The following is a 57,293-nucleotide window of genomic DNA, read 5'->3' as shown; positions in this document are numbered from 1 at the left end:
GGGCACCGTCGCCGACATCCTCGGCAGTTTCCGCCAGGTCGTCTACGAGGCCGGTGACCTGCGGCAGGTGGCTGCCGGGATGGAACGCCGGATGACCCGCGAGGTCGAGTCGACCCCCGATTCCGAACTGTTCGTCACCGCGGCCCTGGTCGAGTACGACTCCGGCGCCCAGCAGGTGACGATCATCAACCACGGCCATGTCGAGCCCGTCCTGATCTCCGGCGGCGAGGTCGACCTGGTCACCGGACCGCCCGCCCTCCCGCTCGGCCTGGGCGCCCTGCTCGCCGAGCAGCCCGTCGCGTACACCTGCCGACTGGCCCGCGGCGACGTCCTGCTGCTCTGCACCGACGGGCTGGTCGAGGCCCGCGACCCGGCCGGAGTCTTCTACCCGCTCCTCGACCGGCTGCGCCAGCGCTTCGGCGGCCGGCCGGCCCCGAGCCCCGCCGAGGTCATCGACTTCCTGGACACCGACCTGCCCCGCCACGCCGGCGTCCTGCACGACGACGTCGCCGCCCTGGCCATCACCCCGGACGGCACCGAAGCCCCTGACGTGCAGTCATGATGGTTTTGGGGCGGGGCTCCGACGGGTGGCGCGCAGGGCGGGCGAAGAGGCGGGATCAGCCGAAGGGGCGGTACCAGGGGTGCTTCAGCGGGGGCAGCCGGTGGGCGAAGAAGGCCGAGACCTGGGCGAGCCGCGCCTCGTCGAAGGCCCGCTGCGGGACGAAGGCGACAGCCTTGTTGGTCTGCTGCAGGTACCAGAAGCCGGACCGCGCGGTCACCTGGCGGTAGGCGCTCCAATCGACCTCGGCGCGGCTCGTGCCGGTGTGGAGGGTGAAGTTCTCCTCGGTGATCCGTACGGTCCAGGGCGTCGCGAGCAGCGACGCGCTCTTCTTGGCGGCCAGTCGGACGCCGACCAGCTCCATGAACGCCAGGAGCGCGGGTCCGGCGATCAGCAGCCAGATCTCCGGCTTGGAGCCGAAGGCCTGGTCGAACAGGCCCAGCAGGAAGAGCAGCACACAGAAGATCGAGATCGTCCGGATGCCCGGGCTGTTGCGTATCGCTCTGCGGAGGTCGGCTTGGCTCAGCCGGAAGGTCGCGGTGATGTCCATCAGGAGTTGCTGGTTTCTCTCGGTGTCGCGCCCGGCCGGCGGACGGTCGTACGGGCCCGGCTCCGCAGAAGCGCGGCCCGCCGTCGCGCGGGTGGCCCGCCGTGCTGTCGGGCCATTACATGATCTTCAAGATCCTACCCCGGTGCCGGGACTGTCCAGCGGGTTTCCGCAGGGCGGCGGACCGATCCCATCGTCAGGTAGACGGTCGTGCGGAGCCAGGATTTCGTCTGACGCGGCGGCTGTCCGGAGGTGGTCGGGTTCAGCGATCAGGGTGGCTCCGTCGATCCTCCGTGTCGGGTTGGGCCGCGGTGCCTCAGCGCCGAAGGCCAGTAGTTTCCGGACAACCTGACAGCAAATCAAATGATCTTCTTCCGGTGGATGGCTGTCCGCGCCACCCGAACGCAGGCGGCGGGCGGCGGGTGGCAGGCTCCGGGCGGCGGGCGGCGCCCGCCCCGCACACGGCTGTTCAGCAGCTATCCAGCACGCAAGTCCGTTCCGTTATCCCGTACATGGCAGGATGCATCCGGCTCGACGGGGCAGCGGCATGCCGTCCCGGCACCAGCCTTGCCCACCTACCTCCTCGCAACACCCACCCTCCGAGGGAGAAGTAGTGACAGACAGCAGGCCAGGCCCGGTCCCCAGGGGACTGTTCGGCCGTGCTCTGGTGGTCGCCGGATCCGCGCTCGCCCTGGTCGTCGGTGCGGCCGGCGGCGGTGCGGCGGTCGCGGCCACGCCCGCCGCGAGCCCCGCCGCGAACGTGCTGACCGGTACTCAGCTCAGTGCGTCCTGGACCGGGCCGCTCAGTACCAGGGGACGCTACGTCGTGGACGCGAACGGCGAGCGGTTCAAGCTGAAGTCCGGCAACTGGGAAGGTGCCCAGGGGACTTGGACCGGAAGCGGCGACCCCGCCGACCCGGCGAACCACGCGCACGGCGAACCCGCCCACGACATGCCGCTGGGGCTGGACCGCGCCCCGATGGCGGGGATCCTGGCCGGGTTCCACAGCCTCGGCATCAACAGCATCCGGCTGCCCTTCTCCAATGCGATGGTCCACAACACCACACCGGTGCCGGACTCGGCCGTCGCGGCCAACCCGCAGCTGCGCGGTGACACTCCGCTGCAGGTGTACGACGCCGTGGTCGGGGCGCTCACCGCGGACGGGTTCGCCGTGATCCTCAACAACCACACCACCACGTCCCGTTGGTGCTGCGGCCTGGACGGCAACGAGCGCTGGAACAGCGGCCAGTCCACCGCGCAGTGGGAGGACGACTGGCTGTTCATGGTGAAGCGCTACCAGGACAACAAGCGCGTCGTCGGCGCCGACCTGCGCAACGAGGTGCGCCGTGACACCTTCGACGACCCCAACTGGGGCTTGGGCGACGGCCACGACGAGAACGCCGCCTTCGAGGAGGCCGGCAACCGGATCCTCCAGGCCGACCCGGACATGCTGGTCATCATGGAGGGCATCAACTGGTACGGCATACCGCTGAACGGACTGCCGCACGGGCGGCCGATGCTGACGCCGGTCCAGAACCTCTCCAACACCCTGATCCGCTCGGACAAGCTGGTCTACGCGGCGCACTTCTACGCCTACACCGGCCCGGCCAACAGCGGCGCGGGCAGCGGCCTCGGGGCCACCAGCGACCCTCGCTACGAGGACTTCACGCCCGCCCAGCTCGCCCAGGTGGTGAACGAGGAGGCGCTGTTCGTCACCCAGTCCGGGCAGCACTTCACCGCGCCGGTGTGGGTCAGCGAGTTCGGCGCGGCCGGTCGCGGATCGACCGACGCCAAGGAGCAGGCCTGGCTCCACAGCTTCACCGACGTCCTGGCCGCCAATGACACCGACTTCGCGATCTGGCCGCTGGTCGGCTGGACCGACAACGGCGTTCCGCTGGACAACTGGGCGCTGCTCGACTACGACCAGCACGGCAACCAGCTCAGCATCAACGACCCGGGCGACTGGCGGGCCGCCGACTGGAACCGGCTGGTGAACGCGCCGAGCCTGACCGGCCCGGTCGCACCCACCGCCCGCTGGAACATGCTCAACCTCGACCACGCCGACTACAACGCCTCCGCCCGGATGCTCGGGCAGCCCGACTGGGACTCCGGCGCGCGCAAGGGCAATTGCCCGGACGGCCAGCGACTGATCGGCCTCGGCCGCAGCGACAGCCGCGGCCTGTGCACGGACTCCGGCGAGCCGGCGCAGTCCGGTGGCGCCTACCTGCCGGTCACCGATGAGCGCTATGTGACGGAGGGCGACTGGGCACCCGGCTACAACAAGCTGCAGTGCCCGGACAACTCCTTCGCGGTCGGCTACAGCGTGCGCGGCAACGCCATGTCAGCGCTGCTCTGCGCGCCGTCGAGCACCGCGCTGCCCGCCTCGGGCCGCAACGTCTGGTTCGACCACGGCGACAACCGTCCCGCCACCGGCGGCTCGGTCGCCAGCGACTGGGCCCCCGGCTACTACAAGGGCCAGTGCGCCGACAACGAGTACGTCGCGGGAGTCGCCTACACCTGGAAGTGGCTGCACGGCGGGGTGCCCGACGCCCTGCTGTGCCGCCCGCTGCGCTGACCCCGCTGCGCCCTGCCGGCCGGGCCCACACCCGGGCGCCGGCCGGCAGGGCGCGCAACCGCTCGCGAGCGGTCGGCAGGCCGGCCGTTCGCCAGCGTCAGAGTCCCATTGCCCGGGAGTGCCCGAAGAGAAGACGCCTGGACATGTACGGGAGACTTCAGGCCATTCTGCGTCTCGCCCGGCCTTCCTAGGGTTGATCACGTCAACCGCGAAGGAACAAGGGAGAGTCCCATGCGCGCAGTGGTCCAGAATTCGTTCGGCGGCCCCGAGGTGCTCGAGGTCGTGGAGACCGAGCGGCCGCGGCCGGGGGCGGGTGAAGTCCTCGTCCGGGTCCACGCGAGCGCGCTGAACCCGGTGGACATCGCGGTGCGCTCGGGCATGCTGCCGCTGCTCGGGGAACCGCCGTTCGGGCTCGGCTGGGACATCTCCGGGGTGGTCGAAGAGGCCGGGCCCGGGGCCGGGTTCGCGGTCGGTGACGAGGTGTTCGGGATGCCGTTCTTCCCGCGCGCCGCCTCCGGCTACGCCGAGTACGTCACCGCGCCGGCACCGCAGCTGGCCCGCAAGCCTGCCCCGCTCGACCACGTGCACGCCGCGGCGCTCCCGCTGGCCGCCCTCACCGCCTGGCAGGGACTGGTGGACGGGGCCCGGGTCAAGGCCGGGGACCGGGTGCTGATCCACCGCGCGGCCGGCGGAGTCGGCCACCTCGCCGTGCAGATCGCCAAGGCGCGCGGCGCCCAGGTGATCGCGCTGGCCGGCGCGGCCAGGCACGAGTTCGTCCGCGGTCTGGGTGCCGACGAGGTCATCGACTACCGGGCGGTGGACTTCGCCGAGGCGGTACGGGACGTGGACGTGGTCCTCGACTCGACCGCCCAGGGCGACCGTTCGCTCACCGTGCTGAAGCCCGGCGGTGTGCTGGTCACCATCCTGGAGCACCGGGACGACGCGCTCCGGGCCAGGAGCGAGGCGGCCGGCCGGCGGTTCGCCGGGATCTCGGTCGAGCCGGACGGCGCCGCGCTCGCCACGATCGCGGAACTCGTCGAGGCCGGCCGGATCCGCCCCTACGTCGAGGAGACCTTCCCGCTGGCCGAGGTCGCGAAGGCCCACGCGCGGGTCGAGTCGGGGCGTACTCAGGGGAAGATCGTCCTGACGGTCTGAACCTGCCGGGCCCCAGGGGGCTGATCCCGCCGGCGCGAGGGTGCGGGCCCTCAGGGGACGGGCGGCCCGCACCGCCCCGTGGCGAGCGAGTGAGGGAGCGGAGCATGGACGTCCTGACCGAGGCACTGGCATCGATGCGGACCGGTCACCCGGCGTCGGTCCGCACCGACGGCCGGGCGCCCTGGGGGCTGCAGCTGCCGCCGGTGGCCGGGGCGGGGTTCCACGTGGTGCTGCACGGGACCTGCTGGCTGATCCCGGCCGAGGAGTCCGAGGCCGGCTTCGGGCCGGTCGCCCTGGGGCCCGGCGACGTGGTCTTCCTGCGGGACGGCAGCGGCCATGTGCTCGCCGACGACCCCGCCACACCACCCACCAGGGCCCGGCCGGAGCAGTACCGCCAGGCACCGCCGATCGGATCACTGTCGATCGGCGGAGACGGGCCGCTCACCAGCCTGCTCTGCGGCAGCTACCACCTGGACCAGGCCCGGCCGCACCCGCTGGTCCGCCAGCTGCCCGAGCTGATCCACCTCCCGGCGCGGCACGGCCGGCACCCCGAACTCGCCGCCGCCGTCCAACTGCTCGGCGCGGAGCTCGACAATCCGAGGATCGGCTCGGAGGGCATCGTGCCGACCTTGATCGACTCACTGCTGCTGTACATCCTGCGGGCCTGGTTCGAGGAGCAGCCCGCCGCTGCCGCCCGGGGATGGGCCGCCGCGCTCGGCGATCCGGCGGTCGCACCCGCGCTCGCGGCCATCCACGACGACCCGTCGGCTCCGTGGACCGTCGAGTCCCTGGCTACCCGGGCCGGACTCTCCCGTGCTGCCTTCGCCCGCCGTTTCGCCACCATGGTGGGGGAACCGCCGCTGGCCTACGTCAAGCGCTGGCGGATGACCACGGCCGCCAGACTCCTCCGTGAGGCCGACGTCCCCCTCAGCGCCATCGCGTCCCAGGCCGGCTACGGCTCCGAGTTCGCCTTCGGCAAGGCCTTCAAACGCGAGTACGGCCTGGCCCCCGGCCACTACCGCCGCCAGGCCCAGGCGGCCTGACGCTTCGGGCGGGCCCGGGGCGGGCCCGGGGCGGGCCGGAGGAGTCGGCGCAGGGATCCGCGCCGGGTCCGGCGCCCGCGCACCCGGGCTCAGCCGACCTGGACGACGTCCACGTCCGACGCTTTCACGAAGCCCACCCGGTGACCGATCTGCACGGTGACGTACCCGGTGCGGCCCGGGAAGTACGTGTGGTCGTAGGGGAGTGAGGAGTCGAAGGTCGGCGCGTAGTAGTACCCGGCGGGCGCCTCGCCGCCGCCGGGGTAGGACTGGCCGGCCTTGATGGTGTACGGGAGCGGCGCGCCGGTGCGCGGCTCGGTGAAGCCGGCCGGGTAGTCGGCGGCCTCCGGGTAGGCCACCCCGTACACCTGGACCTCGCTGCGCCCCGCCTTGGGCCGCACCACGGTTCCGGCGGTCGGGGTGGTGGTGCGGGTGCCGCCGGGGGTCTGGAACCAGGCCTTCTGGCCGTACCACCAGATGGCGGTCCAGCCGGGTCTGCGCTCGGCCATCACCGCCTGTTGGGTCGCACTCACCTTGTCGCCCCAGTCGTCGGCGCAGTCGGTGCCCGCCTCGCCCGGCGGGTGGAGCGCCGGGTCGGCGAACAGCGGTGCGGCGGTGGACGGTTCGGTGTACAGCGGGACTGCGCTGCTGGGCTGGAGCGGCAGGTCGGTGTGCTTCTCGCAGTCGCGGAAGGCCTGCAGGTTCTGCGCGAACACCGGGTTGACGGTGACGAGCCGGCTGTCGGGTGCGGCGGTGGGGACGGTGGGCCGTCCGACCAGGGCCATGAAGCGGTTCCAGTCCCAGTACGGTCCCGGGTCCCAGTGCATCGCCTTGGTGCCGGCGGTGGAGGTGGGCGGCACGTTGTCGTGCCCGAGGATGTGCCGCCGGTCGAGCGGTATGCCGTACTCGTCGGCGAGGTGGCGGACCAGCGCGGCCGTCGAACGGTACATCTGAGGCGTGAACCACCCGGCGCCGGCCGTGGCGTAGCCCTCCTGCTCGATGCCGACGGAGTGGGCGTTGACGTAGGAGTTGCCGCTCTGCCAGGCGATGTCCCCGGTCCGCACCATCTGGGTGGTGTGGCCGTCCCGGGAGCGGACCACGAAGTGCGCGGAGGCGGACCGGGCCGGGTCCTGGAAGATCCTCAGGGTGGCCGTGTACCGCTCCTCGGTGTCGTGCAGCACGAGGTACCTGATCCTGTTGGTGTACGGCCGGTCGGAGAGGTCGTAGTTGCCGTAGGCCCGCTTGTCGCCCAGGTCACCGTTCTGCTGGTAGGCCGCCGGAACCCAGTCGCAGCGGAGGGAGCGCGGGCAGTCGGTGCTCTGCCCGGTCGCGCTCGCCGGACCCGGGAACGCCGCCGGGCCGAACGTGGCGAGGCACAGGGCACCGGCGGCGGTGAGGGCGAGTGCGGTACCGATCCGGTGCTTGGTCGTCATGGCAGCCGTCCTGTGGGTGGATTGGGAGGATCACGGCTCGCTTCGGATCGGGTTCCGGAACGGATTGTAGGTGCCGGGACCGATTCCGGGCCCTCTCGGCGCGGTGGCCGCCGGCGCGTACGAGCACCGCCCGACGGTGAAGGACGCGGTCCGGCGGCCGACCGTTGCCCTCCACCGGCCCCGATCGGCGATCAGCCGGATCCGCCCGGCCGGCACGGCGGCTGCCGGCCGTCGCCGGGGAGGGAACGACTCAAGGGCGGCCTCCGCTCCAACGGCTGACGGATCGGCAGTCTCGGAGAGGCGGTTGCGGGAGTCAGGGCCGAAGGAGATGTCGGTTCTATCGATCACGGCGGCCCCAACACCGGCTTCCGGCCGGATGATTCCCGACCGGCTCCATCACCGGGCAGTGGACGTACGGCCGTTGGTGTGGAGTCCCGTGTCCGGCGATCCGGGGCGTGCCCCGACCGGGCGAGGCGTCGCAGGCCGCCTCGGCCCGCTCCGGCTGGTGTGCGGCCGTCCTGTTTGGTGGGATCCAGCGGGGTAGGTCCCGAATTGCAGGGGTATGTCGGCCCGCTTAGCCTGCCAAGTGCCACTCAGCCGCTGATGCCGATGATGAGGAGCACGTCGATGGGAAACCGGACGACCACTACCGAGCGGGCCCTTCCTCGATTCGAGGAGGCCGAAGGTCTGGGGCCGCGGGACAGCCAGTTCGTGAGCGATCTCGTGGCGGTGCTGGAGAAGCACGGGAACCTCGACCGCTTCGGCCTGGTCCTGCTGCACGACCACTTCCCCGTGGGCGACGGCGAGGTCCTGGTCGAGACCCATGACCTGGCCGCACGCACGCTGAACGTCCAGGTCGAGAAGGCGGGCACGACCAAGCACACCAAGCCCTCCCAGTGGCGGTTCGTGAGGACCACCACGAGCGCCGGTGGCAAGGGGGTCGAGAGCCACGCCTACCAGGTGATCCTGCAGTGCAGCCCGGTCAGCGGGTGCCCCGGCAGCGTTGGCAGCTGACTTCGAGGGTCTGGCTCCGACGGTGAAGTCCGACCGCCCGGTCGGGGCGAGCGCAGGCCGGGCGGTCACAGGATGGCTCGTCAGCCTCCCCGGGCTGGGTCCTGGCCCCCGTGGACGGGGACGCCCTGGAGGCGGGTCTGGATGAAGTCCGCGTACGCCTGGGGCGTGAACTGCGTGGGCGGACTGTGGTCGAGCGCGGCCGCCTGGCCCGGGATCATCCGGCGGGCGACGAGGTCGGCGTACACCTGCTGGAGGTGGGTGACCTCGCCCGCCGCGGGGTTGACGGCCGCCGCGGCCGGTGCGGTGACTCCCGCGAGGACGTCGTCGGTGCGCGGTGTGCCGAGCGTGAGCACCGCCGAGACGTCACTGGCGGCGGCGTCCCGGGCGGTGAGCGACGGCAGCGACCAGCGCTGCTCAAGGGTGCGCAGGATGCTGGTGTGGTCGAGCGGTGTCGCACCGCCCGGCGCCCGGAAGACGGTGCCGCGGGCGATCAGCGGGGAGACGAGCACGGTCGGCACCCGTACGCCGAAGCGGTCGAAGCCGAAGCCGAACTCGCCCGCGGTGCCGTCCGCGGGTGGCGCACAGGCCGGGGGCGGCACGTGGTCGTAGCAGCCGCCGTGTTCGTCGTAGGTGAGCACGAACAGGGTCCGGTTCCAGCCCGGGCCGCCGCGCAGGGTCTGGTAGACCTGCTGGATCAGCTGTTCGCCCAACGCCACGTCGAGGACGGGGTGCTGGCTGTTGCCGGCGGCCTGCCAGCTGGGCTCCAGGAAGCTGAACGCGGGTAGCTTCCCCGTCCGGGCGTCCGTCTGGAAGTCGGTGAAGACACCGAAGTGGTCGGCGGACGCGCTGTGGATGTCGGGGAAGTTGCCGCTGGTCAGCGGGGGGTCCTGGTAGCCGTAGACCCGCCAGGTCACCTGGTGCTTGCTGAGCAGGCCGAAGATGCTGGGGCAGGTGAAGCTGTGGGTGTGGTCGTCCAGGTGGCCCTGGCTGGTGGCGGCGCACGCGAAGGCCCGGTTCGGCATGGTCTCGGTCGGGACCGAGCCGAACCAGTGGTCGCACACCGCGTAGCCGCGGGCCAGGGCGGACAGGACCGGCAGCGTCTCGGGCGCGAAGCAGGCCATGATGTCGTCGGCGACGGTGCCCGGGAGGACGGTCTGGTGCGGGTTCTGCTTGCGCAGCACCAGGGTGTCGGCGAAGTTCGTCACGAATCCCTGCATGGTCGCGACCGGCGGCGTGGGAGGGGTGAGGCTGCCGAAGAGCTGCGCGTTGGTCGGGCGGTACCCCTCGCCCGGGTTGGCGCCGGGCATGAAGTAGGGGTGCCGGTCGGTGGGTTCGATGCGGCGGACCTTGACGGCCTGTCCGCCCTTGTCCGGGTTGGACTCGTCGCCGGTCAGCCCGGCGTACTCCTGTCCGGCGTCGGAGACGTTGTTCGGGTAGAGGAACCCGAGCATGTGGTCGAACGAGCGGTTCTCCAGCATCAGCACCACGAGGTGGTCCACGCCCGACAGCGGGTCACCGTCGGACATCAGGACCTCCGGGTGCTCGGCAGCCACTGGTCGCGCGGGGTGCGGCGCCGCTCACGGCGGCTGCCGACGTGCGGCCGGTTGGCGTAGGCGGGGCTCTCGGATCCGGTCTGCTGGGTCCATCCGGTGCCGGACGAGACGTCGAAGACGCCGATGTAGCCGCCGGGCAGTAGTTCGAGCGGCTTCTTGATGAAACCGCCGTGGTCGAACCCGGCGCCGTCGGCGTTGCCGTTGCCGTTGGCGGCGTGCGGCTGGAACCACGACGGGTGGACGAAGTCGCTGACCAGGGTGTCGCCGATCTTGTACGCGTACTCCTCGGCTTCGGGCGCGTCGCACACCTCCATGGCGTACAGCCTGCCCGTGGTCCCGGTCGGCTGGTCGAACACCACGAGGTCGATGTCGGGGTCGCCGAGCATCTCCAGCAGCTCGTGACTGGCAGTCACCGTCCACTGCTGGCCGTACTTCTTGTCGGTGCCCGCGAACACCTTGCCGAGCGGCAGGAAGTTCGAGGTCACGTCGTGGTAGCCAAGGGCGCCGGCCTGGTCGGAGTCGTCCAGCACCACCAGCCACCAGGAGTCGTCGGAGAGCGCCGCCGGTGCCGCGAACGACAGCTGGGCATCCGTCCCCCAGACCGGCGCGAAGTCCCGGCTGACCTGGGTCTGCAGCGCGGGGATGGCCGCCTTGACCTCGTCGTCCGTGAGCGTCCTGCTCTCGTTGGTCACTTCGATCTTGACGTTCGGCATCGTTCCTCCAGCCGTACGCGCAGCGCCTTCCGGCCGGGCGCACCGGGCGTTCGCCCCGCGGCCCTCGGTCACTCCCACTCTGCGCGGCCGGCGTGACCGGGGTGTGACGGCGGTGCGACCGCGTGCGCCACCAGCCGGTTCAGCCACGGCGTCGGCCGGAGGCCCAACTCCCGTCGGAGCAGCTGCTCGTAGTGCCTCAGATCACGCATCGCCTCGGACGGATTGCCCTCGGCCAGGTGCGCCCGGATGAGGCAGGCCCGGCTGCTCTCCCGCAGCGGATCGGCGAGGACGGCGGCGTGGGCGGCCGCGACCGCCTCGCCGTGCCGCCGGGCGGTGGTGAACCGCTCGGCGAGGATCTCCAGGGCGTGCAGCCGCAGTTGGCGCCACTCCTCGGCCTCGGACAGCAGCCAGTCCTCGTACCAGCCGGGCAGCAGATCGGCGGACAGGTCGGCGACGGCCGCCAGACCGAGGTCGTACGCCGGGGCCGGCGCGTCGTCCAGCGCCCGGCGGGCGAGCGAGCGGGCCCGGTGGAGGTCGACGGTGGTTTCCGCGGCCAGGCCGACCTCGGTTGGACTGATCTCCAGAGCCCGTCTGCCCTCGCCGCCCAGCCGGCACAGCGCCGCCCGCAGGTTCGCGTAGGCGCAGTGCTCGGCCGCGTCCGGCCAGAGCGTCCCCGCGATCAGGCGCCTGGGCACGGGCACCCGGCAGCGGCGGAGTGCGACGAACGCCAGCACGCGCTCGGAACCCGCCGGAACGCTGACCGGCTGCTGGTCGACCAGGAGGGCGAAACCGCCGAGTAACTCGAGGCGGACGGGCGAGCGGGTACCCCCGGGCGCCGTGACGGGAAGGCGGGCTCGCACCTCGGCGGCCCCTCGGGCACCCTGATATCCGCGGTCCATGCGCGAGACCTCCGCCACGGGGACGCCAGCGGTCCGGTCGCTTCGACCCTGTCCTCCAGCCATCGTCCGCCCGCCGCCGGACCGTGTCGAATCGCCGGGACCAGCGGCGCACCACGGCCGGACCGGGAGACCCCGGCCGCTCCGCCGCCGTCCCGAGCCGGCTTCGAGCCGCCGGGGGAAGGGGCCGAATGCGTGCTGGGGCGGCGGCCCCGCCGGCCCTGGCCGACACTGCCAACAGCAGGTCCGAGGACGAACCGAGGAGACGTTGTGGTGGACACGGCGCACGAGGGCGCTGACCCGTTGGGCGGCGCGGCCCAGGACGCGGACTTCGACCGCCAGGAGATCCGCCTGGCCGTGGTGCTGAACGGGGGAGTGAGCCTGGCCGTGTGGATGAGCGGTGTGACGCTGGAACTCCACCACCTGGCGATGGTCCGTCGCTGGAACCTGACGGCCTATCGCCCGCTCCTCGAACTGCTGCAGTCCGAGGCACGGGTGGACGTGATCGCCGGTACCTCGGCGGGCGGCATCAACGGCGCGTTCCTCGCGCTCGGGCTCGCACGCAACCGGGACCTCACCGCCATGCGGGACCTGTGGCGCACCGAGGGCAGCCTGGAGCGGCTGCTGCGCAGCCCGCTCCGGAAGAACCCGCCGTCCCTGCTGATGGGGGACGAGTACTTCCTGCCGACGCTCACCGGCGCGCTGCGGCAGGTCCTCGCCTCCCCGCCGCCTGCGGGAGCCGGCCGGCCGGCCCGGGACGCCGCGGAACGTCCGGTCGAGCTCATCCTCACCGGCACCCTCTGGGAGGGGCGGACCACCTCGTTCACCGACGACATGGGAATCGGGATCACCGAGGTGGACCACGACGCGACCTTCAGGTTCGCAGTCCCGCCGACGGCACCGGCGCCCTCGGCGACCTGGCCCAGGACTCGGTCGTGGACCAGCTCGCGGGCGCGGCCAGGTGCACCTCCTCCTTCCCCGGGGCGTTCGAGCCGCACTGGGTCGAGGTGACTGGTCCGCCCGCTCCCGGCGGCGGACCGTGGCCGTCCACCGCCGGCGGCGCCGACTTCGGGCAGTCGCAGTACGTGCTCGACGGCGGGGTACTGCTCAACAAGCCGATCCGCCCGGCACTGGAGGCGGTCTACCGGCAGCCCGCGGGCGTACAGGTGCGCCGGGTGCTCGCGTACGTGGTGCCCGACCCGACCGAGACCACCACCCTGCCCACCGAGGTGCCGTCACCGGAGAACCTCCCGCACGCCGGGGACGCGCTGCTCGGCGTGCTCACCCGGCTTCGTTCGACCGACTCGGTGTCGCGGGAGCTCACCGAGATCCGGACCCGCAACGAGGCGGTCAACCTGCGCCGGCGGGCCAGGGAGCGGCTGGCGGCCGCGCTGACGGGCGGTGCCGAGGACCTGTCCGGACGGGCGTGGGAGGGCTACCTCGAGGTCCGGATCGAGAACGCCGCCCGGATCATCGCTGGACTCATCGCGGCGGGCCAGCGGCCCGGGCAGCCCGGTTGGAGCCGCCGCGAGCTGGCCGACACGCTGCGCGGGCTGCTCCACCGGAAGCGGGGCGGGGGAGGCTCGTTCATCCCCGCCGACCCCTTCGACGCCGCCCTGACCCGGACGGGCGCGGACTGGGACTGGGGCATCACCACGGTCGAACGGCTGGCGGACCTGGCCGTCGACGTACTGCGGCGAGCGGTCCTGCTCTCGCCGATGCGATCCGCGCAGCGCCGGGAGATCGTCGCGGCCCGCAGCCGGCTGAGCCGCACGGTGGAGGGCATCCGCCGGGACCGGCTGACGCTGGACGCCTACTGGGCGGGCGCCCCGGCCGGCGGCGAGGTGGAGATGCCGGACGGCGAGCTGCGCCGCCTCCCGCCCATGCCGGCCCGCGAGCCGGACGGGCTCGGCTCGGTGACCGCCCCGGACGCTCTCGCGCGCTGGCTCGACCAGGTCGTCGACGGCTGGGTGCGGACGGGGACGCAGGGCGGGAGCGGTGAACGCAGGCAGCGGCAGTACCAGCAGGCCTGCGAGGTGGCCGCGCACCTGGGGGCCTGCCGCGACGCCATCGCCGATGTGGTCGCGATCGGGCGGACCGTCGAGTCCCAGCGTCTGGAGAGCCGGCGGCTGGCGGACCTGCACGACTACCTGTTCGCGCCGGGACCGGTACCCGTCGAGGGTGCGGAACCGCACCTACTGCGGCGGATGCTCCGGCTCGACGTGGTCCAGCTCGCCTTCGCGGGCGCGAGCCAGGAGGTCGAACAGGAGGTGGAGCTGATCCAGTTCTCGTCGACCGCCCCGGAACTGCTGACCGGCGTGCAGCTCCACCACTTCGGCGCGTTCTACCGCCCGTCCTGGCGGGTCAACGACTGGCTGCACGGGCGGATGGACGGCGCGGTGCACATCGTGCGGATGCTGCTCTCACCCGACCGGCTCCGGCAGTGCGGCGCGGTGCTGGCGGACGGCGGGCCGGCCTCGCCCGAGCGGAGCTCCGAGCTGCGGCGGCGCCGCGCGGACGAACTGCTCGGTCTCCTCCGGGAGTGCGCCGTCGCCACCGGCCCGCAGGGCGCCCTCGACCGCGACTGGCTCGCGGAGCGCTGGGAACTGGAGGACGAGGAGGAGTGCCGGCGCTTCATCGAGAGCGTCGTCACGGTCATTCCCCGGAAGGCGGCGGACGGGCCTGACGCAGCGGAGGTGCCTGACGCACCGGATACGCCGGACCCATCGGTTCAGACCGCTTCGGTCACTCCGGCCGTCTCCGCTTCCGCCGGGCAGGTGCGGGGCGGCGCCGACGACACTGCCCGACTGGGCCCGGGTGGTGCCACGGTGCCGGGTTCGGCGGCGGTCGACGCGGCCGGGCTGGCGGCCTGCGTCCGGGCGGTCAGCAGATCGGTGCAGACCTCGATCCTCCGGGAGGAGATCGGCGCGCTGGCGGACTCGATCCGCGGCGAGGCCCCCGACGACCGCACCGAGGCCAGCCGGACCTGGCTGGACTGCTACGACGGCAAGCAGAAGGACACCGGCGGCGTGCTCCGGACGGACGACCTCTGGTACCTGTGGCGGGCCGCCGACGCGATCGGGCGCGAGCGGATCCCGGGCGACATGGGCAGCGACACCTTCGCCCGTACGATCGCCCACGCGGCCGCGGCCGCCGCCAACACCGTGACCGCGCTCAAGCCCCGGCATGCCGCTGCGCACGCCCCGGGCCCGCACGGGACCAAGTCGGTCGGCATGGTCCTCGCCGCCTTCCGCGGCTACACCCTGGCCGTCTGGGGCATGGTCTCCTTCCTCACCCGTCGGAGCCGCTTCGGCACCCGGGCGGTGGAACTCGCCGTCGCCGCCGGCGGGGTACTCCTCGCGTGCGCCCTCTTCGTGCCCGGTCTGCCGATGGCCTTCACGCTCGCCGGTGTGCTCCTGCTGCTCGCCGGGTCCTCCGCGGCGGCGTTGCTGACCAGGGGAGCCCGCGGGGTGGGAGGGCGCCTCGCGGTCCTCGCCGTGCTCGTCGCCGCCGCGCTGGGCTATCTCTCCTGGGAATGGGTGCACCGCTCACCGGCGGACGCGGAGAGCGTGCTGATCAGGATCGGGGTGGGCGCGCTCGTCGTCCTGGCCGGATGGTGGGTGGCCCGGTCCCAACGGGAGGCCCGGAAGACCCGGGTACGGGGGAGGGCGGAGCCGGAGGGCAGTGCACGGCAGCCGTGACCACCCGGCATCCGACGCTTCGGGGGCAGGAGGACCACAACTGCTGCGGCTTCGCCGGGGCCGGGCGGTCGGCGGTCCGCTTCCCGCAGCGGTCGTGGGGAGTTGACCCGACGTCAGTCCGGTCGGTCGTCGGTCAGGGGGCCGGCGCCCGTCCCGTAACCGGAATCGGCCGGGCCTCCCTGAGGCCGGGGCGGACACTTCACAATGATCGTCATGAGCCCCAGTCCCGCGAACGAACAGCATGATGACGCCGATCAGCCCGCCGGGCCCGACACGCCCGTCGGACCCGGCGCCACCCCTGAGCTCGCCGCCGCGCTCCACCAGCGCCTCGACCGGATCGAAGCGCTGATCTCCACCACCACCTCCACGCCGGCCGGCACCTCGCCGGCCATCCGGCCCGTCTGGCGCACCGAGACCGAGGCCGAGCAGCGCTGGGCGGTGACGGTCGTGATCCTGGTGGCGGTGGGCCTGCAACTCGTCCTGCCCGCCCGGCTGACGATCCATCCGCAGTGGATGCTGCCGGCACTGGAGTTGGGCCTGCTCTGCGCCCAGGTGGTGATGCACCCGCACCGCCGGCTCGACCTCAGCACGCGCGCGTTGCGCGCGGTGAACCTCAGTCTGGTCGGGGCGATCAGCCTGGCCAACGGCTGGTCGGCGGTGAAGCTGGTGCGCGAGCTGGTGAGCGGGGCCGGCGGCTCCAATGCGACCGAGCTGCTGATCACGGGCGGCGCGATCTGGGCGACCAACGTCATCGCCTTCGGGCTCTGGTACTGGGAGTGGGACCGCGGCGGTCCGGCCGCCCGCGCTCTCGGCACCGCGGACTACCCGGACCTGCTCTTCCCGCAGATGCAGCAGCCGGAGATCGCCCCGCCCGCCTGGGAGCCGGGCTTCCTCGACTACCTGTACGTCGCCTACACCAACGCCACGGCCTTCAGCCCGACGGACACCATGCCGCTCTCGCGCTGGGCCAAGATGCTGATGATGACGCAGTCGACGATCTCGCTGCTGACGGTGGTGCTGGTGGTCGCCCGCGCGGTGAACATCCTGCAGTGACCTGTTCTCCCGGGCGCTGCTTACCGGTTTGCGGCCCTTCCGTACCGTTCCCGGTAAACCCGGTGGCGCCGTCCCGGCGGGCTTCCATACGATCGCCGCAGCGGGACCGCGCAATCCCGCAGGATGCGGACCGTGGCAGAGCGGCCGATTGCAGTCGCCACCCGGAGGAACCCCGGGTGGCGATCGATGGGGGAGGGGCGGACCTGCTCCGAGCCCGTCCGCGGGTTCGAATCCCGCCGGCTCCCGCATCCGTCCAGGACGGGCAGGCGGCGCCGCGGGCCCTCACGCGGACGGCCTCTCCGGCACCGATCGCGTCAGGTCGCGGACTCGGCAGGCCGATCGGTGCGGGAGCGGTCCGGCGGTCTCACATCTCGGGCCCGTAGGCACCGAGGCCCCGGCAGACGAGTCCCCCACGGAACGTCAGCACCTCGGCGACCGCCTGGCCCCGCTCGTTGCGGTAGTTGATGACCACGGTGTCGATTGAGGCCCGGACGTCCTCGACGGTGAAGTGGAGATCGGGCAGGTGCTGGAGCCCTTTGGTCCAGTACGCGCGCAGGGCGTCCTTGCCGCGTACCTCGCCCGAGGGGTCCGCGAGGAAGTGGACGATCCTGGGCGAGGTGAAGACGACGTCGTCGGTGAAGTGGGCCAGGACCTGCTCCAGATCACGGGAGTTCCAGGCGGCGGCCCACTCCTCGGCGAAGTGCTGTGCGAACGCAAGATCCATACCTGGGGATGCTAACCGTACGGGACGGGGTGCGTCCCGGACTTCCGGGATCCGGACGCGGCCGGGGGCCCGGACCGCCGGTGGACTCGGACTTCAGCAGCCGCTCGTGCGGCTGTCCGGCGGGCCGGCTGATCCGCTGCCGGGTCGCGGCCCGCCATGGGCCCTGCGAGGATTGTCATGGCTCGATGACCGAGGGTGACAGGCGTGTCTCGCGCGACGATATCCGGTGAAAGAGTGGGGCCACGTGTCCGATACACAGGCGTTTGACGTCATCATCGTCGGCTCCGGGGCCGCCGGTGGAATGGCGGCGCACGAACTCGCCGCGGCGGGCCTCCGGGTCCTGATGCTGGAGGCGGGCCGGGACTACGACCCCGGCACCGAGACGCCGATGTTCAACACCCAGGAGGCCGCGCCGCTACGGGCGGCCGTGACGTCGGACAAGAAGCTGGGCTTCTACGACGCCACCGTCGGCGGAGGCTGGGCCATCCCGGATGAGCCCTACGTCCGGCCGGACGGTACCCAGGCGGACGGCACCCTGCCGGACAGCGACCGGTCGTTCGGCTGGTGGCGGCCGCGGATGCTGGGCGGCCGCACCAACCACTGGGGACGGGTGGCGCTACGCTTCGGCCCCTACGACTTCAAGCCGAAGACGCGTGACGGACTGGGCTTCGACTGGCCGATCGAGTACGACGATCTGGCGCCCTGGTACGACAAGGCCGAACGCCTCATCGGCGTCACCGGCCTTCCGCACGGCATCGAGAACGCCCCCGACTCCCCGCCCGGCGTCCAGCTTCCGCCGCCGCCCCCGCGCGCCCACGAGGCCGTCCTCACCAGGGCGTTCGAGCACCTGGGCATGAAGGTGGCGGCGATCCGGGCGGCCGTTCTCACCCGCCCGTTGAACGGACGTGCGGCGTGCCTGTACGCGACGCCGTGTACGAGCGGCTGCTCCAGCCGTTCCAACTTCCAGAGCACGACCGTCCTCATTCCGCCCGCCCGCGCCACCGGGAACCTCACCGTGGTGTGCAACGCCATGGTGTCCCGGGTCGACGTCGACGCGACCGGCCGGGCCACCGGGGTCACCTACAACGACCGGGAGACCGGATCCGAACTCTCGGTGACGGGAAGGGTGGTGGTGCTGGCGGCGGGAACCTGCTCGTCGGTGCGCATCCTGCTCAACTCGAGGAGCGACGTATTCCCCAACGGGATCGGGAACAGCCGCGGTCTGGTCGGCAAGTACCTGATGGACTCGGTCGAGTTCTCGCGGTCGTCGCAGATCCCGATGCTGGAGAAGCTGCCGGTGCTGAACGACGACGGCATGTTCACACCGCACATCTACGTGCCGTGGTGGCTGCTGCAGGAGCAGGCCGAGGGGCAGCTCGGTTTTCCGCGCGGGTACCACATCGAGCCGCGCGGCGGCCGCAGGATGCCGACCACGGGCGTCGGCGGTCTGGTGGACAGTGGGTCCGCGACCTACGGCGACGACCTGCGCGCGGAGGTGCGGCGGAAGTTCGGTACGAGCATCACCCTCATCGGCGAGGGCGAGATGATCCCGAACGAGGACTCCTTCTGCGAACTCCATGCCACGGCCAAGGACAAGTGGGGCATCCCGGTGCTGCAGTTCCACTGGAAGTGGGGGGATTCGGAGGTCCAGCAGGCCATGCACATGCAGGAGACCTTCAACAAGGTCTTCACCCTGCTCGGCGGGGCGCCGGACAACAGCGAGTTCAAGATGTCGCCGGGCGGCGGGGCTATCCACGAGGTCGGCGGCGCGCGGATGGGCACCTCGCCGCAGGACTCCGTACTCGACTCCTACAACCGCTGCTGGGACGTGAAGAACCTGTTCGTCATGGACGGCGCCGCGTTCGCGTCCAGCCCGGACAAGAACCCCACGCTCACGATCCTGGCGCTGGCGGCGCGAAGCTCGGCCCGGATCCTCGAACTGATGAAGGGCGGCGGACTGTGACCGCGTGCGCCCGACCGAAAACCCGGCAGCAATCGCATGCATGACGGCAGATCAGAAACCGAGGGAGAGATGGACCAGCACAATGCCGCCGGGGTCGGCACCGCGCCGCCGGGCTACGGCACCGATCCCAACCTGGTGACGCCGCACACGCCCTGGCCGCGCACGCTCTCTGAGCGCGAGCGCGCACTCATCGGGGTTCTCGCCGACATCATCCTGCCGGGCACCGGCGAGTACCCGGCGCCGAGCGGGATGGGGATCACCGACTTCTTCGACGAGTGGGTGAGCGCTCCGTACGGCACCCAGCAGGGGCACAGAGCGGTCATCACGGCCGGTCTCGCCATGGTCGACGCGGAGGCGCAGCGCCAGTTCGGGGCCGGGTTCGTCGAGCTGGACCCTTCCCGACAGCGCGCGATCGTCGACCAGATCGCTTCGACCACCGCGGCGGACCGGAAGTTCTTCATCAGGTTCCGGTCGCTGGTGCTCGTCGGCTACTTCACGTCCGACATCGGCTTCAAGGCGATCGGCTATGTCGGGAACGTACCGCTGCTCGGTTTTCCGGGCGTCACGCCCGAGGCGCAGCGCATCATCGACGACGAACTCAGAAAGCTGGGGCTGTGACGTGGATCCGGTGACCGCGGATGTGCCGCGCATGAAGACGATCAGGGAGTACGTCGAGGCGAGGATCCTCTCGCTGGACGACCTCAAGGGCGCCCTGCAGTTGGCGATGCGACTGGAGTTCGCCACGATCCCGCCCTATCTGTGCGCGCAGTGGTCGGTCCAGAACGATCCGGACCGCACCGAGGGCGTGCTGCACCGGATCGTCAGTCAGGAGATGGGCCACTTCGCACTCGCCGGAAACCTCCTGGCCGCGGTCGGCGGCCGCCCGTCGATCGCGCACGCGGACTTCCTGCCGAGCTATCCGCTCAGTGAGCTGCCCGGCGGCATCCCGCAGGAACTCCCGGTCGACCTCAAGCCGTTGCGCAGGGAACAGCTCGCGGTGTTCATGCAGATCGAGTATCCCGAGTTCCCGCCCATCGCGCTGCAGGCCGAGCTGCCGCCCGCGACGATCGGTGCCTTCTACGACACGATCATCGCGACCTTCCAGGCGGTCAAGCCCGACATCGACCAGGACGCGCACGCGGTGGAGCTGCCGGCCACGAACCCGATCAGAACCGTCGCCGACGCGATCGACACCATCGACCGGATCAAGAGCGAGGGGGAGGGGACGCAGGGGTCGCCCGAGGAGCCGTCCGGCGACGGGGGCGGCCATGCGCACTACTACCTCTTCAAGGAGCTGTACGTCCAGAAACGGCTGGTGAAGGTCGGTGAGAAGTGGAGCTTCAGCGGGTCACCCGTCACCCTGCCGGACGTGTACGACTTCGGGTCATCCCAGGCCCGGCCGAACCCCTCGGCCGAGTTCAACCGCACCCTGAAGCAGCTGCTGATCGATCTGGAGACCTGCTGGACGAACGGCGCACCGCCGAACGTGGCCGCGATGTTCCGACTCCAGATGATCGGACGGGACTTGATCAAGCGGGGGATCCGCCCGGAGTTCCGGTGGGACGACGGATCGGCCTGAACCCGCCAGAAGGCGGGAAGCCAGCACCGCCTCCGTGGTCTCGGGAGGCGGTCCGGTGAGTACGAGGCAGTCGACCGCCGACCGTTCCCCGGGCCGAGCGCGCGCACGCGGCCGTCGCTTCGCCGCCGCCCCTGCCACCTGCTTTTCCCCGGGAGGAATCCTTATGATCACGAGGCGACGTGTGCTGGAGGCGGGGGCCGTCGGTGGCGCGTGTCTGTTGCTGCCTGCCGAGACGGCACTGCCGGTGCGGGCGGCAGGTGCGCTGGACCCGACAAAGGTGGAGAAGTATGTCGCCGAGCTGGTGATACCCCCGGTGATGCCGAGGGACTACCGGGACCGGAAGGCCGACGTGGACCGCTACACGATCGGTGTGCGGCAGTTCCGGCAGCAAGTACTGCCTCCGGGGAACCCGGCGACAACCGTCTGGGGATACGGATCGGTCCGGCACAGGGGAACCTTCAGCTTCCCCGCCCTCACCATCGAGGCGGAGTTCGGCAGGGCGGTGCGGGTGACCTGGATGAACCAACTGCGCAACGCCCAAGGCCGCTACCTGCCGCATCTGCTGCCGGTGGATCCCACACTCCACTGGGCGAATCCTCCCGGCGGGCTGTCGGGACGGGACTCACGTCCCGCGTTCACCTCGACTCCGGGCCCCTACCGAGGGCCGGTACCCATCGTGACCCATCTTCACGGCGGGCTGAACGAGGAGGAGAGCGACGGCTATGCGGAGGCGTGGTACCTGCCCGACGCGCGCGACATCCCCAGAGGCTACGCGTCAGTCGGTTCCTTCTACGAGGAGTTCGGGAGGAAGTTCGCAGTGCGGTTCGGGCAGGGCTGGGGCAGTGGAGCGGCGGTGTTCCAGTACGCGAACCGTGGCCGAGCCGCCACGCTCTGGTTTCACGATCACGCGCTGGGTGTCACCCGGCTGAACGTGTACGCCGGACTGGCAGGCTTCTATCTCCTGCGTGGTGGGCCTGACGACCTGCCGCAGGGCGTGCTTCCCGGTCCCGCGCCCAAGCCGGCCGACCCCCCGGGGACGAGGTACTACGAGATACCCGTGGTCATTCAGGACCGGTCTTTCAACAACGACGGCAGCCTGTCCTATCCGACGAGCCGAGCGTTCTTCGACGGGTTCAAAGGCCCCTACGTTCCCGGCAGTGACATAGCGCCGATCTGGAACCCGGAGTTCTTCGGCAACTCCATCGTCACCAACGGCAGGACCTGGCCGGTGCTCTCGGTGGAGCCGCGCCGCTACCGGTTCAGGTTCCTCAACGGGTGCAACTCACGGTTCCTGATCCTGAAGATCATCGCCGATCGGTCGGCCCGCCGACCGGCATCGCCGGCCCTGCCCTTCTGGCAGATCGGAAGCGATGGAGGCTTCCTGCCCGCACCGGTCCAGCGCGACCAACTGCTGACCGCACCCGCCGAACGCGCCGACGTCATAGTCGACTTCACCTCCCTCCCGGTCGGAACCGAGCTCTACCTCGTCAACGAGGCCCCGGACGCCCCGTTCCAGGGTGGCACTGCGGGTACGGACTTCGAACCGGCCGACCCGAGGACCACCGGGCAGGTCATGAAGTTCGTCGTGAGGCCGCTCACGGCGCCGGATACCACCGTGCCACCCGCCCACCTCGCCCTCCCCGCTTTCAGACCCCTGGGCCCGGCGAGCCGCACCCGGAAGCTCTCCCTGAACGAGGTGAACTCCGCCCGCCTCAACGGGGTGGGCCCCCGCGCAGTGCTGCTCGGTACCCTGGGGCCCGACGGCAAGCCGGTCCTCATGGGGTGGGACGGTCCCATCACGGAGGACCCCGCGCTCGGGGCGACCGAGATCTGGGAGTTCCACAACCTCACGAAGGACGCCCACCCGATCCACATCCACGAGGTGCAGTTCCAGGTGGTCGACCGGCAACCAGCCGGACAGGCAGCCCGCCCTCCCGATCCCTGGGAGAACGGTTTCAAAGACACCGTGATCACGTATCCGAACGGCGTCACCCGGGTCAGAGTGAAGTTCGATCAGCCGGGCCGGTACATGTGGCACTGTCACATGCTCGACCACGAGGACAACGAGATGATGCGCCCCTACCGCATCGGACCGGCCTGATCCCGGCTGCCAGGACCGGCGAGAGGCCGAAGGTATCGCCTCACACGGCGAACCGTCCGAGGCGATACCTTCGGCCGGCGGCCGAGGTGGCCGCCAGCCGTCTCACAGCTCGCGGCTTTCGGGCCCGCCGCCTTCCCCGGTCTCGTGACCGCAGGGCGCGGGGGCGGATCCGTCAGCCGGAGGAGGGATCAGCTCGCCGCGGTGAACGCGGCCTGGAGCCGCGGGATGTAGTCGGCGAGTGCGGGAGCCCAGCAGCCGTAGTCGTGGCCGCCGTCGCACGTGGGGGAGAGCGACGAGCCGTTGCCGTAGTCGACCAGGCGGCTGGGGATGCGGAGCTGGTCCAGGCGGGTCTTGACGGTGTTGGAGGCGATCTCGGTGAAGTGGTCGATGGGCCACTGGTTGCCGGTGTAGAGCGTGATGCCGGTTCCGCCGAGCCTGGCCAGGTTGGCGGTGGCGGCGGGGTCGACCTCGTTCCAGATGTGGTCCGCGTTGAAGACCGGGTACGGCGAGCCGAAGATCGCGTCGCTGTCGACGTAGGGCCCGTAACCGGTGCACCGGCCGGTACCCGCAGGGGTGGAGGTGCTCACGGCGCACCACGCGCCCGTGACGTTGAGTTCCGTGGCCAGGACGGCCGCGCGGATCTCCGCCATGCCGAAGTCGATGCCGCCGGACAGCGAGGCGGTGTGGCCGAACAGGTCGGGACGGGCCTCGGCGTAGCGCAGTGCGCCGTAGCCGCCCATCGACAGGCCGACGACGGCCCGGTGGGACCGGTCGGCGATGGTGCGCAGGTTGGCGTCGATGAAGGGGACGACCTGGGTGGTGTGGAAGGTCTGCCAGTTCGCCGCGCCCATGGCTGTGTTCTGCATGGCCCAGTCGGCGTACCAGCCCTTCAGACCGCCGTCCGGCACCACGGTGATCATCGAGTCCGAGTGCAGCGCGGGGGCGGCCGCGGCGTCGTCCACGGTGCCGCCTCCGCCGTGCAGGAAGTACGTCACCGGCCACCGCTTGCCTGGGTCCGCTCCGTAGCCCTGGGGAAGGAAGATGCGGATCCTGTGCTCACCGGACAGCTGCCGGGTGGTCACGGTGATGGTGAAGTCGGTGCTCGAGTGCACCTCGGGGGCGCCGACCTGGGTCAGGCCGAACCCGTCGGTGAACGCCGGAACGGAGGCGGCGTCCGCGTGTGCGGGCGCGGCCCCGAGCAACGCGGCCAGGGACATCGCCGCGGCGGCGACGGCTGCTTTCGCGTGCAGTCGCCAGGTGGGTAGAAGTGACTTCATGCTCGTCCTTTCGGAACGCGGGTGACATTCACGGTGCGGGAGTGGATGCCGCTCGTCCGGGCCGTCAGTCCTCCGGTGCCGTCCGGTACTCCGGTCCGGCGTGCCTGGTGCCCCCGCGCTCGCGGTGCCGGGCGTGGGGGCACCGGGTGGAAGGGCTGCGGTCCGGTCAGGGGTCAGAGCGCGCAGAAGGCGTTGAGCGTGGCGTTGCCGGTGTCCTGCTGGCCCTTCGTCCCGGCGAGCAGGTGGAACTCGTTGTTGGCGCGGACCACCTGCTTGGTGCCGTCCTCGCTGGCCAGCCAGTCGCTGAAGTAGCCCAGCACGGCGCCGTTGTGGCCCCAGGCCCACTGCCCGCAGGGCAGTTGCTCGTGGATGATGCCCAGCCCGTAGCCGGTCGTGCTGCCGCTGGCGACCGGGACGGTGGTCTTGAGCTCGGCCTCCTGCGCCGGCGGCAGGAGCTGTCCGGTCAGCAGCGCCCGGGAGAAGGTGGCCAGGTCGTCCAGGGTCGACACGACCGCTCCGGCGGCCCCGAAGGTCTGGACGTCCGAGGCCGTGACATCCCTGATCACGATGCCGATCACCGGATACTCGTACCCGTGCAGGTAGTTGCCGTGCAGGGCCGGATCGGCGGTCGGGAAGCCGGTGTTGTGCAGGCCGAGCGGTTCGATGATCCGGTGCTGGATCTCGGTGGCCGGGTCGTTGCCGGTGACGGCCTTGATCACCATGCCCGCCAGCACGTAGTTGGTGTTGGCGTACTCCCACCGCTCGCCCGGCGCGGAGGTGGGCTTGTGCTGCGCGAGGGCGAGGTTCACCAGGGTCTGCGGCGGCCAGGGCTGGTTGGGGTTGGCGTTGATGGCGTAGGTCAGGGCGAAGCCCGAGTCCTTGGCGTAATCGGGCAGGCCGGAGGTGTGGTTGAGCAGCTGGCGGATCGTTATCTTCGTCCCGTCGTAGCCGTTGGCGTTGACCGCGCCGGGGAGCCACCTGTCGACGGTGTCGTCGATCGAGAGCCGGTGTTCGGCCTCCAGCTGGAGCAGCACGGTGGAGGTGAACGCCTTGGTGTTGCTGCCGATCCGGAACTGGGCCTTGGGATCGGCGGGCACCTTGGTGTTGATGTCGCCGACACCCGCGTGCACGTACTGGGTGGTGTCGCCCTGGCGTACCAGGCCGATCACGCCGGGGTATCCGTCGGCGACGCCCTGCTGGGCCCCGGCCTGGAGGATGCCGGCCGCGGTCGACGCGTCCGCGTTCGCCGGGCCGGCACCGGCCAGGGCGGCGAGCACCAGCGTCGCGCCGACGGCGGTCAGACGTAGGGACTTCATCGGACTCCTCGATCTGTAGATGGTCCTGGCACTGCGGTGAGTTGACGCGGCGCCGGGGAGGTGAGCGGGCGGCAGCTGATGTGATCCGCCTGGTGAACCGCAAGGATTTGTGCGGCCCCGCACACCGTGGGCGGTGTCCGCGGTTCCGGGCCGGTCACTCCGGACCCCGGTGCCGCGGACCGGGTAGCTCCGATGGTGGTGCTCGTGCGGCTCCGGGGACAGGCCAGGGCACCGGCCATCTATGACCGGTCGTCACGGAAGGCTCACCGGCAGCCGTACGCACCGGTCTTACGAGCAGGCTCGGTGGGTGCCGGGCGGTGAGTCAGCCCGGCACGTGGCTGCGCCGCCTCGGCGGACGGCAGGCTCCTGCCGTCACGAGGGTCCGCTCTGCGCGGAGGGGAATCTGGCCGGCACGTAGTTGGCCTGCTGCTGGCGGAACGTGTGGCCGAGGTGGTGTTGCAGCCGGACGTGGCGGAACTGGTAGACCGCGCCGGTCTGGCGCAGCACTCCGCGGTGGTACGCGTCGTCCAGGAAGGCAACCGTGTCCCAGGGCAGCTTGCCGGTCAACGGCAGCCAGCCACGGGACAGCAGGACCCACTGCCCCCAGGCGGTGAAGGCGAGGGCGTAGGAGACCGAACCCCCGAGCCCGCCGACCGCACCGATGAGGAGCCCGTCCGACAGCCCCCAGTTCAGCGGTCCGAGCGGGCCCTGGAGCAGGTCGACGACCAGGCGCCCGCCGAGGGAGATCGCGAGGGTGAGCAGTGGCGCCAGGACGAGGACCTGCTGGCCGACCGTGGTGCGGTTGGCGGACAGCAGGCCGACCGGTGTGGCGGCGGAGGCGACGTCCACGGGCGCCTCCAGTGCGGCTGTGAGCCCGAAGACCAGCCCGGCGGCCGAGCCGAAGATCAGCCCGAAGACCAGCATGTTGATCAGGATGCCCTCGATCACGGCAGGGTTGTCGAGCGGGATCCCCGGGTACACCGCGCGCTCGAGGGCGAGGGCGCACGCGAATCCGACGCCCATGACGAATCCGCCGAACAGACCGTTGCCGAAACGGCCGGTGAACGTGTGGATCGGCCGGCGGCTGATGCGGCTGTGGGCGCCGGGCAGCCGCAGCCGCACGCGCGCCGGCTCGAAGGCCGTCCCGCCGCCGTACGCGATCATGACTGCGTACACGGCTCCGAAGGCGAGTCCGGCGACAGGCCCCATGAGGCTCCCCTGCAGCAGGATCTCGCCGATCCCGAGCCGGGTGACGAACGGGCAGACCAGCCAGTCGGACAGGGTGATGCACAGCGCGGTCGCCAGCACGACGGCCATGATGCGGGTCGAGCGCGGCAGCGAGTCGCCGATCTGCCACCAGGCGAGGTCCTGCCGGTCGTGGTCGAGCCGGACCAAGTGGTGGGCGAGGTAGCCGAGCCAGCGCCGGACGCGGTCAGAGTCCCGGTTCGGCTGCCGGCGTCGTTGGCCGCCCTCGGTCTGCTCGGGGACGCGGCGCCGGTAGACGGCCGGCACGAAGCCCGCCAGCAGGTGTTCCTCCAGGGACTTCCTGGTGGGGAACCGTGTGGTGTCCAGCAGTTCGGCCGGATTCCGGCCGGGCGTCTCGCTGTACATGGTGCGCGCCAGGATGACCATGAGCGGGGTGGTCAGCACCTCGGCAAGGGGCGCGCTCGCCGGGGTTTCCCGGGCGCGCAGTTCCCCGAGGACGACGTCCCACACCGCCCCGGTCCCGCCGTCGCCGTCGTGGTCGCCACCGTGGCCGCTGCTGTTGCCGTGACCGACCGTTCGAGCGGTCCGGGGCAGGTAGGTCACGAGGTCGTCGATGGCGAGGTCGGTGAGCTCGATGCCGGCAGCCCAGACCAGCGGTGCGTGCGCCGCTTGGACGGCTTCGGCGAACTCGCCGCGACGGCTGGTGAGAACGAGTGGGAGCGAGGTGGCGTTGAGTGCCTCGAGTGCCTCCCGGCGCAGGCCTTCAGCGATTTCGTCGAACCCGTCCAGGACCGGGAGGATGAGGTCGGCGTCGACCAGCGCGGAGGCCGTGGTCGACCCGCTGGGGCTCCTGCGGGCCAGGTGCGGGTGGTCGCGCAGCAGCCGGCCGATCAGCCAGTCCCGGAGTGTGATGGCCGTCGGGTCCCAGGAACCGAGACTGAAGATGACCGGTACCCGGCCGGGAACGGGCGAGGCTTCGAGGACGTCCAGGACGAACCTGATCGTGAGAATCGACTTGCCCGAGCCGGCCCGGCCGAGAATCACCAATCGGCCGGAGGAGATCCGCCGGTAGACCTCGGCCACGCTCCGCAGGTCACCGCTCAGGTCCACCTGGCGCGGCACGACCCCCGGCCCGAGACGCTGGATGTTCTCCTGCAGGTCCGTCAGGCCGGCGGGCGCCTGCTGCCACCGGACCGGCAGCGGAAACGGATCGTGGACCCGGCGCTGCCCCTCCTCGCGACGCCAGCGACGCCTGACCTCCCTCGCCAGCTCCTGCGCGGCGTCGGCGAGCGCACCGGGCACCGGCAATGGCGAGGGGACCGCGGGCGGGGGAGGCTCGTCGAGTTGTTCCGGTGAACTGGTGGTCAACTCGGCCGAGTCAGCCATCGGTTCGGCCGAAACAGTCACCAATTCGGTTGGAACCGCCATTGATTCGGGCGGATCGGCCACCAACGCGGGTGGTACGGGAACCGGTTCAGGTACCCCCGAAGCCACTTCGTTCTGCGATCTCGCGAGCGTGGCCGCCAGCCGTCGGCGGTCCTCGTGCCCGACATCGAGGGCGTCCGCCAGCAGGTTCACCGTTCCCAGCCGATGATCGGTGGACTTGCCGGTCTCCAGCCGGCGAATGGTGCGAACGCTCACCCCGGAACGTTCCGCCACCTGCTCCTGCGTCAGCCCCGCCTGATGGCGCAGCCGACGTAGCAGCGGGCCGAGCTGATCTGTCACCGGGTCGCCTCCCTACTCGCCAGTATGGCCGCTCGTGAGCCTATCGTGACGACCGGTCACATCTGGCCGGTGCCTTGGCCTGTCCGCAGATCAGCGCGGACTCCACGATCAGTGACCGGGTGGCCGCACGGACGGCGGCAGGTTGCAGGGCCGCGGAGGGTGGGGGCGACGGCCCGGGCGGTCGGGCAACCGGCCCGGTCCGGTGGCCACCCGCCGATCGGCCGCACCGCGTGCCGGTGATGGAGAGGACGACCGCGTACGGCGACATCCGAGGAGTCAGCATGGCGTACCGCTACTGGTGCGGTGAGTGCAGCTTCAAGACACCGTGGCTCACCGAGTCCCAGGGCGAGCAACAGCAGATCGAGCACTATGCCAAGCGGCACCCCGGTGTTCCCCCTGGTGGCCATGTCGAGGTCGACCGGAGGAATCCGGTCGGAGGCCGTGGCTGCCTCCAGATGGTGGCGATCGCGCTCCTGTTGCTGATTCTCGCGGCTTCGTGCCGCCGCTAGCGGCGTCCCAGGAGCCGAAGAGCCCTTGCCCCCGGAGCGCTCGGATCGGCGGTGCGGAGTTCGAACTCCTCGGGGAGGGGGAAGCCGGTCAGCGCTCTGCGGACGGGCGGCCCGCCGTCACGTCCCTGAGCTCGTCGAGTGACTCCTGGATGAGTTGCGCCAGGCTCCGCCGGCCGGTTTCGTCGAGCCAGCGTTCGAACGCGATCTTGAATACGGCGATCCCCGCCTCGGCGGCCAGACCTGCGGCCGTGTCCGCGACGCCGCGCTGACGCAGTGCGTCGGCGAGTGCCGCGGACAGCGACGCGAGCTTGATCAGTTCCCGTTCTCGGAGCTCCGCGTTCGCGGCGATGACGGTCTGACGCCGCCGAGCGCTGTCACGGCGCTCCTGGAGCACGACGGCGGCGGCCTCGAGGGCCGCGCCCACCGCCTCGATCGGCGCCGCGGAACCAGGTGCCCCGGCGACGGCGCTCACGAAGAGCTCCTGCAGTGCGCCCGCGCCCGCGAACAGGACCTCGCGCTTGTCGGCGTAGTGCCGGAAGAACGTCCGCTCCGTCAGCCCGGCCCGTTTGGCGATCTCCGCCACCGTGGTCTGCTCGTACCCGCGCTCGATGTAGAGCTCCAGTGCCGCCTGTTCGAGCCGGCCGCGCGCGTTTGGCTCCCATCGACCCATGTGCTGAATCCTAGCTGATGACAGCGACTGACATCGGAGCTACGCTGTGAGCGATGACAGTCCCTGACATCGCGACCTGTCGTCGCGCATGCCTGTTGCAGGGATCCAGAACTCACCTGGAGGTCTTCTCATGCGTGTTTTTGTCACCGGAGCGTCCGGCTGGATCGGCTCCGCCGTCGTTCCCGAGCTCATCGGCGCGGGCCATCAGGTTGTCGGGCTCGCCCGCTCGGACGCCTCGGCCGCCGCCCTCACCGAGGCCGGGGCCGAGGTGCACCGCGGCACTCTTGACGATCTCGACAGCTTGCGGAGTGCGGCTGCCGCGTCGGATGGTGTGATCCACCTCGCGTTCAAGCACGACATCGCCTTCTCGGGGGACTTCCAGGGCGCTGCCGATGCGGATCGCCGCGCCATCGAGGCGTTCGGAGAGGTGTTCGCGGGATCTGATCGACCGTTCGTCATCGCCTCCGGGATGATCGGGCTCGCACCGGGGCAGGTGGTGACCGAAGCCGACGGGCTCGGTCCCGACTCCGGGGCGGCGGCGTCCCTGATCAGCGGTGCGGAGACTCGAATGGCCAATGCCCGGGCGACGCTCGCCCTCGCTTCCCGCGGCGTCCGCTCGTCCGTCGTGCGGCTCCCCCCGACGGTGCACGGCGAGGGAGATCACGCCTTCATGGCGACCCTGGTCGCGATCGCTCGCGACAAGGGCGTTTCCGGCTACCTCGGTGACGGGTCCAACCGCTGGCCGACGGTGCACCAGACCGATGCCGCGCACCTCTTCCGGCTGGCGCTGGAGACGGCTCCGGCGGGATCGATGCTGCACGCGGTCGCCGACGAGGGCGTGCCGATCCGTGCCGTCGCCGAGGTGATCGGCCGGCAGCTCGACCTCCCGGTGGCCGCCGTCTCCCACGAGGACGCGGGCGAGCACTTCGGCTGGCTGGCCAGCCTCGTCGCGGTGGACAGCCCGGCTTCGAGCGCGCTGACCCGTGAGCTGCTGGGGTGGCGGCCGACCGGTCCCGGGCTCGTCGACGATCTGGAGAAGGGCCACTACTTCCGGGTTGACCGGCCCTCTCGGTGGTAGCCCGAATCACCGTCCGGCAGGACTGGTTGGCTCCGGTGGGTGTGACGCGCCCGTCCAACCGATGCGCCGGGGCGGCTCGTGGGCGTGTGTGAGGCGCCAACTCCTCTGTCTCGTCAGGGAGGCGGAGCGGCGGACCGGGGCAGGCACCCAGGAGCTCCTGGCGTGCGATCCGGCCCAGCGGTCTCCCCCCGTTCGCGGCCGGCGCCCATCCGGAAGAACCGGATGCCAAGGCCGCCGCCGGCCCCGGACTCCACCTGCCGAGAACCGGAGAACTGCGGGAGCTGATCGTCGAGCGGATCGAGTCCGCCTGATACCGGCCGGGGGCCGGCTCGGGCGGACTCGACGCTCATCTGGGTGCGATTCGGACCGGCGAGGGCATCGGCCATCCGGCAGGGGCGATGAGTCAGGCTGCGACCCAGCCGCGTGACTGCGCGGACGCGACGACGGCTTCCCGGATCTGAAGGATCTGGGCGGAGGTCAGTGTCGGCACTTCCTTGAGGAGGAGTTCGGTCAGCTGCTGCCGGAAGTCGGCGGTCGGCAGCGCATCGCTCGCGCCGCAGCTCGCGTCTGCGCTCACGCCGCCGTTCGCGAGGTCGCCCGAGCGGAGCAGTCGCCGCTGTGGTGCCGGCCTCGCTGCCGAGCCGTCAGATCCGGCGGAGTCGAGCAGCCGGACCTGAGACGCGACCGGGCCGCGATCGCCGTCCTGGAGTTCGAACTCGACCCGCACGCCGGAACGGAACAGGTACTTCTCCTCCGTCAGGTCGTTCGCGTGCATGAAGACGTCCTCACCACCCAAGTCGGATGCGATGAAACCGTACCCGCGGACGTCGTCGAACCTCAGAACCCTGCCGGAAACCAACACGAACCACACACCCCAACACAACTCGGACCGTCGACGAAGACGCCACCTTGATCGGCGTCCGGGGCAGCGTATCTCCCTCCTTCCGCAGGGTCTCCAGGTTTCCCGGAACCGATCCTTCGTGGCCGAGTCCCATGGGTGCGCCCGCGCTGACGGGTGACGGCCAGCCGGTGGTGCGGTGAACTGCCGTCTGGAGCGTCAGACCGCGATGGCGTGGACGCCGGGGCGGGCAAGGGAGTTGGCCCGGCCGGCCACCAGCGTGCGCAGGGCCTGTCCGGCCGCGGCGTTGGTAGGGGTGAGCGCGATCAGGCGCTGATCCGAACCGCCCGGGGCGGCGAGCACGTCGTAGCAGACGGTCAGCCCACCGACCGACGCGTGCCGGATGCGCTTGCTGCCGTGGGCGGTCCGATCGCGAACGCCGGTTGCCCTCCGGCGCGGAGGGCAACCGGCGCTCGGTCACGACACGTTGACCGCGGTGTCGTCGAGGACGAAGGAGGTCTGCTTGGTGTAGTCCTCGGCGCCGCTGAACTTGAGGGTCACCGTCTGGCCGGCGTAGGCGGCCAGGTCGAAGCTGTGCTGCTGGTAGCCGGCGGCCGCGTTGACGTTGGAGTAGGTCGCCAGGGTGGTGCCGTTCGCGGTCACCGTCAGCTTGTCGTACGCGGCGGTGCCGGGCTCGGCGGTGTCAACGTGCAGCCAGAAGCTGAAGTTGTAGCTGGTGCAGCCGGCCGGCAGGGTCACAGTCTGGGCGAGCGTGTCGGTGTTGGTGCTGCCGTATCCGTCCAGCCAGGCGTCGTACGTACCGGAGCGCGGCGGCTCGCTGGAGCTGCTGTTGATGGTGCCGCTGCCGCCGGTGCTGGTCTCCGTCCAGCCGGCCGTCGAACCGGCCTCGAAGCCCGGGTTGGTGAGCAGCTGGGCCGCGGTGCAGCCGCTGCCGCCGGAGGGCTGAACGGTCCAGGTGAAGGTGGTGGAGGACGACGGACCGGTGGAGTCGGTCGCGGTGGCCGTCACGGAGTAGGTCCCGGCGGTGGTCGGGGTGCCGCTGATCAGCCCGGTCGAGGAGTTGAGGCTCAGGCCGGAGGGGAGGCCGGACGCGGTGTAGCTCAGGCTGCCCCCGGCGGTGTCGGTGGCGGAGAGCTGGAGGCTGGTGGCGGTGCCGGCGGTGGCCGTCCGGGCACCGGGGTTGATGAGGCTGACGCTGCCGGTCGTGGTGCCGCCGCTGCCCGAGGCGAGCCAGGCGCTGGCGTTCAGGGCGAGCGCGGCGTCGGTGCCGGCCGGGTCGTTCCAGCCGTCGTAGAGGGTGTTCCCGGCCGTGCCGGTGCCGTCGTCGATGGGCGAGCTGTCACCCCAGATGGCGACCCGGCCCTTGCCGAAGGTGCTGGTCGCGAAGGCGGCGCCGGTGGTGCCGGAGTAGCCGGTGCGGTAGACGATGCCCTTGACCGAGGGGTTGTCGGCCGGCTTGAGGGTGAAGGTGGTGCCGTTGCGGATGATGCTGCCGGTGACGGTGCCGAAGGGCCCGTGCAGGACGGGGTCGGTGGCGTCGTTGATCGCGGTCGGGTTGTCGGTCTGGATGTTGAGCAGGTCGACCGAGAGCCCGAACGGGTCGTTGCTGTCGACCGAGTTGGTGGTCATCAGGTCGTTGATGATCGCCGGGGAGTCCCAGCCGTCGTTGTTGCGGTCGCTGACGGTGTGGTCGGAGATCAGGAAGAGACCGCCGCCGTTCTGGACGAACTTCATCACCGCGGTCTTCTCCGCGTCGCTCAGCCGGATGTTCGGCTCGGGCAGGACGAACTCGTCGAAGTTGGCGAGGTCCAGCGCGCCACCGGTGCCGTAGGTGATGGTGGAACCGCTCGGCAGGGTCTTCAGGCTGTACTGGCCGGTCTTCTGGAGGGCCACGCCCCAGCTGGAGATGGCCCCCGTCCAGTCGGTCTCGGACTGCGGGTTGGCGTTCTGCCCGAGCGGGTCCGGCTGGCTGGTGCTGATGATCCAGTCCGCGTTGCCGGCGGTCTCCGCCTTGCTGTTGTCGAACAGGATCCGGTGCTGCGTGGTCGCTGCGGCCGGCGTCGCCGCCGCAGCGCGGTGGGGTGTGGCGGTCGCGCCCGCGATCGCTGCCAGAGCGGCGGCGGTCAGGGCGAGCGGGCGGGTGGCGCATCTCGATCTGAGCATGAGTCAGACTCCTCGTGCTGTGGGGTGACAGAGGACGGTGCTACGCGCGTAGGCGCGCCGGACACCGTTCCATGATGGGGTAATCAGAGCTTGAACGGAGTACGTCGGATCGGTGTAACTGCTGCTCCGCCGCGCCTCCTGCGACTCCTTCGGTCGGTCGCTAGAGCGCCCGGACGTGTCCTGAGCAGCCCGTCCAGGGGGCAGCGGGAGTTCGAAACGTCCTTGCGCTTGGAACGACCGCCAGATTTGCCGAAAATGACGGTGCGTCCGGTGCGAGGTTTTCGGGCGCGCCGTCTGCCGTCTGCCTACCTGCCGTCGGGGTGCGCCGGCTACCGGCTGTACTGATCGGAGGTTGACGGGCCGCAGTGCGGTCGGCAGCGGCCGCGTTTCCCGGACGACTTCACCGTGATGCCGCGAGGTCGAACGTCGCCGTCGTCTGGCACAACAACCAAGACTCCCCGATCACTTGCTCGCGGATCGCCCATGACCACTGATCACATCGGGAGGAATCGTCCAGGTCCGACCGTGCTGGGAGACGGTCATGGGCGCGGTTCACCGTCTGGCACGGGCGGTGAACACCGGGAGGTAGCCACATCCTGAGCATGGACGCGGCGAGCCCCTCCGGGGCGTTCGGAGTCTTCGAGGGGGCTGGCTTCGTGCCGAAGACGCGGTACGTGCGCTGGGCGCTTGGGGCCTGACGGGTAGTAAGTAGCGGTGCGCCGACAGCAGATGACGGCGCTTCCACCGCACAGTGACCTGCACCTGAACAAGGCGGTCGTGCGGGAGGAGGCGGACGTACGACCGGGCCCTGCAGTGACCGGAGCCGGCCGCCAGCAGGGCGCGCGGCGCGCGGACCGGTCCAGGACTCGGCGGGGCGAACCTGTCCCCGAACCGCTCCCTCCGAATCCGGTACCACCGGCACCCGATTCGGACCCGGCCCCGCCGCCGACCCCGGAGCCGCGATGCGCCCACGGCCGGCGCACGTACGGATTGCGTCCAGAAGCCGGCGGAAGTCGCTGGACGATGCGCTGCGCGTGCTGGCGAACCGCGCCGGCCTGCCGTAGACGGTGCGGGACAAGGGGCGGCCCCTCCTCTCACCCGTGAGCGGAGGGGCCGTTACTGACCTCGGCACTTCAAGGTGATGGGTTTTGCCGGACTGGAGCGATGGGCCATGGCGTGGACGGGTGGTGCTGTCCGAGCCGCGCAGCTCGCCCGCGTGGTGACGCCAGGTCGCCGTCAACGAAGGCGGCCCTGCTGCCGTCCGGGTTCCAGGTGAGGTCACGGACACGACGGATGGAGCTTTCCCGCAGGGCGTCCTGGAACGGTGCGGTGGCTGTCACGGGCTCGCAACAGGGCGTCGCGCCGGCGGGCGGGGCTGTCAACGGGCGGGCGGCCGTGGCGGTGACCGGAACCGGAGAGCGGGGAACCGTCGCCGCCCCCGTCACGTCGAAGGGCCATGACGAACCGCAGTTCCGGAAACCGCCGCGGCGCGGCCCTGCTCCTCAGCGCCACGCTCGCCGCTCCGCTGCTCACCGGCTGCGGTGGCAGCGGCGCCGCCCCCGTGGTGGTCCGGGCCTCCGCGCCCGCCACCTTGACTCCGGTCGACCCCGCACAGGTCACCGCGGTCTCCTCCGCCACCAGCGCCTTCGGCCTGGACCTCCTGCACGCCCTCGCCGGTACGCCCGACGGCGCGAGCCGCAACCTCGTCCTCTCCCCGTCAGGCCTGGCCGCCGCGCTCGCCATGGTGCTGCCCGGCGCCCGCGGTGCCACCGCCGACGAACTCGCCAAGGCCCTGCACACCGGCCTCACCCCGCAGCAGTACGCGCTGGCCGCCGGCGCACTGGACCGCCGCATCCCGCCCACCGACGGGCTCACCCTGCGCCAGGCCGACGACCTCTGGGCCCAGCAGGGCTTCCCGCTCGCCCAGGCGTACCTCGCCACCCTCGCCGCCGCCTTCGACACCGGCGTGCACACCACCGACTTCAAGAAGGACCCGGACGGCTCCCGCAGGAAGGTCAATCAGGCTGTGGAGAAGGCCACCGACGGCCGGATCAAGGACCTCTTCAACGAGAAGCAGATCACCAAGGACACCCGGCTGGCGCTCACCGACGCCCTCTACCTCAAGGCGAAGTGGGCCTCCCCGTTCAAGCACGCGCACACCTCGGACCAGCCGTTCCACCGCCTCGACGGCTCCACCCCCGCGGTCAGCACGATGAGGCAGAACAGCACCTTCCGCTACGCCGAAGGCTCCGGCGGCATCCTCGGCGAGCCCTGGCAAGCCGTTGAACTCCCGTACGCGGATGGCGGGTTGGCGATGGACCTGATCGTGCCAGCGCAGGGCGGCTTCGCCGCCTTCAGTAAGGCGCTGGACCAGGCCCAGCTCGACCGGATCCTCGGCGGGCTCGGCGACCGGCAAATCGACCTCACTCTGCCGAAGTTCCACTTCGACACGTCCAACGACCTCGTCCCCGCTCTCCACGTGCTCGGCGTCCATGCGGCCTTCGACAACCGCGCCGACTTCACCGGCCTCCTCGGGCCCGGGACGTCCGAGCGGCTCAAGGTCAGCGCTGTGGTGCAGAAGGCCACCATCCAGGTGGACGAGGACGGCACGGTGGCCGCGGCCGGCAGCGGCGTCGTCATGGTGCCGGCCGCCGGGGCCCCGACGAAGGCCGTCCAACTCCGCATCGACCGGCCGTTCCTGTTCCTGATCCGGGACACCACCTCAGGCCGGTCGGTCTTCCTCGGCCAGGTCACCGACCCGCAGGCGAGGTGACCGGGCTCGCTCACCGGGCCTGGGGCGGGAAGCCGGTCCGGGGTGCGCCGCCGCCTGCGCCGAGGTGACGCGGGGCAATCCGCTGTTGCTGCGCGAGCTGCCGTGGACCCTGGCCGGCAACGGCGTCGAGCCTGTTGCATGGGCAACGCCGCCCCGGCGGGCTCAGGAGTTCGGCGTGAGCCTGTAACGGACGGTCTGGGCCTGGATCAGGCCGTCACGGAAGACGAACGTGTCCACGCCGTGCTCGGCCCGGCTCGCCCGAGGAGTGCACCATGGCTGACCTCCGGTCGGCTGCCGGCCGGAGGCACCGGGTATGCCGGGTGCATCTCGTCCTTCTTCGCCCTGCCTGGCGTCAAGGCACCGAACGACACCTTCGGCTCGGCGCTGCTCTCCTGACCCACCGTCCGAGCACCGGCTAGAGGGGCAGCTCCAGGATCGCCGCGGCGAACGCCGCCGGGGCCTCCTGCGGCACGTTGTGGCCCACCCCGGGCAGGGTGCGCACCTCGCACGAACCGGTGAAGTGCTCGGTGCCGGTCTGGTCGGCGGCCGGGATCACGCCGTTCTCCTCGCCCACCAGCACCACGGTTGGAACGGTCACCGGCGGCAGCTCGGCCAACCGGTCCTCCAGGGCCTGGTAGCGCGGATCACCCGCCACCAGGCCGTAGCGGTGCCGGTAGGAGTGGATCGCCACGTCCACGAAGTCCGGGTTGTGCAGGCTGGGCGCGGAGGCGGCGAAGGCCTGCTCGGCCTCCGGCCAGGTCGGCGACCACAGCCGCCAGAGCAGCTTGCACAGCTCCTCGCGGTTTTGTTCCAGACCTCTGCGGCCGCGCTCCGAGTGGAAGTAGTGCTGGTACCAATATCTGTGCTCCGCCTCCGGTGCGGCGGGCTCCATCGCGCGGGCGATGTCCTGGACGGTGTAGCCGCCCGCCGTGACCAGGCCGTGAATCCGCTCCGGCCACAGCACCGCCGCTGCGCAGGCCGCGCGCCCGCCCCAGTCGTAGCCGGCGACCACGGCCCGCCGGATCCCCAGCGCGTCCATGAACTCGACCAAATCCTGCGCGAGCGCGGCCTGCTGGCCGCTGCGCGGGGTGTCCTCGGCCAGGAACCTGGTCGGCCCGTAACCGCGCAGGTACGGCGTCAGCACCTGCCGGCCGGCGCCGGCGAGCAGCCGCGCCACCTCGTCGTAGGCCCGGACGTCGTAGGGAAAGCCGTGCAGCAGGATCACCGGGGTGTCGGTCTTCCGGCGGCGCCCGCCAGTCCGGCGGTAGGCGATCTCCAGAACCGGTGTCGCCACCCGGTGCAGCTCGTGCGGCACATGGGAACTTGCAGTCATCCGGCCATGCTCGCACGTCCGGTCCGGGCACCGGCATCAGCCGGTCCAGTTCGTTGTCGGGGATGAAGCGCGGGACCTTGATCGGTGACTTTGGTGACTTCGGTGGGGGCGTCCGACGACGTCCTGGAGCGTCCGGGAGCGTCCGGGACGGTGCTCGACCAGTTGTTTCGCGTTCCGCCGGTTGCTGAGGTTCGGGGTGTGCCCCGGTGCCGACTCCGGGGCGGAACCGACTCACTGGAGGAGTTCCATGCGATTCACCAAGACCAGGAAGCGCGCCGCGGCTGCCGTGATCGCCGCGGTGGCGGTGGCCGGGATCGGGATAGGGACCGCGAGCTCGGCCCAGGCCGCCGAGGGCAGCTGGGCGTTCGGTACCGGTGGCTGTGCGGCGGTGGAGGACATCACCCTCGGGGGCGACTACCACGACTACATGGAGATCATCCCGACCCAGAACCCCGGCCACTGCCTGTTCGGTGTCTTCAACCGGAACACCTGGAGCTGGGAGGGCAGCGGCGCGAGCGGCAGCTCCAACGCGCAAGGGTGGTTCTACGACGGTCCGGGCCAGAGCTTGGAAGCCTGCCTGATCGACACGGCCAACAACAACACCTGGGCATGCGGCCCGATCAACTGAGCAAGGTGCGGTGAGTGAGGCGGGCGCGGGCCCTCGCGGGTCCGCTCCCGCCGCTCGACTGCCGCGAGAGCATGACGCGAACCCAACCATCCGGCTCTGCCCGGACGATGACGCCATCGAAGTACGCCCGAGATTCGATCCCCACCCCGGCGTCGAGTCCGGGTCCGGACCTCGTCACTGGAGGAGTACCGTGCGATTCACCACAACTGCCGGACGCGCAGTGGCCGTCGCGCTCGCAGCAGCCACGCTCGGCTCGGGCGCCACATCCTCGGCCCAGGCTGCAACGACAGGCGGCACGACGATCACCAACGGCAGCTGCTCAGTGCTGGCGGAATACATGAACGGCTACCTGGCCATCCGGCCGCTCGCCGAGAACGGCGGTTGCTCCTTCGGCGTCTTCGACTCAACCAGCGGGAGCTGGCTCGAAGGACCGGCGCCCCTCGGCTCCCAGTGGCTCTCGATCTACCTGGGCCCCGGCAAGAAGCTGTCCGGCTGCCTGTTCGCGGCCATGACCGCTACCCCGGTGTGCGACCCACTCAACTGAGCACGGCCCGGCACCGCCACGGCGGGAGCAACTCCGGTCGACCCGCTAAGTGGATGCGGCCGAGGTCGTACCGCTCACCGGTGTGTGGGAGGTACTCGATCGCGGCCGTAGTGCTGGAGAGCGCTCGCCGGAGCGTCCATGGCCAGCAGGGCGTCGCCGAGCAGAGTGTGCGACCTCGGCCTGGCCGAAGGTGTCGCCGAGGCCCTGGAGCAGCTCCAGCGCCTCCTGGTACAGGTCAAGCGCCTGGGGAAAGCCGCCGAGCTGGTACTGGACCGGCCCGAGATGCCGTAGCGCGGCTGCCTCACGCCGGACTGCCGAGCTGCCGGGTGGCCCGCAGGGCCCGGGGACGTCACCAGCGTGAGGCAGCGCGGGTCGCCGGGGATCAACGGGCGGACCTGCTCGGCATCGACGGCGTTGCCGCCGCCCCGACTCCAGCACGTTGATCGCATGGGTCGAGACACCCGACTGTCCCGCGAGCTCCTCCTGCGTCCACCCGGCGGAGAAGCGGTGCTGTCGTCGCAGTAGCGTTCCGAAATCCCCCAGCATGATCGCCTCTGAACGGTGGTCACCCTGCGGGAGTGACGACGGCAGGAGCGGCCCGGCGCCCCGGACGCGTACCCCCGTCGGCGACTCCCAGCCTGCAACCCTGGCGGGTCCCTGACAGCAGAGCGTCCATAGAACGCCAAGCAAACGCCATGGAGCGCTCAGTTGGTGTTGGCCAGGATGGTCCCCGGCACACGCCGGATCGGCCGATCGAGCCGATCCCTCAGAGGGGGACACATGACCGGGCAACACATCGGCGGGGATCCAGACCGGCTATCGCAGCAGGTTTCAGCCACGATGCCCGATTCGGGCGAAACGGCCACACCTCAGGAGTTCGTTCGCCGGCTCCAGGCGTTCAAGGCATGGTCGGGCAGCCCGTCGCTGCGCGAACTCGAGCGCCGCACCGGCCTTCCACGCAGCACCCTCTCGGGAGACCTGAGCCATCAGCGGAGTCGTCTCCCGCCCCTGGAACGGGTGCTGGCGCTGGTCACTGCCTTCGGCGCGTCCGCCGAGGAACTCGCACGCTGGCAGTCGGCCTGGCAGCGCATCCAGATGCGGCAGCAGTCGGCCGAACCGCCGGTGCCGGTTTCGCGCCCCGCCATCGAGCCGCCGAGCAATGCTCAGGACTTGTGGATCGGTGCGGGGAGGGACGCGGAGGGCGTACCTTCCCGAGTGATCCGTGATGGTCTCCGAGTAGGCCCGCGTTGCAGCGCGGCTCGGGAAGGTGCGCCCGTGCTCGGCGTAGTCACCGATGACGGCTCCGCCCAGTCCGGTCACCTGATCGACGAGATCGTCCGCGAGGGCGCCCGCCGGATGCTGGCTGCCGCGCTGGAGGCGGAAGTCAATCAGTACATAGCCGAGTTGGCGGCCGAGACCGACGAGCATGGACGGCGTCTGGTGGTCCGCAACGGTCACCACCGGCCCCGTACGGTGGTCACCGCGGCCGGCCCGGTCGAGGTCACCGCGCCCCGCGTGAACGACCGCCGCACCGACGACGAGACCGGCGAGCGCAAGCGGTTCTCCGCCAAGATCCTCGCGCCGTGGTGCCGCAAGTCGCCGAGGATCTCGGAGGTCCTGCCGCTGCTCTACCTGCACGGACTGTCGTCAGGGGACTTCGTTCCCGCACTGGAGCAGTTCCTCGGCGGCACGGCCGGCCTGTCGCCCGCGATCGTCACCCGGCTGACGAAGCAGTGGAGCGACGACCACGCCGCATTCCAGGAGCGGGATCTGTCCGACCGCGACTTCGTCTACGTATGGGCCGACGGGGTCCACCCCAAGGTCCGGCTCGGCCCGGCGCACTCGTGCGTCCTGGTCCTGCTCGGCGTCCGCCTGGACGGCACCAAGGAACTGATCGCCCTGGCCGAGGGGTTGCGGGAGTCCACCGAGTCCTGGGCCGACCTGCTGCGCGACTGCCGCCGACGCGGCATGCGAGACCCCGAACTCGTCATCGGCGACGGCGCGATGGGCCTGTGGAAGGCACTCGCCGAGGTCTTCCCGGCCGCCCGCCATCAGCGTTGCTGGGTTCACAAGGCCCGGAACGTCGCGAACTGCCTGCCGAAGTCCGCACAACCGGGCGCGACGAAGGCGATTCAGGAGATCTACAACGCGGAGGACCGCGCGAACGCCGAGAAGGCGATCGATGCGTTCGCCCGCACCTACGGTGCCAAGTGGCCCAAGGCCGTCGCGAAGATCACCGACGACCAGGAGGAACTGCTGGCGTTCTACGGTTTCCCGGCCGATCACTGGGTTCACCTGCGGACCACGAATCCGATCGAGTCGACGTTCTCCACGGTCAAGCTCCGCACCAAGGTCACCCGCGGGGCCGGTGACCCGGCCGCGGTCCTCACGATGGTGTTCAAGCTCGTCGAATCCGCCCAGGCGCGATGGCGTGCGATCACCGGCGCCCGCCTGATGCCTCTTGTCCGTGCGGGAGCCCGGTTCGAGAACGGCGTCCTGGTCGAGCGCACCGAGGTGGCCGCGTGAAGGACGTGTTCGCTGCACTGGAAGCCCTGACCGACCGCGATCCGGGCCGCCGGTCGACTCCTCGACGGTAGGCAGGCCGCCATATGCATGGCAACGCCGAAGCGGCCCGGCGCCGGGACGGGCTTCCTCCCTGCTGGAAGGCGCGGCCTTCCAGACTTGGTCAGCGCCTCAGCGCCGGTAGGGGTCCCCGGCGGGCAGCCACGCCTGCGGGCCGTGCAGGCCGAGGTCCCCGACACCGTCGAGCGCGTCGACCACCGCGAGCACCGCCGGGCGCACCTCGTCGGCACGCCGGACCAGCGACCACGTCCAGTGGACCTCCGGTGCCACCACCGGGCGCCGGACCAGGTCCGGCGGCAGTGGAGCGGTCTGGGGGGGGTCCTGGTCAACGTGGCGAGCATGGCCGCCTACCAGCCCAACCCACGGATGGCGCTCTACGGCGCGACCAAGGCGTTCGTGCTGAGCCTCACGGAAGCGCTGTGGGAGGAGTCGCGCGGCACCGGGCTGCGGGTGCTGGCGCTGTCCCCGGGCGCGACCCGGACCGAGTTCTTCGAGGTCGTCGGCACCGACCGGGCCGCCGGGGGCACGAGGCTCGCCGCGCCCGCCGACGTGGTTCGTACCGCGCTGGCCGCGCTGGACCGCAGGAACCCGCCGCCGAGCGTCATCGCCGGGCGCATGAACCGTGTCATGGCCTTCCTCGCCCGCCTGGCTCCCCGGCGGCAGGTCATCAGGGCCGTCGGCCGCATGACCGCCGTGGAGGCATGACGAGTGGCGGGGGAGGGGCTGTCGGGGGCCGGATCTGATGCCTGGGAGTCGATCGGGGACCGGTGGGTGAGCTCGTCCTGTCCGGCCGTGCGGGGCGGTCGATCGGCTGGCAGGAGTCGCCCGTCGGGTGTGTCAGCCTGCGTGATGAACGAGGAACAAGAACGAGATCATCGGACGAGCGTGGCCAGCACGGCGGTACCGAGGAAGGGGGGCAGCAGAAGGACGCCCCTACACCTGGAGTTTCCCCTTGGTGTTGGACACGGTTCGGGTCGGCCGACTGGGGCGGGGGTCGTCGGCGAGGGTGCGCAGCAGGACGAGGGCGTCGGCGCTTGGGGTGCCGGGCTCGGCGGAGTAGACCAGCAACCGCTGGCCGGGGGCGCTGGTGACGGTGAACGACTCGTAGTGCAGGTACATCTCGCCGACCCGCGGGTGCCACAGCGGCTTGTCGTCGCTGGTGCAGGGCCGTACGTCGTACCGGGCCCACAGGTCGGCGAAGGCCGGGCTGCGCAGGGAGAGTTCGCCGATGACCTGGGCGATGCGCGGGTCGTCGGGGAAGGGAGCGGCCTGCGCGCGCAGGTTGCTGACCATGCTGCGGGCGGCGCGGTCCCAGTCCCGGTAGAACCGGCGGCCGGCGGGGTCGAGGAACAGCATCCGCAGCTGGTTGTCCGTCCGGGCGAAGCCGCTGTAGAGCTGCCGGGCGGCGTGGTTGGCGGCCAGGATGTCCAGCGCGGGGCCGACGATGACGGCCGGCAGGTCGAGGAAGTGGTCCATCAGCCGCCGCAGTTCGGGGCCGACGGTGGCCACCGGGCCGGCGGCGGTTCGCGGCGCGGGCTGGGCCAGCCGGAACAGGTGCGCGGCGCCGTCGTCGTCGAGCTGCAGGGCGCGGGCGACGGTGCCGAGCACCTGCTCCGACGGGTTGCGCTCGCGGCCCTGTTCGAGCCGGGTGTAGTAGTCGGTGCTGACTCCGGCGAGCAGCGCGACCTCCTCCCGGCGCAGGCCCTTGACCCGGCGCGAGGTGTGTGACACCAGGCCCGCCCGCTCCGGTGAGACCAGGTCGCGACGGGCGCGAAGGAAGTTGCCGAGCTCGTTTGCCCTCGTCATACCGGCAACGGTACCGCCGGGCGGGTCGGCGAGCCTGGGTGTGCTGCACCCCCGCTGGGAGAGGGTGCAGCACGCCCTTCTTCGCCCGCCGCCGCCTTCCTAGCGTTGTCCCCGGAACGACGTCCGGAAGGTGAACAGACATGAGTCAGCTGGTGGGTGTGCCCGAGTCGGCCGCACCGCAGCGGATGAATCCCGCACTGACCCTGGTGCTGGCGGTGGCCTGCGGGCTGACCGTGGCCAATCTCTACTACGCGCAGCCGTTGCTCGACCTCGTCGCCCGCTCCTTCGGCGTCGGCCAGGGCGCGGCAACGACCGTGGTGACGCTGACCCAGGCCGGGTACGCCCTGGGCCTGCTGTTCGTCCTGCCGCTCGGCGACCTCGTCGAGAACCGCAGACTCGCGACGCGGACGCTGCTCGTGACGGCGACCGCCCTGCTGCTCGCCGCGGCGAGCCCGGTGTTCGGGATGTTCCTCGCAGTCTCGGTGCTGGTGGGGACCACGTCCGTGGTCGCGCAGGTCCTCGTGCCGATGGCGGCCCACCTGGCTCCGCCCGAGCAGCGCGGCAAGGCCGTCGGCCGGGTCATGAGCGGTCTGCTGACCGGCATCCTGCTCGCGCGGACGGTGGCGAGCCTGGTCGCCGACCTGCTCGGCTGGCGCGCGATCTACGTGATCTCCGCAGTCCTGATGCTCGCCCTCGCCGTCGTCCTGCGCCGGATGCTGCCGCGGCGGGCACCTGGCCACACGGCTGGCTACTTCACGCTGATGGCCAGCCTGGGAGGGCTGGTGCGGCGCGAGCCGGTGCTGCGTCGCCGTGCGGTGTGCCAAGCGACGATGTTCGGCGCTTTCACTACGTTCTGGACGGCCATCGCCTACGAGCTCATCGACGAGCACCACTTCGGCCAGGTCCAGATCGCCCTGTTCGCACTGGTCGGTGCCGGAGGTGCGGCCGCCGCGCCGGTCGCCGGCCGGATCGCCGACCGTGGGCGCGGCCGCCCCGCCAGCGGCGCCGCGCTGCTGCTAGCCTCGTCCGCCTTCGTGCTCGCCGCCGTCGGCCACGGCAGCGTGCCGCTGCTCGCCCTTGCCGCCGTCCTGCTGGACTTCGCCGTGCAGTGCCACCAGGTGCTGAGCCAGGCCGAGATCTACGCCCTGCGCGGCGATGCCCGGGCCCGCATCAACACCGTCTTCATGACCTCCGTCTTCGTCGGCGGTGCCACTTCATCCGCGGTCGCCGGTGTGCTGCACACCGCCCACGGCTGGACCGGTGTCTGTGTCTTCGGGACGGCGCTGCCGCTGGCCGGTCTGCTGGTGTGGGCCTACGGCCAGTGGACGACTCCCACCCAGGCGCCGGCGGACGCCGTACGGGCGGCCGAGACCACGCGCACCGCGGACGTCGACTGACAGGCCGGCCGGCCCTGCCCACCGCCGCCACCCATCCGTACCGCCGGACACCGGCACAGTCCTGCCCGGGCCGGCACACCATCCGTACTGGAGCGCACATGAGCAAGACCTGGTTCATCACCGGTGCCGCACGAGGCTTCGGGCGCGAGTGGGCGACCGCCGCCCTCGAACGCGGCGACCAGGTGGCCGCCACAGCCCGCGACACCGCCGCCCTCGCCGACCTCGTCACGGCGTACGGCGCCTTGGTCCTCCCGCAGCGGCTCGACGTCACCGACCGCGCCGCCGCCTTCGCGGCCGTGCGGGCGGCCCGCGAGCACTTCGGCCGGCTCGACGTCGTCGTCAACAACGCCGGCTACGGGCAGTTCGGCATGATCGAGGAGATCAGCGAACAGGAGGCACGCGACCAGCTGGACACCAACCTGTTCGGCGCGCTCTGGGTGACGCAGGCAGCACTGCCCATCCTGCGCGAGCAGCGCTCGGGTCACATCCTGCAGGTCAGCTCCATCAGCGGCGTCTGCGCCTTCCCCAACACCGGTATGTACGCGGCCTCGAAATGGGCCCTGGAAGGCCTCAGTCAGTCGCTGGCCCAGGAGGTCGAACCGTTCGGCATCAAGGTCACGCTGATCGAACCCGCCGCGTACGCCACCGACTTCGGCGGCCCGTCCGTGCACACCGCGACGCCCCACCCGGCATACGCCGATCTCCTGACACACGTTCAGCAGGCCAGGCGGCGGCGCCACGGAAAGCTCGGTGACCCGGCGGCCACCCGGGCCGCCGTGCTCCGACTCGTCGACGCGGCCGAGCCGCCGCTGCGGGTGTTCCTCGGCGACGGACCACTCGCCACCGCCGCCGCCGAGTACCGGGCACGACTGGAGACCTGGCGCATCTGGGAGCCGCTCTCGATCGAAGCCCACGGCAAGAGCTGAGAACCCATCGGCCCCTAGGGGTCGAGCAGAGACAGGCGCGGCAAACGCGCTGGTGATCCTTGGCCGAAGGAGGCCAAGGATCACCAGCCGTGAAGCAGCGGGCCGATTCGCCGCAGTCCCGCGTCTTCAGGCTGCACCGACCCGCGTCATCGCGCTGTCGGGGGCGCAAGCTGCTGGGTGAGGAAGAGGGCGGCGCGGTCCAGTGCCTGGTCGGCCTCGTCGAGGACCCCGGCGAAGGCTTGAAACACGTGTGGGACGTCGGCGGTGATGTCGAGGATCACGTCGACTCCGGCTGCGCGGGCGCGGGCGGCCATGCGGGTGGAGTCGTCCAGAAGCACCTCGTTGGTGCCCGCCTGGAGGAGCATCGGCGGGAAGCCGGAAGCGTCGGCGAGGATGGCAGGGCTGAGCAGGTACTGGTGCGGATCCTGTCCCGCGAGGTACATGGCGCCGGTGTGGGCCAGGCTGTCGCGGGTGAAGATCGGGTCGATGCCCTCCTTGGTGTCCATGCTCTCGCCCGTGCGGGTGGCGTCGAGGCTGGGGGAGAAGGCAACGATCGCGGCGGGAAGCGGCAGGCCGGCGTCGCGGGCGGCGAGGCAGGTGGTGACGGTGAGGCCGCCGCCGGCGGAGTCCCCGGCGAACGCGATCGCTGCGGGGTCTTCGCCGCTGTCCAGGAGCGCGCGGTAGGCGCTGAGCGCATCGTCGATCGCGGCCGGGAACGGGTGCTCCGGGGCGAGTCGGTAGTCCACCGACAAGGACCTGAACCCGGTCCTGGCCACCAGGTTGCCCGTCAGCGACAGCGCGGTCTGCGGTGAGCCGAAGACGTAGGCGCCGCCGTGGAAGTACAGGATCGTGCCACTGCGCGGGCCGTCGACCGGTTCGACGAGCACCGCCGGCCGGTCGCCGAGTGCCGTCTCCGTGGTGCGGATGTCGTCCGGGACGATCATCTGGGCCATCATCGCCCTGAACCCGGCCCGGATCGCCTCGACCGGCTGCGGGCCCTCGGGTCGCGGCTGCCGCAGGATCGTGTCGACCTTCGCGCGCTGTTCCCTGCTCATGGTTCTGCCCCCGTCGAAAGTAGCTTCCACTACACTATATGCCGTGGCATCTAAATCTCGCGACGTCGACCTCCAAGCCTTCTTCTCCGACCTCGTGCGGTGCGAGACGCGGCTGTACAACGCCCTCAACGACCGTCTTCGCACCCGGCACGGGATCGCCACCTCACAGTTCGAGTTCCTGCGCTACCTCCGTGACCACCCCGCTGCCCGAGTGGCGGACCTGGCCGCCGAGTTCGCCATCGGCATCGGGGCGACCAGCAAGGGAGTCGACCGCCTGGAGAAGCAGGGATGGGTCGTCCGGCAACCGAACCCGTCGGACCGCCGGTCGTCACTGCTGGCCCTGACCGACGCCGGCCGGCAACTGGCGGACGAGGCTGAAGACACCGTCACCGAACGACTGACCGAGCTGATCACGGACCAGCTCACGCCAGCCCTCATCTCCGCCGCCGGCCAGGTCCTCGCAGAACTGCGCTCGGTCCTCGAACGCGACCAGATCGGCATGCCCACAGGTTGAGGGGTGATCTCAACCCGAACTCAGCCAGCGAATCCCGGCGTGGCTGCGGCGCCGAGGAACACTTTTACGCCGACCAGAGTATGAGGACGGGGGTCACGAGGTCGTCGCGAACGCGTTCACTACCGCAGGTCACATGCCCGCCCGCTCCTCCGCACCCCGCAGCCGCCGCGAACGCCCCGCGAAGCCGGCCCTCGGCTACTCCGGGCTCGGCGGCGGTGGTGGTGGCCGAAGGGGGTGACGGAACCCGTGGGGCGGGGAGGCCTCGCAGGGTGGCACCGCTGCGCCGGCTGGCTGTCGGCGGCCGATGCCAGACTCCTGGCCATGGCACCCGATCTCGAAGGACCCGTTCCCGTGCTGACGCGGCTGTGGCGCTGCACGCCCGGGCTCCAGTTCCCCGACGGTGTGGTGGTCTACGGCCCGCAGGACCTTCCCGAACGCAACGAGACCTACGAGGTGGGCGAGTACCAGCCGGACTGGGTGCTCATAGGCGACGACAGCGGTGGGCGCGGCCTGTTCATGCGGCGGGCCGGCGGGGATCGTCCGTCCGTGTACAGCCTCGGCCTCGGCGACGGCGACCGCGACATCGACCGTCCTGGCGTCGGCGAGTGGGTGACCGACGACCTGCTGGGGTGGCTGACCGAGCGGCTGGTCCGCCAGCGGTACGTCACCGTGTCAGCCGCGGACCAGGAGCTGACCGTGGGCTTCGACGGTGCCGACCTGCAGGCCGTCGCCGAACTGCTGCCGCGTGCCCGCGAAGTGCTGGCGGACTTCGCCGCCCTCCGCCAGGCCGGCGCCGAGTTCCTCTGGGGCTGGGGGGCGGAGGGCGGTGAGCCCGAGGAGGAGAAGACCCACTTCCTGGAGGCGGTGACAGCCACCGCTCTGGTGGCCGAGCGGGCAGGGGGGTTCACGGTGAACTTCGAGGACAGCAGTGGCACGTACTGCCAGGAGGGCTACTGGTACGCCGTCCGGTTCCGCGGCGATCGGACACCTTTCGCCGTCACTCGGGAGGCGTGACCGCATTCGCCGTGCAGGGGGCGCCCGTTGAGAGTGGCGGCCGGCCGGGAGCCGAGAACAAGTCCTGCGAACCGATCCCAGGTCCGAGGACCTTCCCGGCCGCCGAGTGATCTCGCTCGGACGGAGGACCGTTGTGCGAGGCTCCGTCATTTGCGGGCGTCAGGTTCGGTGCGGCCGGCGCAGTCCCGTGAGGAGGAGTGCGATCAGTCGGCGTGCGTCGTAGCGGGGGTCGCTGTCGGTGCCGATGCAGAGGTTTCCGATGCCGCGCATGAGGTGGTAGGCGTCGAGGCCGGGGCGGATCTCGCCGGCGGCGGCTGCGGCGTCGAGGAGCTGGGTGCACACCGGCACGAGGCGGTCGAGGAAGTAGGCGTGCAGCGCCTCGAAGCCGGTGCTGTCCGCCTGCATCGCGGCGGCCAGGCCGTGTTTGGTGACGAGGAAGTCGACGAAGAGGTCGATCCAGCGTTCGAGGGCGGCGAAGGGTGTCGGGCCGGCCGTCAGCAGGGCCGGGCACGCTTCGGCGCAGGTGTCGACCTGGTGGCGGTAGACGGCGATGACGAGGTCGGCCCGCGTGGGGAAGTGGCGGTAGAACGTGCCCAGCCCGACGCCGGCCTTGGCGGCGATCTCGCGTACCGGGGCGTCCACGCCCGAGGTGACGAAGACTGCGGCGGCGGCGTCCAGCAAGGTCTGCTGATTGCGGCGGGCGTCCTTGCGCTTGGAGGCGGCCGAACTGCCCTGGCGCGGACTGCTCTCGTTCACCGGGGCACTCCTTCGACGACTGGTCTTGTAAAGCGGAACAGTGTTCCGTATCGTATGTGGAACAAGGTTCCGTTTCATTCATGATGCCAGACCCGGGGGACCGGCCGCCAGGCCGTCGCCTCCACGCCCCGCCGGAGAGCTGGAAGAACACCCGGGCATGGATGCCGCGCGTGACAAGCACGCTGCCCGCTCCCCTCCCGGCCGGCCCCGCGGCACCGCCAACCGCAGAACCCCACCAGCCGAAGCATCGAAGACACCGATCGGAAGGCCCTCTCATGTCTGACTCCAGCACCGTGAACGCGCAGAATCCCGCGGGCGGCCCCACCTCGGTGGTGTCAGTGAAGCCGGTCGTCCTGCCCGCTTCGGGTGGCCGCGGCGAGGACCTCCAGGTCCGCGTGTCCGCCCCCGCGACCGGCCGCGATCTGCCCGTCGTCGTCTTCTCGCACGGCTTCGGCTGGTCGATGAACGGCTACGCCCCGCTGGCCGACCACTGGGCCGCCCACGGCTTCGTGGTCGTCCAGCCGACCCACCTGGACTCCCGGACGCTCGCCATCCCCGCCGAGGACCCCCGCACCCCGCGGATCTGGCGCTACCGCATCGAGGACATCACGCGCGTACTGGACGAACTCCACGTCCTGGAGGCGGCCGTCCCCGGCCTCGCCGGCCGCATCGACCCGAGCCGCATCGCGGTGGCCGGCCACTCCTGGGGAGCCCAGAGCGTGAGCGCCCTGCTGGGCGCACGCGTCCTCGACGCCGACGGCGCACCCGGCGAGGACATGTCCGACCCTCGCGTCAAAGCAGGGGTGCTACTGGCGCTGACCGGCCTGGGCGATGACCTGACCCCGTTCGCCGCCGAGCACTTCCCCTTCATGAAGCCCTCGTTCGACACCATGACCACCCCGGCCCTCATCGTCGCCGGCGACAACGACCAGTCCCACCTGTCCACCCGCGGACCGGACTGGTTCACCGACCCCTACACCTACAGCCCCGGCTGCAAGAGCCTGCTCACGCTGTTCGGGGCCGAGCACTCGCTCGGCGGCATCCCCGGCCACGAGGTCGCCGAGACCACCGACGAGAACCCGGCGCGCGTGGCCCTGATCCAGCAGCTCACCACGGCCTTCCTGCGCAGCGCCCTCCAGGGCGACGACGCCGGCTGGAAGGCGGCGGCCGCCTCGCTGGCGCAGGACCTCGAGCCGCTCGGGACCCTGCGGAGCAAGTGAAGAACCGCCCCCACCGCCAACGACCGATACGGACATGCGTAAGGACTCGAGATGATCCTCGTCACCGGAGGCTGCGGCTTCATCGGATCCCACACCGTGCGCGCCCTGCTCAACCTGGGTGAAGACTGCGTCGTGGTCCAGCGCCGCGCCAGTGAACTCCCGCCCGTACTCGACGGAACACGGGTGATGGTCGAGCAGGCGGACACCACCGACCGCGACGCCCTCCTCGCCGTCGGCCGCCGCCACGACATCACCGGCATCGTCCACCTGGCCGGCTCCTACCCCTGGCCGCCCGTCCCCGACGCGCCCGTCGAGGCGACCCGGCAGGCGCTCGGCGGGCTGCTGAACGTCGCGGAGGCGGCACAGGAGTGGGGCGTACGGCGCCTCGGCATCGCCAGCACGATCGGCGTCTACCTCGGCGCCGCCGGCGACGGACCGCTGCGCGAGGACGCCCCGCTGTCGATGACCGCACCCGGCTCCATCCCCACCTTCAAGAAGGTCGGCGAAATGCTGAGCGGGTTCCTCGCCGACACCACGGGCCTCGACATCGTCAACTACCGCATCTCCGGCACCTGGGGGCCGCTCGGCCACCCCGACCCGTTCTTCGCCGCGCCCGCCCTCATCCACTCCGCCGCGCGCGGCGCCGCCCCGGACCTGTCCCACCTCGTCCACCCGGCGTTCGCCGAGGACGGGCTCGACCTGACCTACGTGAAGGACACCGGGCGGGCGATCGCCCTCCTCCAACTCGCGGACAAGCTGAACTACCGCACCTACAACGTCGGTTCCGGCCGGGCCACCACCAACGCCCAGATCAGCCAAGCGATCAAGAATTCGGTCCCCGACGCCCAGGTCGACCTCCCCACCGGAGGCGCCACGCCGCACCTCGTCCTCGACATCAGCCGCCTGAAGGAAGACACCGGCTACCACCCCGAGTACGACACCGAACGAGCCGCCGCCGACTACATCACCTGGCTGCGCGCCGGCAACGACAACTGAAGTGTCGCCAGCCGGAGCACTTCGGCCGCGTCGACGTCCTGGTCGACCATGCCGGCCAGGGGCTGCACGTGCCCTTGGAGCAGGTGGACCCAGACGGCTCGCGGCGGGCGGCCGGTGAGTCGCCGGACGGCGGCGGTGTCGGCCAGGGCGGCGCCGGCGTGCTCGTGCCAGTTCCGGCCGCCGACCTGCTCACCCACGCGAGCGCCACCCTGGCCCAACTGACCCCCGCCGACCTGCTCGCCCTCGCCCGCACCGCGATTCTCCGGGCAGGGTGGGTTGCGTCCGCCGGACCACCGCGGCAGGCTGGCGCAGCCGCGCGGAGCAGTGGTTCGTGGTGGCGGCCGTGCCGCGTGGAGGGGGCTACCTGTGGCCAGCATGAGGACTTCGGTGCCGGTTCGGGCGGCGGTGGGTCCGCGGCCGTCGGACACGCATGGGGATGGGGGGAAGGTGTCGCATCCGGTAGTGCAGCCCGATGGCCGTGTGCGGAAAGTCTTCACGTGACCAGAGCTCGACCCGCTACGATCCCACTCGATGCGTGGAGCCGTGCGCTATAAGGGAGTTGGGGGTAGGCCATGGCGGAGAAGCGAACGTCCGGCGGCATGGAGCTCCGTGCGGGTGAGGCCCGTGGCCTACGGCCTTCGGCGAGGAAGGGCGGCGGCCAGTGACTCCGGGCACGGGATCGCCTGGCGCCGTCGTTGACGTCTCCAATGTGTGCTGGTCCGAGCACCTGCCCCCGCTCGGACGCCACTTCCCGCTGTTGAGGCGGCTGTTCCTGGTTCTCGACGCATGGCGGGAGCAGTACGGCGCGGGTGCCCCGCTGGGGTTGGTCGCGGACGACTCGTTGCTGAGATCCCTCCTGCCGGAGGACAGTCGCCGGCTTCGGCAGCTGCAGCGGGAGGCCGGGGCAAAAGGTGCGCGTGAGGTGCGGTTCGTGCCCCATGCGGATCCTGAGTTCCTGCGGCTGGCGCGGGAGCGGGGCTGGTACGTGGTCAGTGCGGACCAGTTCGTCGACCTGCGGCGCTCTGAACCATGGATCGAACAGCAGCCGGAGCGCTTCCTCTCCTGGAGCACCGACGTCGGCAGCAAGGCCGGCCACGCCCGGGTGCGGCTGCGCCCGAGTGGTATCCAGGCGGTACCCGCGCACAAGGTGTCCCAGGCGATCGAGTACAAGGAACTCAAGCACGTGCAGCGCCTCGACCCCAAGAACCGCGAGCACGTGCGCATCCTGCGGAGCCACTGGCGGTGCACGGCGCGCGGCTGTGACAAAGCGATGAGGTGGCCGGACAGGCTGCTGGACTGGCCCTCCGTCAGCCGCAGCGGTCGTGCCGTCTGTGACTGCGGCGCGTTGTTGGAGGAGTTGGGGCCCCGCGGCGTCACCCGGATGTTCGTCGTCTCGGACGCGATGGCCGCGGATCTGCCGGGCGGGTTGTCGGCCGGCGAGTTCATGCGCTTCCCGGTCAGTCTGGGCGATGCGGTGCAACTCGGTCGCGGCACGCTGAGCCACGGCATCAACCTGGGGGCGGATGAGTTGCGTCCCCCGCTCGGCGTGAAGCGGGTGAGCCGGACTCATCTGACCGTCTCGTTGGAGGACTCGTCGGGCAATCCGCAGGTTTACGCGGTGGACCTCGGTTCGGGGAACGGCACGGTGCTGCTGCGCGGTGGCTCCACTGTCGAGCGGCGGCTCGAACCGGGCGAGCGGGTGGCGTTCGGTGAGAAGGACCGGCTGGTTCTCGGGGGCACGGTGACGCTGCGCATCTCCGGACAGCGGCACTTCACGGGGGAGCAGGCGTCCCTGCCGGAGCTGGGCGGCAGCGGAGGCGGCAGCACGTTGCTCAGCTGACGCCTCCGAGGTACGGCACTGCTCCGGCGGGCCGGTCCGTGCATCACTGCGGTGCGTAGCCGGACAGGACCGTCCCGTCGGCGAATCCGGCATACAGCAGGCCGTCGGCCAGGACAGCCGAGGGCTGGCCCGCAGAGACGCCCCCGTCGTTGCGCGAGCCGGGCCAACCCTGCGGACCTTCTTCGGGTTTCGGGCTTGCGCTCGTTCCTTGCGAAAGGTCGATGATTCCGGGAGAGGCGACTGTCAGGTCGATGACCTTGCTGCCGGCCAGCAGCAGAGCGGTGTCCTTGCTGGTCTGTTCGGCCGGGAGCTGGTAGCTCCAGACCGTTCGGCCAGTGGCGAGGTCCACGGCTGTGTACGCGCCCGGATTCATCCCGTCGGCGATCAGCAGGCCACTCCTTCCCAGCGCCAGGTACTGTCCGGCACTGTCCAACAGCATCCGTCCGCCGTCCAGGTGCTGGGCGCCGAAGGACTCGACCTTGCCCGCTCCGGTATCGGCGCAGATCACCCACTGCCCGTTGCCGTGGAGCACGGAGCACGCGGCGGGGGCCGAGGCGGTCACCGCGCCGTGTTGTGTCTCCAGCATCACCAGGTGCTGGTCCGACATCGCATACAGCCGGTCGTCGAGCGCGATCGGCGTGGTGCCCGCGGATTTCAGCGGCGTCGTCCACAACTCCTGTCCGCCGTCGGCGGCATTCGCGCGCAGCGCGCTCGTGTTCGTCGTCCCGCTGCCGCCGATCTGAGGGCTGTCGGCGTTGACGAGATAGGTGACGAGGGTCTTGCCGACCGGCAGCACGCTGACGGCGATCTGCCCGCCCTCGGCCTGCTTCTCCCACAGGATCGAGTGGTCGCGTAGCCGGACCGCGCGGGTGTAGGTGCCGTCGGTCGTGTACGCGATGCCGTCGGCCAGGGCCGGGGCACCTACCGCCGCGTCCCCCAGTCGGCCGTTCAACGGAACCCGGGGGTCGAGGCTCCAGCTGGTGACGCCGTTGTCGGCGTCGAGCGCCACCAGCCCGCCGTCGTACCGTGAGCACACGTACAGACCGTCCCCCAGCGCGCAGCCGCCCAGGCGGTAGCCCAGATCCCGGTGCCACGGAGCCCAGTTGGTCCGGAGTGCCGATACGGTGAGCGCCGCGGAGCCGAAGTCGCCGCTGGCTCCGGCGTCCGCCCCTGCCATGGCGGACGGCTGCGCCACTTTGGTGGCGGCCTGACCGGAACTGCCGGCAGTGGGCACAGGCTTGCCGGAGGCGGAGGCGGAGGCGGAGGCGGAGGCGGAGGGGGAGGGGGAGGCGGAGGTGGAGGGGGACGCGGCGTGGTGGCCGGGCATCAACCGCGGGACGAGCAGTGCCCCGAGCACGCCCAGCGCCAGCCCGAACACCGCCAGGCCCGTCATGGTGCCCTTGCTCCGGCCCGACCGCTTGCCGATCGGGGCCCGATCCGGGGGACGGGTACCGGAGAAGTCGCTGAAGGGCGGCAGAGGTAGGGCCGCGAGGCGGGTGGCGTCCTGCTCGTAGCGCTCGCACAGGGCCGCGACAGCCGAAGGCCAGGCATACGGCGCGGAGCCCGGATCGAGCAGCCCGATCAGTTGGGCGAGGTCCGGTCGGTCCTCCGCGCGCAGCCGTAAGCACTCGGCGAGTACGTCGCGCAGACCACCAGGCACCCCGGACAGGTCGGCTTCGGCCCGGCTGATGCGGTAGAGCACCGATTCCGTCTGACCGCCGTCGAAGGGCCCCCGCCCGCACGAGGCGTAGGCGAGCACCGAGGCGAGGCAGAAGACATCCGAAGCGGAGCTCATCTCCGTCCCGGTGTCGAGGTGCTCGGGTGACATGTATCCAGGGGTTCCTATCACCTGACCTGCCGTGGTCAGCTCGATGCCTTCCAGGGCCTTGGCGATACCGAAGTCGATCAGCCGCGGACCGCCGGACGACAGCAGCACGTTGCCGGGCTTGATGTCGCGGTGCAGCAATCGCCGCGCATGGACGGCACGCAGTGCCGTGGCCAGATCGACACCGAGAGCCCGGACCGTCTCCTCGGACAGGGGACCGGCCGCGTCCACCGCCTCGGCGAGCGTCGGGCCGGGTATGAACTCGGTGGCCAGCCAAGGCGGCTCGGCGCCCGCGTCACAGGCCAGCAATGAGGCCAGGAAGGTGCCGGACACCGCGCCCACGGCGGCGATCTCCCGCTGAAATCTGGCTCTGAGCTCAGGTTTCCGTGTCAGGTCCGGGTGCAGTGTCTTCACGGCGACGAGGCTGTTCTGGCCCGCCACCTCGGGACGACGGGCCAGGAAGACCTCTCCCATGCCTCCCGCTCCCAGCCGCGCGAGGGTCATGTACGGTCCGATCCGGCGCCGGTTGTCCGGGGACAGTTCGTCCAGCACAGCGGGCTCCTTCTTGTGACGAGCGGTCATCCCTGGGTGGTGAAGGCGTGGAGTGCTCCATCGCCGCCGACGGCGAGCAGCACCCCGCCCAGGGCGAGCAGCCGCGGGTGCTGGTACTCGACGAAGGACGAGATGGCCGCGTGCGGACCCGGCGATCCGGAGGGCTTCGCCAGGGGGAGCGTGGTGGGCGTCGTGGGCGCTGTTGCGTCGCCCGGGGCCACCGGGACCATCAGCAGTCGGGTGTCGGTCATGGTGACAGCCTTCGCGTCGAGGAGGATGGCCGAGGCTGCGGTCGGATACAGCAGGTTCTGGCCGCCGTGCGGCTGGTCGACGACGATCCGCCAGCGCAGCGTGCCGGTGGCGGCGTCGATGGCCATCATGGAACCGTCGGACGGATTCTGCGCGATGATCACGGTATCGTCGGCGGCGGTGACCCGCGTGTTCCGGTCCTGAAGCCGCGGATTGAGCCCGCCGAGGTCGTTCGGCTTGGCGAGGCTCCTGGCTTCGGCCCGCACCAGACCTCCGTCCGCGACCCGGCACAGCACGGTGGGACCTGGTACGGCCAACGAGTCGCAGTTGTTCGACAGCGCCCCGGTCGGCGCGCCGCTGTCCTCGTCGAAGGAGGAGAGCCCGGAGGTGGTGGGGGCGTAGACGGTGCGGCCGGTCGCAGCCCAGGGGCCGTATACGTTGTGGAGCGTGGCGATACTCGGGCCACTGCTGCCCAGTTGGTGACTCCACGGGGCCTGCTTGCCGTCGAAGCTCGACTCGTTGAGCGTGTAGTCACAGCCGAAGCCGTCGCTGTGCCTGTGGCACAGCGACAGGAAGAGCCGGTTCCCGTCCGCGAGCGGTTCGGCGGCGAGGTGGACGTCCTTGCCGAAGGACGTCGTCGACAGGATCCGCCCGCTGGCGAGGTCCTGGATGCGGAGGGCTCCGGCGTTGTCCTTACTGGCGACGCGGTCGCCGTTGATCGCCGGGTCGTCACCGTCTCCGGGTATGAGCCGCAGACCGTCCGCAGTCGTCGGCTGGTCCAGCAGGCTCGGATCCGCCGGGAGGTCGACGCGCCAGCGTTGCCGGCCGTTGGCGGTATCGATGGCCTGGAGGCTGCCGTCCACCAGGCGGCATATCAGGGTACCCGCGCCGAGGGAGCACCCGGTCGGCTGGTCGGCCAGATAGCCGGACCACGGGTGGAATCCGCTCGGCAGCCCCGTTCTCGACGTGGGGAAAACCCCGTTGTGGCCTGGTCCGCCGGACTCGGTCACCCCGGTGACCGTGGCGGCCGGGGGCGGGCTCGCGGCGGGTCCCGAGGCGGCGGGCCCGGCGCCGCTCCCGAAGTGAATCGCGGCCGCCAGGCCGGCTAAGAGAACGAAGGCGCTGGCGCCCGCGATCGTGATGATCCGCCTGCGCCGCGGCCCTGCGGCCTCGGTGTCCGCCGAGGCGTCCGCCCGTCTGTCGTCGGCCCCGGCCCGCACCGGGGCCAGAGCCGCGGCCTGCGCCGAGGACCGGCTCTCCTCGATGAGCCGGTAGATCTCCGTCGGCCACCCCGCAAAGGATCCGATGCGCTCCAGCGCCACTATCAGTTCGGCCGGTGTGGGCCGGTCGTCGGCCGCCGGGCGCAGGCAGGCCGCCGTGATCTCGTGCAACTCGGGCGGGACCGCGCTCAGATCGGTCCCGGCATTGGCCATCCGGTGCAGCAGCACGTGGGGCGGGGCGTCCCCGTAGGGGCCCGACCCGGTGGCGGCGTACACCAGGACCGCGCCCAGGGAGAACACGTCGGAGGCCGGGACGACCTGCCGGGCGTTCACCACCTGCTCGGGTGCCATGAACCCGAGGGTGCCGAGTACCGTTCCGGTGGCGGTGAGCGCATCCATGTCCATGGCGCGGGCGATGCCGAAGTCGATGAGCTTGGGGCCGGTGGAGGACAACAGAACATTGCTCGGCTTGAGATCACGGTGCAGCAGCCCCCGGGTGTGCACGGTGAGCAGCGCCGACGCCAGATGCACCCCGAGCCCCGCGACGACGGCGACGGGCAGCGGACCGCACACGGCGACCGCGTGGTCGAGCGTCGGACCGGGTACGAACTCGGTTGCCATCCACGGGACTTCGTCCTCTGCCGAGCCGTCGA

46 protein-coding genes, 1 tRNA gene and 2 pseudogenes (2 of these 49 only partly in view) are annotated in these 57,293 nt (G+C 71.1%); 28 read left to right on the top strand and 21 right to left on the bottom strand.

The window, feature by feature from the left end; genetic code table 11:
- Positions 1–562, top strand: partial view of a PP2C family protein-serine/threonine phosphatase gene (locus ABD369_RS02575; RefSeq protein WP_344634523.1) — the 3' portion only. It extends 545 nt beyond the left edge of the window; the window shows 562 of its 1,107 coding nt (coding positions 546–1,107); its start codon lies off the left edge, out of view; the stop codon is at positions 560–562.
- Positions 563–617: 55 nt separating this feature from the next.
- Here ABD369_RS02575 and ABD369_RS02570 read toward each other — a convergent pair whose 3' ends face one another.
- Positions 618–1,109 carry a YcxB family protein gene (locus ABD369_RS02570; RefSeq protein WP_344634522.1) on the bottom strand — a complete coding sequence of 164 codons (492 nt, stop codon included), beginning with the start codon at positions 1,107–1,109 and terminating at the stop codon, positions 618–620.
- A 610-nt stretch (positions 1,110–1,719) separates the two neighbouring features.
- Here ABD369_RS02570 and ABD369_RS02565 point away from each other — a divergent pair.
- The 3 genes from ABD369_RS02565 to ABD369_RS02555 all read left to right on the top strand — a co-directional run bounded on the left by ABD369_RS02565 (position 1,720) and on the right by ABD369_RS02555 (position 5,879).
- The gene (locus tag ABD369_RS02565; RefSeq protein WP_344634521.1) at positions 1,720–3,681 is read left to right on the top strand and encodes a glycoside hydrolase family 5 protein; all 1,962 of its coding nucleotides are present in this window, start codon (positions 1,720–1,722) and stop codon (positions 3,679–3,681) included.
- 231 nt (positions 3,682–3,912) lie between these two features.
- Positions 3,913–4,836 carry an NADP-dependent oxidoreductase gene (locus ABD369_RS02560; RefSeq protein WP_344634520.1) on the top strand — a complete coding sequence of 308 codons (924 nt, stop codon included), beginning with the start codon at positions 3,913–3,915 and terminating at the stop codon, positions 4,834–4,836.
- Between the two features lie 104 nt (positions 4,837–4,940).
- Entirely contained in the window at positions 4,941–5,879 is a 939-nt protein-coding gene (locus ABD369_RS02555) for an AraC family transcriptional regulator (RefSeq protein WP_344634519.1), read from the top strand.
- Positions 5,880–5,968: 89 nt separating this feature from the next.
- Here ABD369_RS02555 and ABD369_RS02550 read toward each other — a convergent pair whose 3' ends face one another.
- Positions 5,969–7,309 (bottom strand): N-acetylmuramoyl-L-alanine amidase, encoded by a 1,341-nt coding sequence (locus tag ABD369_RS02550; protein WP_344634518.1) that lies wholly within the window; start codon positions 7,307–7,309, stop codon positions 5,969–5,971.
- A 627-nt stretch (positions 7,310–7,936) separates the two neighbouring features.
- Between ABD369_RS02550 and ABD369_RS02545 the strand changes: the two genes are divergently transcribed.
- Positions 7,937–8,323: a hypothetical protein gene (locus ABD369_RS02545; RefSeq protein WP_344634517.1), complete on the top strand. Its 387-nt coding sequence runs from the start codon at positions 7,937–7,939 to the stop codon at positions 8,321–8,323.
- An 80-nt stretch (positions 8,324–8,403) separates the two neighbouring features.
- Here the strand turns inward: ABD369_RS02545 and ABD369_RS02540 are convergent, their stop codons facing one another.
- The 3 genes from ABD369_RS02540 to ABD369_RS02530 form a co-directional block, all read right to left on the bottom strand.
- Entirely contained in the window at positions 8,404–9,849 is a 1,446-nt protein-coding gene (locus ABD369_RS02540; RefSeq protein ID WP_344634516.1) for an alkaline phosphatase family protein, read from the bottom strand.
- On the bottom strand, positions 9,849–10,589 hold the full coding sequence (locus ABD369_RS02535; protein ID WP_344634515.1) for a hypothetical protein: 741 nt from the start codon (positions 10,587–10,589) through the stop codon (positions 9,849–9,851). The genes ABD369_RS02540 and ABD369_RS02535 overlap by 1 nt, the downstream gene beginning before the upstream one ends.
- Positions 10,590–10,657: 68 nt before the next feature.
- Positions 10,658–11,488: an AfsR/SARP family transcriptional regulator gene (locus tag ABD369_RS02530; RefSeq protein ID WP_344634514.1), complete on the bottom strand. Its 831-nt coding sequence runs from the start codon at positions 11,486–11,488 to the stop codon at positions 10,658–10,660.
- 270 nt (positions 11,489–11,758) lie between these two features.
- On the opposite strand from ABD369_RS02530, the gene ABD369_RS02525 reads away from it, so the two are divergent.
- The 4 genes from ABD369_RS02525 to ABD369_RS02510 all read left to right on the top strand — a co-directional run bounded on the left by ABD369_RS02525 (position 11,759) and on the right by ABD369_RS02510 (position 16,484).
- Positions 11,759–12,496, top strand: a complete 738-nt coding sequence (locus ABD369_RS02525) for a patatin-like phospholipase family protein (protein ID WP_344634513.1) — start codon at positions 11,759–11,761, stop codon at positions 12,494–12,496.
- The gene (locus tag ABD369_RS02520; RefSeq protein WP_344634512.1) at positions 12,421–15,186 is read left to right on the top strand and encodes a DUF3376 domain-containing protein; all 2,766 of its coding nucleotides are present in this window, start codon (positions 12,421–12,423) and stop codon (positions 15,184–15,186) included. Before ABD369_RS02525 ends, ABD369_RS02520 begins: the two co-directional genes overlap by 76 nt.
- 213 nt (positions 15,187–15,399) lie before the next feature.
- Positions 15,400–16,239, top strand: coding sequence for a hypothetical protein (locus ABD369_RS02515; RefSeq protein ID WP_344634511.1), 840 nt, complete (start codon positions 15,400–15,402; stop codon positions 16,237–16,239).
- Between the two features lie 127 nt (positions 16,240–16,366).
- Positions 16,367–16,484: transfer RNA gene (locus ABD369_RS02510), tRNA-OTHER, on the top strand.
- A 119-nt stretch (positions 16,485–16,603) separates the two neighbouring features.
- On the opposite strand, the gene ABD369_RS02505 is transcribed toward ABD369_RS02510, so the two are convergent.
- Complete coding sequence (locus tag ABD369_RS02505) at positions 16,604–16,963, bottom strand: nuclear transport factor 2 family protein (RefSeq protein WP_344634510.1); 360 nt, start codon at positions 16,961–16,963, stop codon at positions 16,604–16,606.
- 244 nt (positions 16,964–17,207) lie between these two features.
- On the opposite strand from ABD369_RS02505, the gene ABD369_RS02500 reads away from it, so the two are divergent.
- The 4 genes from ABD369_RS02500 (at position 17,208) to ABD369_RS02485 (ending at position 22,606) form a co-directional block, all read left to right on the top strand.
- The gene (locus tag ABD369_RS02500; RefSeq protein WP_344634509.1) at positions 17,208–18,926 is read left to right on the top strand and encodes a GMC family oxidoreductase; all 1,719 of its coding nucleotides are present in this window, start codon (positions 17,208–17,210) and stop codon (positions 18,924–18,926) included.
- 69 nt (positions 18,927–18,995) lie between these two features.
- Complete coding sequence (locus ABD369_RS02495) at positions 18,996–19,544, top strand: gluconate 2-dehydrogenase subunit 3 family protein (RefSeq protein ID WP_344634508.1); 549 nt, start codon at positions 18,996–18,998, stop codon at positions 19,542–19,544.
- 31 nt (positions 19,545–19,575) lie between these two features.
- On the top strand, positions 19,576–20,505 hold the full coding sequence (locus tag ABD369_RS02490; RefSeq protein WP_344634507.1) for a ferritin-like domain-containing protein: 930 nt from the start codon (positions 19,576–19,578) through the stop codon (positions 20,503–20,505).
- 163 nt (positions 20,506–20,668) lie between these two features.
- Positions 20,669–22,606, top strand: a complete 1,938-nt coding sequence (locus tag ABD369_RS02485) for a multicopper oxidase family protein (protein WP_344634506.1) — start codon at positions 20,669–20,671, stop codon at positions 22,604–22,606.
- Between the two features lie 188 nt (positions 22,607–22,794).
- On the opposite strand, the gene ABD369_RS02480 is transcribed toward ABD369_RS02485, so the two are convergent.
- From ABD369_RS02480 to ABD369_RS02470, 3 genes are all read right to left on the bottom strand, one after another.
- On the bottom strand, positions 22,795–23,883 hold the full coding sequence (locus ABD369_RS02480) for an alpha/beta hydrolase (RefSeq protein WP_344634505.1): 1,089 nt from the start codon (positions 23,881–23,883) through the stop codon (positions 22,795–22,797).
- 173 nt (positions 23,884–24,056) lie between these two features.
- The gene (locus ABD369_RS02475) at positions 24,057–25,199 is read right to left on the bottom strand and encodes a serine hydrolase domain-containing protein (RefSeq protein WP_344634504.1); all 1,143 of its coding nucleotides are present in this window, start codon (positions 25,197–25,199) and stop codon (positions 24,057–24,059) included.
- 372 nt (positions 25,200–25,571) lie between these two features.
- Positions 25,572–28,130, bottom strand: a complete 2,559-nt coding sequence (locus ABD369_RS02470) for an XRE family transcriptional regulator (protein WP_344634503.1) — start codon at positions 28,128–28,130, stop codon at positions 25,572–25,574.
- 239 nt (positions 28,131–28,369) lie between these two features.
- Here ABD369_RS02470 and ABD369_RS02465 point away from each other — a divergent pair, with 239 nt between their 5' ends.
- A complete protein-coding gene (locus tag ABD369_RS02465; protein ID WP_344634502.1) occupies positions 28,370–28,639 on the top strand; it encodes a hypothetical protein in 270 nt (89 codons plus the stop codon).
- 88 nt (positions 28,640–28,727) lie between these two features.
- Here ABD369_RS02465 and ABD369_RS02460 read toward each other — a convergent pair whose 3' ends face one another.
- On the bottom strand, positions 28,728–29,309 hold the full coding sequence (locus tag ABD369_RS02460; RefSeq protein ID WP_344634501.1) for a TetR/AcrR family transcriptional regulator: 582 nt from the start codon (positions 29,307–29,309) through the stop codon (positions 28,728–28,730).
- 130 nt (positions 29,310–29,439) lie between these two features.
- Between ABD369_RS02460 and ABD369_RS02455 the strand changes: the two genes are divergently transcribed.
- Positions 29,440–30,387 (top strand): SDR family oxidoreductase, encoded by a 948-nt coding sequence (locus ABD369_RS02455; protein ID WP_344634500.1) that lies wholly within the window; start codon positions 29,440–29,442, stop codon positions 30,385–30,387.
- A 403-nt stretch (positions 30,388–30,790) separates the two neighbouring features.
- On the opposite strand, the gene ABD369_RS02450 is transcribed toward ABD369_RS02455, so the two are convergent.
- The 3 genes and pseudogenes from ABD369_RS02450 to ABD369_RS02440 all read right to left on the bottom strand — a co-directional run bounded on the left by ABD369_RS02450 (position 30,791) and on the right by ABD369_RS02440 (position 33,409).
- Positions 30,791–31,249 carry a cold-shock protein gene (locus ABD369_RS02450; protein ID WP_344634499.1) on the bottom strand — a complete coding sequence of 153 codons (459 nt, stop codon included), beginning with the start codon at positions 31,247–31,249 and terminating at the stop codon, positions 30,791–30,793.
- Positions 31,250–31,444: 195 nt separating this feature from the next.
- A pseudogene (locus ABD369_RS02445) lies at positions 31,445–31,642 on the bottom strand (hypothetical protein); the annotation flags it as partial.
- Positions 31,643–31,702: 60 nt separating this feature from the next.
- Entirely contained in the window at positions 31,703–33,409 is a 1,707-nt protein-coding gene (locus ABD369_RS02440; RefSeq protein ID WP_344634498.1) for a putative Ig domain-containing protein, read from the bottom strand.
- 1,456 nt (positions 33,410–34,865) lie between these two features.
- On the opposite strand from ABD369_RS02440, the gene ABD369_RS02435 reads away from it, so the two are divergent.
- Positions 34,866–36,182, top strand: coding sequence for a serpin family protein (locus ABD369_RS02435; protein WP_344634497.1), 1,317 nt, complete (start codon positions 34,866–34,868; stop codon positions 36,180–36,182).
- 415 nt (positions 36,183–36,597) lie between these two features.
- Here ABD369_RS02435 and ABD369_RS02430 read toward each other — a convergent pair whose 3' ends face one another.
- Positions 36,598–37,515, bottom strand: a complete 918-nt coding sequence (locus ABD369_RS02430) for an alpha/beta fold hydrolase (RefSeq protein WP_344634496.1) — start codon at positions 37,513–37,515, stop codon at positions 36,598–36,600.
- 247 nt (positions 37,516–37,762) lie between these two features.
- Between ABD369_RS02430 and ABD369_RS02425 the strand changes: the two genes are divergently transcribed.
- The 4 genes from ABD369_RS02425 (at position 37,763) to ABD369_RS02410 (ending at position 41,213) form a co-directional block, all read left to right on the top strand.
- Positions 37,763–38,143, top strand: a complete 381-nt coding sequence (locus ABD369_RS02425) for a hypothetical protein (protein ID WP_344634495.1) — start codon at positions 37,763–37,765, stop codon at positions 38,141–38,143.
- 190 nt (positions 38,144–38,333) lie between these two features.
- Positions 38,334–38,687, top strand: a complete 354-nt coding sequence (locus ABD369_RS02420) for a hypothetical protein (protein ID WP_344634494.1) — start codon at positions 38,334–38,336, stop codon at positions 38,685–38,687.
- Between the two features lie 138 nt (positions 38,688–38,825).
- Entirely contained in the window at positions 38,826–38,978 is a 153-nt protein-coding gene (locus ABD369_RS02415) for a hypothetical protein (RefSeq protein WP_344634493.1), read from the top strand.
- Positions 38,979–39,962: 984 nt separating this feature from the next.
- The gene (locus ABD369_RS02410; protein ID WP_344634492.1) at positions 39,963–41,213 is read left to right on the top strand and encodes an IS256 family transposase; all 1,251 of its coding nucleotides are present in this window, start codon (positions 39,963–39,965) and stop codon (positions 41,211–41,213) included.
- A 168-nt stretch (positions 41,214–41,381) separates the two neighbouring features.
- Here ABD369_RS02410 and ABD369_RS02405 read toward each other — a convergent pair.
- Positions 41,382–41,582, bottom strand: a pseudogene (locus ABD369_RS02405) (LysR family transcriptional regulator); the annotation flags it as partial.
- Between ABD369_RS02405 and ABD369_RS02400 the strand changes: the two are divergent.
- Positions 41,523–41,975 (top strand): SDR family NAD(P)-dependent oxidoreductase, encoded by a 453-nt coding sequence (locus ABD369_RS02400; RefSeq protein ID WP_344634744.1) that lies wholly within the window; start codon positions 41,523–41,525, stop codon positions 41,973–41,975. The pseudogene ABD369_RS02405 and the gene ABD369_RS02400 overlap by 60 nt on opposite strands.
- A gap of 228 nt (positions 41,976–42,203) precedes the next feature.
- Here ABD369_RS02400 and ABD369_RS02395 read toward each other — a convergent pair whose 3' ends face one another.
- Entirely contained in the window at positions 42,204–43,076 is an 873-nt protein-coding gene (locus tag ABD369_RS02395; RefSeq protein ID WP_344634491.1) for a helix-turn-helix domain-containing protein, read from the bottom strand.
- Positions 43,077–43,216: 140 nt separating this feature from the next.
- Between ABD369_RS02395 and ABD369_RS02390 the strand changes: the two genes are divergently transcribed.
- Together ABD369_RS02390 and ABD369_RS02385 are read left to right on the top strand one after the other, a co-directional pair.
- Positions 43,217–44,473 (top strand): MFS transporter, encoded by a 1,257-nt coding sequence (locus tag ABD369_RS02390; protein ID WP_344634490.1) that lies wholly within the window; start codon positions 43,217–43,219, stop codon positions 44,471–44,473.
- Positions 44,474–44,571: 98 nt separating this feature from the next.
- Complete coding sequence (locus tag ABD369_RS02385) at positions 44,572–45,399, top strand: SDR family NAD(P)-dependent oxidoreductase (protein WP_344634489.1); 828 nt, start codon at positions 44,572–44,574, stop codon at positions 45,397–45,399.
- 146 nt (positions 45,400–45,545) lie between these two features.
- Here the strand turns inward: ABD369_RS02385 and ABD369_RS02380 are convergent, their stop codons facing one another.
- Positions 45,546–46,454 (bottom strand): alpha/beta hydrolase, encoded by a 909-nt coding sequence (locus ABD369_RS02380; protein WP_344634488.1) that lies wholly within the window; start codon positions 46,452–46,454, stop codon positions 45,546–45,548.
- Between the two features lie 43 nt (positions 46,455–46,497).
- Between ABD369_RS02380 and ABD369_RS02375 the strand changes: the two genes are divergently transcribed.
- Together ABD369_RS02375 and ABD369_RS02370 are read left to right on the top strand one after the other, a co-directional pair.
- Positions 46,498–46,968: a MarR family winged helix-turn-helix transcriptional regulator gene (locus ABD369_RS02375; protein WP_344634487.1), complete on the top strand. Its 471-nt coding sequence runs from the start codon at positions 46,498–46,500 to the stop codon at positions 46,966–46,968.
- A gap of 321 nt (positions 46,969–47,289) precedes the next feature.
- Positions 47,290–47,982, top strand: coding sequence for a hypothetical protein (locus ABD369_RS02370; protein WP_344634486.1), 693 nt, complete (start codon positions 47,290–47,292; stop codon positions 47,980–47,982).
- 159 nt (positions 47,983–48,141) lie between these two features.
- Here the strand turns inward: ABD369_RS02370 and ABD369_RS02365 are convergent, their stop codons facing one another.
- Entirely contained in the window at positions 48,142–48,738 is a 597-nt protein-coding gene (locus tag ABD369_RS02365; RefSeq protein WP_344634485.1) for a TetR/AcrR family transcriptional regulator, read from the bottom strand.
- 275 nt (positions 48,739–49,013) lie between these two features.
- Between ABD369_RS02365 and ABD369_RS02360 the strand changes: the two genes are divergently transcribed.
- Both ABD369_RS02360 and ABD369_RS02355 read left to right on the top strand, forming a co-directional pair.
- Positions 49,014–49,958, top strand: a complete 945-nt coding sequence (locus ABD369_RS02360) for an alpha/beta hydrolase family protein (protein WP_344634484.1) — start codon at positions 49,014–49,016, stop codon at positions 49,956–49,958.
- Between the two features lie 51 nt (positions 49,959–50,009).
- The gene (locus ABD369_RS02355; RefSeq protein WP_344634483.1) at positions 50,010–50,954 is read left to right on the top strand and encodes an NAD-dependent epimerase/dehydratase family protein; all 945 of its coding nucleotides are present in this window, start codon (positions 50,010–50,012) and stop codon (positions 50,952–50,954) included.
- Here ABD369_RS02355 and ABD369_RS02350 read toward each other — a convergent pair.
- The gene (locus ABD369_RS02350) at positions 50,918–51,151 is read right to left on the bottom strand and encodes a hypothetical protein (protein ID WP_344634482.1); all 234 of its coding nucleotides are present in this window, start codon (positions 51,149–51,151) and stop codon (positions 50,918–50,920) included. The genes ABD369_RS02355 and ABD369_RS02350 overlap by 37 nt on opposite strands.
- 734 nt (positions 51,152–51,885) lie before the next feature.
- Between ABD369_RS02350 and ABD369_RS02345 the strand changes: the two genes are divergently transcribed.
- On the top strand, positions 51,886–52,794 hold the full coding sequence (locus tag ABD369_RS02345; RefSeq protein WP_344634481.1) for an FHA domain-containing protein: 909 nt from the start codon (positions 51,886–51,888) through the stop codon (positions 52,792–52,794).
- Positions 52,795–52,837: 43 nt separating this feature from the next.
- Here the strand turns inward: ABD369_RS02345 and ABD369_RS02340 are convergent, their stop codons facing one another.
- Complete coding sequence (locus ABD369_RS02340) at positions 52,838–55,201, bottom strand: protein kinase domain-containing protein (protein ID WP_344634480.1); 2,364 nt, start codon at positions 55,199–55,201, stop codon at positions 52,838–52,840.
- On the bottom strand, positions 55,198–57,293 hold the 3' portion of the coding sequence (locus ABD369_RS02335) for a protein kinase domain-containing protein (RefSeq protein ID WP_344634479.1). 199 nt of this gene lie beyond the right edge of the window; 2,096 of the gene's 2,295 nt are visible here — the last part of the coding sequence; its start codon lies beyond the right edge, outside the window; it ends in the stop codon at positions 55,198–55,200. Before ABD369_RS02335 ends, ABD369_RS02340 begins: the two co-directional genes overlap by 4 nt.

This window comes from Kitasatospora cystarginea, assembly GCF_039533515.1.
Lineage (GTDB): Bacteria > Actinomycetota > Actinomycetes > Streptomycetales > Streptomycetaceae > Kitasatospora > Kitasatospora cystarginea.
The sequence above is the reverse complement of the archived record's forward strand: the minus strand, read 5'-3'. Positions and strand labels throughout refer to the sequence as shown.

Coding starts and splice junctions, on each gene's coding strand:
- ABD369_RS02505 (WP_344634510.1), bottom strand. CDS start 16,963: ATGGATCTTGCGTTCGCACAGCACTTCGCCGAGGAGTGGGCCGCCGCC.
- ABD369_RS02370 (WP_344634486.1), top strand. CDS start 47,290: ATGGCACCCGATCTCGAAGGACCCGTTCCCGTGCTGACGCGGCTGTGG.
- ABD369_RS02440 (WP_344634498.1), bottom strand. CDS start 33,409: ATGCTCAGATCGAGATGCGCCACCCGCCCGCTCGCCCTGACCGCCGCC.
- ABD369_RS02545 (WP_344634517.1), top strand. CDS start 7,937: ATGGGAAACCGGACGACCACTACCGAGCGGGCCCTTCCTCGATTCGAG.
- ABD369_RS02515 (WP_344634511.1), top strand. CDS start 15,400: ATGAGCCCCAGTCCCGCGAACGAACAGCATGATGACGCCGATCAGCCC.
- ABD369_RS02550 (WP_344634518.1), bottom strand. CDS start 7,309: ATGACGACCAAGCACCGGATCGGTACCGCACTCGCCCTCACCGCCGCC.
- ABD369_RS02395 (WP_344634491.1), bottom strand. CDS start 43,076: ATGACGAGGGCAAACGAGCTCGGCAACTTCCTTCGCGCCCGTCGCGAC.
- ABD369_RS02360 (WP_344634484.1), top strand. CDS start 49,014: ATGTCTGACTCCAGCACCGTGAACGCGCAGAATCCCGCGGGCGGCCCC.
- ABD369_RS02560 (WP_344634520.1), top strand. CDS start 3,913: ATGCGCGCAGTGGTCCAGAATTCGTTCGGCGGCCCCGAGGTGCTCGAG.
- ABD369_RS02555 (WP_344634519.1), top strand. CDS start 4,941: ATGGACGTCCTGACCGAGGCACTGGCATCGATGCGGACCGGTCACCCG.
- ABD369_RS02485 (WP_344634506.1), top strand. CDS start 20,669: ATGATCACGAGGCGACGTGTGCTGGAGGCGGGGGCCGTCGGTGGCGCG.
- ABD369_RS02540 (WP_344634516.1), bottom strand. CDS start 9,849: ATGTCCGACGGTGACCCGCTGTCGGGCGTGGACCACCTCGTGGTGCTG.
- ABD369_RS02535 (WP_344634515.1), bottom strand. CDS start 10,589: ATGCCGAACGTCAAGATCGAAGTGACCAACGAGAGCAGGACGCTCACG.
- ABD369_RS02390 (WP_344634490.1), top strand. CDS start 43,217: ATGAGTCAGCTGGTGGGTGTGCCCGAGTCGGCCGCACCGCAGCGGATG.
- ABD369_RS02435 (WP_344634497.1), top strand. CDS start 34,866: ATGACGAACCGCAGTTCCGGAAACCGCCGCGGCGCGGCCCTGCTCCTC.
- ABD369_RS02495 (WP_344634508.1), top strand. CDS start 18,996: ATGGACCAGCACAATGCCGCCGGGGTCGGCACCGCGCCGCCGGGCTAC.
- ABD369_RS02340 (WP_344634480.1), bottom strand. CDS start 55,201: ATGACCGCTCGTCACAAGAAGGAGCCCGCTGTGCTGGACGAACTGTCC.
- ABD369_RS02430 (WP_344634496.1), bottom strand. CDS start 37,515: ATGACTGCAAGTTCCCATGTGCCGCACGAGCTGCACCGGGTGGCGACA.
- ABD369_RS02355 (WP_344634483.1), top strand. CDS start 50,010: ATGATCCTCGTCACCGGAGGCTGCGGCTTCATCGGATCCCACACCGTG.
- ABD369_RS02475 (WP_344634504.1), bottom strand. CDS start 25,199: ATGAAGTCCCTACGTCTGACCGCCGTCGGCGCGACGCTGGTGCTCGCC.
- ABD369_RS02380 (WP_344634488.1), bottom strand. CDS start 46,454: ATGAGCAGGGAACAGCGCGCGAAGGTCGACACGATCCTGCGGCAGCCG.
- ABD369_RS02480 (WP_344634505.1), bottom strand. CDS start 23,883: ATGAAGTCACTTCTACCCACCTGGCGACTGCACGCGAAAGCAGCCGTC.
- ABD369_RS02425 (WP_344634495.1), top strand. CDS start 37,763: ATGCGATTCACCAAGACCAGGAAGCGCGCCGCGGCTGCCGTGATCGCC.
- ABD369_RS02490 (WP_344634507.1), top strand. CDS start 19,576: ATGAAGACGATCAGGGAGTACGTCGAGGCGAGGATCCTCTCGCTGGAC.
- ABD369_RS02455 (WP_344634500.1), top strand. CDS start 29,440: ATGCGTGTTTTTGTCACCGGAGCGTCCGGCTGGATCGGCTCCGCCGTC.
- ABD369_RS02460 (WP_344634501.1), bottom strand. CDS start 29,309: ATGGGTCGATGGGAGCCAAACGCGCGCGGCCGGCTCGAACAGGCGGCA.
- ABD369_RS02415 (WP_344634493.1), top strand. CDS start 38,826: ATGGCCAGCAGGGCGTCGCCGAGCAGAGTGTGCGACCTCGGCCTGGCC.
- ABD369_RS02530 (WP_344634514.1), bottom strand. CDS start 11,488: ATGGACCGCGGATATCAGGGTGCCCGAGGGGCCGCCGAGGTGCGAGCC.
- ABD369_RS02465 (WP_344634502.1), top strand. CDS start 28,370: ATGGAGAGGACGACCGCGTACGGCGACATCCGAGGAGTCAGCATGGCG.
- ABD369_RS02385 (WP_344634489.1), top strand. CDS start 44,572: ATGAGCAAGACCTGGTTCATCACCGGTGCCGCACGAGGCTTCGGGCGC.
- ABD369_RS02570 (WP_344634522.1), bottom strand. CDS start 1,109: ATGGACATCACCGCGACCTTCCGGCTGAGCCAAGCCGACCTCCGCAGA.